At 37.4% G+C, this 57,462-nt stretch carries 63 protein-coding genes (1 of these 63 only partly in view); 44 read left to right on the forward strand and 19 right to left on the reverse strand.

Translation table 11 applies throughout. The features are described 5' to 3' along the window. The first annotated feature begins 588 nt into the window (after positions 1–588). Positions 589–1,074: a hypothetical protein gene (locus CWS20_RS05420; RefSeq protein ID WP_066196778.1), complete on the forward strand. Its 486-nt coding sequence runs from the start codon at positions 589–591 to the stop codon at positions 1,072–1,074. Positions 1,075–1,159: 85 nt separating this feature from the next. Next, positions 1,160–1,819, forward strand: coding sequence for a potassium channel family protein (locus CWS20_RS05425; RefSeq protein ID WP_066196779.1), 660 nt, complete (start codon positions 1,160–1,162; stop codon positions 1,817–1,819). Between the two features lie 75 nt (positions 1,820–1,894). On the opposite strand, the gene rnjA is transcribed toward CWS20_RS05425, so the two are convergent. Both rnjA and CWS20_RS05435 read right to left on the reverse strand, forming a co-directional pair. Then, positions 1,895–3,562 (reverse strand): ribonuclease J1, encoded by a 1,668-nt coding sequence (rnjA, locus tag CWS20_RS05430; protein WP_066196781.1) that lies wholly within the window; start codon positions 3,560–3,562, stop codon positions 1,895–1,897. Between the two features lie 3 nt (positions 3,563–3,565). Next, positions 3,566–3,778: a DNA-dependent RNA polymerase subunit epsilon gene (locus tag CWS20_RS05435; protein WP_066196782.1), complete on the reverse strand. Its 213-nt coding sequence runs from the start codon at positions 3,776–3,778 to the stop codon at positions 3,566–3,568. A gap of 584 nt (positions 3,779–4,362) precedes the next feature. Here CWS20_RS05435 and CWS20_RS05440 point away from each other — a divergent pair. Next, on the forward strand, positions 4,363–5,136 hold the full coding sequence (locus tag CWS20_RS05440) for a Cof-type HAD-IIB family hydrolase (protein ID WP_066196783.1): 774 nt from the start codon (positions 4,363–4,365) through the stop codon (positions 5,134–5,136). A 30-nt stretch (positions 5,137–5,166) separates the two neighbouring features. Here CWS20_RS05440 and def read toward each other — a convergent pair whose 3' ends face one another. Continuing rightward, complete coding sequence (def, locus tag CWS20_RS05445; RefSeq protein WP_066196785.1) at positions 5,167–5,721, reverse strand: peptide deformylase; 555 nt, start codon at positions 5,719–5,721, stop codon at positions 5,167–5,169. A 138-nt stretch (positions 5,722–5,859) separates the two neighbouring features. Then, the gene (locus CWS20_RS05450; protein WP_083957355.1) at positions 5,860–5,985 is read right to left on the reverse strand and encodes a YjcZ family sporulation protein; all 126 of its coding nucleotides are present in this window, start codon (positions 5,983–5,985) and stop codon (positions 5,860–5,862) included. Between the two features lie 305 nt (positions 5,986–6,290). Here CWS20_RS05450 and CWS20_RS05455 point away from each other — a divergent pair, with 305 nt between their 5' ends. The 7 genes from CWS20_RS05455 (at position 6,291) to CWS20_RS05485 (ending at position 14,022) form a co-directional block, all read left to right on the forward strand. After that, positions 6,291–6,944 (forward strand): YkyA family protein, encoded by a 654-nt coding sequence (locus CWS20_RS05455; protein WP_066196787.1) that lies wholly within the window; start codon positions 6,291–6,293, stop codon positions 6,942–6,944. Between the two features lie 648 nt (positions 6,945–7,592). Continuing rightward, a complete protein-coding gene (pdhA, locus tag CWS20_RS05460; RefSeq protein ID WP_066196789.1) occupies positions 7,593–8,708 on the forward strand; it encodes a pyruvate dehydrogenase (acetyl-transferring) E1 component subunit alpha in 1,116 nt (371 codons plus the stop codon). A gap of 3 nt (positions 8,709–8,711) precedes the next feature. Next, the gene (locus CWS20_RS05465; protein WP_066196791.1) at positions 8,712–9,689 is read left to right on the forward strand and encodes an alpha-ketoacid dehydrogenase subunit beta; all 978 of its coding nucleotides are present in this window, start codon (positions 8,712–8,714) and stop codon (positions 9,687–9,689) included. A 73-nt stretch (positions 9,690–9,762) separates the two neighbouring features. Then, a complete protein-coding gene (locus CWS20_RS05470; RefSeq protein ID WP_066196793.1) occupies positions 9,763–11,133 on the forward strand; it encodes a dihydrolipoamide acetyltransferase family protein in 1,371 nt (456 codons plus the stop codon). A gap of 3 nt (positions 11,134–11,136) precedes the next feature. Then, positions 11,137–12,546 (forward strand): dihydrolipoyl dehydrogenase, encoded by a 1,410-nt coding sequence (lpdA, locus tag CWS20_RS05475; RefSeq protein WP_066196795.1) that lies wholly within the window; start codon positions 11,137–11,139, stop codon positions 12,544–12,546. A gap of 242 nt (positions 12,547–12,788) precedes the next feature. After that, the gene (locus CWS20_RS05480; RefSeq protein WP_276532445.1) at positions 12,789–13,037 is read left to right on the forward strand and encodes a hypothetical protein; all 249 of its coding nucleotides are present in this window, start codon (positions 12,789–12,791) and stop codon (positions 13,035–13,037) included. 154 nt (positions 13,038–13,191) lie between these two features. Continuing rightward, a complete protein-coding gene (locus tag CWS20_RS05485) occupies positions 13,192–14,022 on the forward strand; it encodes a polysaccharide deacetylase family protein (protein WP_066196796.1) in 831 nt (276 codons plus the stop codon). A gap of 149 nt (positions 14,023–14,171) precedes the next feature. Here the strand turns inward: CWS20_RS05485 and CWS20_RS05490 are convergent, their stop codons facing one another. Further along, entirely contained in the window at positions 14,172–14,525 is a 354-nt protein-coding gene (locus CWS20_RS05490; RefSeq protein WP_066196797.1) for a hypothetical protein, read from the reverse strand. Between the two features lie 101 nt (positions 14,526–14,626). Continuing rightward, on the reverse strand, positions 14,627–15,061 hold the full coding sequence (locus CWS20_RS05495; RefSeq protein ID WP_066196799.1) for a DUF1885 family protein: 435 nt from the start codon (positions 15,059–15,061) through the stop codon (positions 14,627–14,629). Positions 15,062–15,223: 162 nt separating this feature from the next. On the opposite strand from CWS20_RS05495, the gene CWS20_RS05500 reads away from it, so the two are divergent. Continuing rightward, the gene (locus CWS20_RS05500; RefSeq protein ID WP_066196801.1) at positions 15,224–15,523 is read left to right on the forward strand and encodes a DUF3055 domain-containing protein; all 300 of its coding nucleotides are present in this window, start codon (positions 15,224–15,226) and stop codon (positions 15,521–15,523) included. A 392-nt stretch (positions 15,524–15,915) separates the two neighbouring features. Beyond that, on the forward strand, positions 15,916–16,038 hold the full coding sequence (locus CWS20_RS05505; protein WP_083957497.1) for a GapA-binding peptide SR1P: 123 nt from the start codon (positions 15,916–15,918) through the stop codon (positions 16,036–16,038). Positions 16,039–16,191: 153 nt separating this feature from the next. Here the strand turns inward: CWS20_RS05505 and CWS20_RS05510 are convergent, their stop codons facing one another. Further along, a complete protein-coding gene (locus CWS20_RS05510) occupies positions 16,192–17,661 on the reverse strand; it encodes an aminotransferase class I/II-fold pyridoxal phosphate-dependent enzyme (protein WP_066196805.1) in 1,470 nt (489 codons plus the stop codon). A gap of 200 nt (positions 17,662–17,861) precedes the next feature. Between CWS20_RS05510 and CWS20_RS05515 the strand changes: the two genes are divergently transcribed. Both CWS20_RS05515 and CWS20_RS05520 read left to right on the forward strand, forming a co-directional pair. Next, positions 17,862–18,818 carry an NAD(P)H-dependent flavin oxidoreductase gene (locus tag CWS20_RS05515; protein WP_066196808.1) on the forward strand — a complete coding sequence of 319 codons (957 nt, stop codon included), beginning with the start codon at positions 17,862–17,864 and terminating at the stop codon, positions 18,816–18,818. 71 nt (positions 18,819–18,889) lie between these two features. After that, a complete protein-coding gene (locus tag CWS20_RS05520; protein ID WP_066196810.1) occupies positions 18,890–19,162 on the forward strand; it encodes a UPF0223 family protein in 273 nt (90 codons plus the stop codon). 202 nt (positions 19,163–19,364) lie between these two features. Here the strand turns inward: CWS20_RS05520 and CWS20_RS05525 are convergent, their stop codons facing one another. Beyond that, the gene (locus tag CWS20_RS05525) at positions 19,365–19,985 is read right to left on the reverse strand and encodes a YktB family protein (RefSeq protein ID WP_066196812.1); all 621 of its coding nucleotides are present in this window, start codon (positions 19,983–19,985) and stop codon (positions 19,365–19,367) included. A 223-nt stretch (positions 19,986–20,208) separates the two neighbouring features. Between CWS20_RS05525 and CWS20_RS05530 the strand changes: the two genes are divergently transcribed. Together CWS20_RS05530 and CWS20_RS05535 are read left to right on the forward strand one after the other, a co-directional pair. Then, complete coding sequence (locus CWS20_RS05530) at positions 20,209–20,403, forward strand: YkzI domain-containing protein (protein ID WP_066196814.1); 195 nt, start codon at positions 20,209–20,211, stop codon at positions 20,401–20,403. Between the two features lie 185 nt (positions 20,404–20,588). After that, positions 20,589–21,392 (forward strand): inositol monophosphatase family protein, encoded by an 804-nt coding sequence (locus tag CWS20_RS05535; protein WP_180321517.1) that lies wholly within the window; start codon positions 20,589–20,591, stop codon positions 21,390–21,392. Between the two features lie 79 nt (positions 21,393–21,471). On the opposite strand, the gene CWS20_RS05540 is transcribed toward CWS20_RS05535, so the two are convergent. After that, positions 21,472–21,657 (reverse strand): YlaF family protein, encoded by a 186-nt coding sequence (locus CWS20_RS05540; RefSeq protein ID WP_066196821.1) that lies wholly within the window; start codon positions 21,655–21,657, stop codon positions 21,472–21,474. A gap of 241 nt (positions 21,658–21,898) precedes the next feature. Between CWS20_RS05540 and typA the strand changes: the two genes are divergently transcribed. From typA to CWS20_RS05555, 3 genes are all read left to right on the forward strand, one after another. Then, the gene (typA, locus tag CWS20_RS05545) at positions 21,899–23,737 is read left to right on the forward strand and encodes a translational GTPase TypA (protein WP_066196823.1); all 1,839 of its coding nucleotides are present in this window, start codon (positions 21,899–21,901) and stop codon (positions 23,735–23,737) included. Between the two features lie 197 nt (positions 23,738–23,934). After that, positions 23,935–24,249 (forward strand): YlaH-like family protein, encoded by a 315-nt coding sequence (locus tag CWS20_RS05550; protein WP_411814287.1) that lies wholly within the window; start codon positions 23,935–23,937, stop codon positions 24,247–24,249. A 19-nt stretch (positions 24,250–24,268) separates the two neighbouring features. Further along, a complete protein-coding gene (locus CWS20_RS05555) occupies positions 24,269–24,562 on the forward strand; it encodes a hypothetical protein (protein ID WP_066196828.1) in 294 nt (97 codons plus the stop codon). Between the two features lie 37 nt (positions 24,563–24,599). Here the strand turns inward: CWS20_RS05555 and CWS20_RS05560 are convergent, their stop codons facing one another. Both CWS20_RS05560 and CWS20_RS05565 read right to left on the reverse strand, forming a co-directional pair. Beyond that, on the reverse strand, positions 24,600–25,277 hold the full coding sequence (locus tag CWS20_RS05560) for an LrgB family protein (protein WP_066196830.1): 678 nt from the start codon (positions 25,275–25,277) through the stop codon (positions 24,600–24,602). Further along, on the reverse strand, positions 25,243–25,647 hold the full coding sequence (locus tag CWS20_RS05565; protein ID WP_066196832.1) for a CidA/LrgA family protein: 405 nt from the start codon (positions 25,645–25,647) through the stop codon (positions 25,243–25,245). Before CWS20_RS05565 ends, CWS20_RS05560 begins: the two co-directional genes overlap by 35 nt. Before the next feature lie 117 nt (positions 25,648–25,764). Here CWS20_RS05565 and cidR point away from each other — a divergent pair, with 117 nt between their 5' ends. Next, on the forward strand, positions 25,765–26,652 hold the full coding sequence (gene cidR / locus CWS20_RS05570; RefSeq protein ID WP_066196834.1) for a cidABC operon transcriptional activator CidR: 888 nt from the start codon (positions 25,765–25,767) through the stop codon (positions 26,650–26,652). A gap of 39 nt (positions 26,653–26,691) precedes the next feature. Here the strand turns inward: cidR and CWS20_RS05575 are convergent, their stop codons facing one another. Beyond that, complete coding sequence (locus tag CWS20_RS05575) at positions 26,692–26,892, reverse strand: YlaI family protein (RefSeq protein WP_066196836.1); 201 nt, start codon at positions 26,890–26,892, stop codon at positions 26,692–26,694. Positions 26,893–27,014: 122 nt separating this feature from the next. Then, complete coding sequence (locus CWS20_RS05580) at positions 27,015–27,611, reverse strand: YhcN/YlaJ family sporulation lipoprotein (protein ID WP_066196837.1); 597 nt, start codon at positions 27,609–27,611, stop codon at positions 27,015–27,017. Positions 27,612–27,803: 192 nt separating this feature from the next. Between CWS20_RS05580 and CWS20_RS05585 the strand changes: the two genes are divergently transcribed. After that, a complete protein-coding gene (locus tag CWS20_RS05585; RefSeq protein WP_101226248.1) occupies positions 27,804–29,132 on the forward strand; it encodes a PhoH family protein in 1,329 nt (442 codons plus the stop codon). Positions 29,133–29,182: 50 nt separating this feature from the next. Here CWS20_RS05585 and CWS20_RS05590 read toward each other — a convergent pair whose 3' ends face one another. Beyond that, positions 29,183–29,680 (reverse strand): hypothetical protein, encoded by a 498-nt coding sequence (locus CWS20_RS05590; protein WP_066196841.1) that lies wholly within the window; start codon positions 29,678–29,680, stop codon positions 29,183–29,185. Between the two features lie 140 nt (positions 29,681–29,820). Here CWS20_RS05590 and glsA point away from each other — a divergent pair, with 140 nt between their 5' ends. From glsA to pyc, 4 genes are all read left to right on the forward strand, one after another. Then, complete coding sequence (gene glsA, locus CWS20_RS05595) at positions 29,821–30,759, forward strand: glutaminase A (protein WP_066196842.1); 939 nt, start codon at positions 29,821–29,823, stop codon at positions 30,757–30,759. Between the two features lie 93 nt (positions 30,760–30,852). After that, positions 30,853–31,134 carry an Fpa/YlaN family protein gene (locus tag CWS20_RS05600; RefSeq protein ID WP_066196843.1) on the forward strand — a complete coding sequence of 94 codons (282 nt, stop codon included), beginning with the start codon at positions 30,853–30,855 and terminating at the stop codon, positions 31,132–31,134. 315 nt (positions 31,135–31,449) lie between these two features. Continuing rightward, on the forward strand, positions 31,450–32,655 hold the full coding sequence (locus CWS20_RS05605; protein ID WP_101226249.1) for an FtsW/RodA/SpoVE family cell cycle protein: 1,206 nt from the start codon (positions 31,450–31,452) through the stop codon (positions 32,653–32,655). 52 nt (positions 32,656–32,707) lie between these two features. Then, a complete protein-coding gene (pyc, locus tag CWS20_RS05610) occupies positions 32,708–36,151 on the forward strand; it encodes a pyruvate carboxylase (protein ID WP_066196847.1) in 3,444 nt (1,147 codons plus the stop codon). 247 nt (positions 36,152–36,398) lie between these two features. Here pyc and CWS20_RS05615 read toward each other — a convergent pair whose 3' ends face one another. Next, entirely contained in the window at positions 36,399–37,358 is a 960-nt protein-coding gene (locus CWS20_RS05615) for a COX15/CtaA family protein (protein WP_066196849.1), read from the reverse strand. Between the two features lie 636 nt (positions 37,359–37,994). Here CWS20_RS05615 and cyoE point away from each other — a divergent pair. The 9 genes from cyoE (at position 37,995) to CWS20_RS05665 (ending at position 46,840) form a co-directional block, all read left to right on the forward strand. Then, the gene (cyoE, locus tag CWS20_RS05620) at positions 37,995–38,915 is read left to right on the forward strand and encodes a heme o synthase (protein ID WP_066196851.1); all 921 of its coding nucleotides are present in this window, start codon (positions 37,995–37,997) and stop codon (positions 38,913–38,915) included. 102 nt (positions 38,916–39,017) lie between these two features. Beyond that, entirely contained in the window at positions 39,018–40,079 is a 1,062-nt protein-coding gene (gene coxB / locus CWS20_RS05625) for a cytochrome c oxidase subunit II (RefSeq protein ID WP_066196853.1), read from the forward strand. A 39-nt stretch (positions 40,080–40,118) separates the two neighbouring features. Beyond that, positions 40,119–41,984, forward strand: a complete 1,866-nt coding sequence (gene ctaD, locus CWS20_RS05630) for a cytochrome c oxidase subunit I (RefSeq protein ID WP_066196855.1) — start codon at positions 40,119–40,121, stop codon at positions 41,982–41,984. After that, complete coding sequence (locus CWS20_RS05635; protein ID WP_066196857.1) at positions 41,984–42,616, forward strand: cytochrome (ubi)quinol oxidase subunit III; 633 nt, start codon at positions 41,984–41,986, stop codon at positions 42,614–42,616. Before ctaD ends, CWS20_RS05635 begins: the two co-directional genes overlap by 1 nt. Positions 42,617–42,619: 3 nt before the next feature. Next, positions 42,620–42,955 carry a cytochrome c oxidase subunit IVB gene (gene ctaF, locus CWS20_RS05640; RefSeq protein ID WP_066196859.1) on the forward strand — a complete coding sequence of 112 codons (336 nt, stop codon included), beginning with the start codon at positions 42,620–42,622 and terminating at the stop codon, positions 42,953–42,955. 240 nt (positions 42,956–43,195) lie between these two features. Then, positions 43,196–44,098, forward strand: a complete 903-nt coding sequence (ctaG, locus tag CWS20_RS05645) for a cytochrome c oxidase assembly factor CtaG (protein ID WP_066196861.1) — start codon at positions 43,196–43,198, stop codon at positions 44,096–44,098. 214 nt (positions 44,099–44,312) lie between these two features. Next, positions 44,313–44,780, forward strand: a complete 468-nt coding sequence (locus CWS20_RS05650) for a DUF420 domain-containing protein (RefSeq protein ID WP_066196863.1) — start codon at positions 44,313–44,315, stop codon at positions 44,778–44,780. Between the two features lie 500 nt (positions 44,781–45,280). Continuing rightward, on the forward strand, positions 45,281–46,411 hold the full coding sequence (locus tag CWS20_RS05660; protein ID WP_241504145.1) for a GNAT family N-acetyltransferase: 1,131 nt from the start codon (positions 45,281–45,283) through the stop codon (positions 46,409–46,411). Positions 46,412–46,486: 75 nt separating this feature from the next. Then, entirely contained in the window at positions 46,487–46,840 is a 354-nt protein-coding gene (locus tag CWS20_RS05665; protein WP_066196869.1) for a hypothetical protein, read from the forward strand. Positions 46,841–47,100: 260 nt separating this feature from the next. On the opposite strand, the gene CWS20_RS05670 is transcribed toward CWS20_RS05665, so the two are convergent. Beyond that, positions 47,101–47,460 carry a YugN family protein gene (locus tag CWS20_RS05670; RefSeq protein ID WP_066196871.1) on the reverse strand — a complete coding sequence of 120 codons (360 nt, stop codon included), beginning with the start codon at positions 47,458–47,460 and terminating at the stop codon, positions 47,101–47,103. 511 nt (positions 47,461–47,971) lie between these two features. Between CWS20_RS05670 and CWS20_RS05675 the strand changes: the two genes are divergently transcribed. Then, positions 47,972–49,027 carry a CAP domain-containing protein gene (locus tag CWS20_RS05675; RefSeq protein WP_241504146.1) on the forward strand — a complete coding sequence of 352 codons (1,056 nt, stop codon included), beginning with the start codon at positions 47,972–47,974 and terminating at the stop codon, positions 49,025–49,027. 41 nt (positions 49,028–49,068) lie between these two features. On the opposite strand, the gene CWS20_RS05680 is transcribed toward CWS20_RS05675, so the two are convergent. Then, positions 49,069–49,566 (reverse strand): PaaI family thioesterase, encoded by a 498-nt coding sequence (locus CWS20_RS05680; protein WP_066196873.1) that lies wholly within the window; start codon positions 49,564–49,566, stop codon positions 49,069–49,071. A gap of 142 nt (positions 49,567–49,708) precedes the next feature. On the opposite strand from CWS20_RS05680, the gene CWS20_RS05685 reads away from it, so the two are divergent. The 5 genes from CWS20_RS05685 (at position 49,709) to CWS20_RS05705 (ending at position 51,906) form a co-directional block, all read left to right on the forward strand. Further along, positions 49,709–50,119 carry a YlbD family protein gene (locus tag CWS20_RS05685; protein ID WP_066196876.1) on the forward strand — a complete coding sequence of 137 codons (411 nt, stop codon included), beginning with the start codon at positions 49,709–49,711 and terminating at the stop codon, positions 50,117–50,119. Between the two features lie 14 nt (positions 50,120–50,133). Continuing rightward, entirely contained in the window at positions 50,134–50,373 is a 240-nt protein-coding gene (locus CWS20_RS05690) for a YlbE-like family protein (RefSeq protein ID WP_066196877.1), read from the forward strand. 112 nt (positions 50,374–50,485) lie between these two features. After that, complete coding sequence (locus CWS20_RS05695) at positions 50,486–50,920, forward strand: hypothetical protein (RefSeq protein ID WP_066196879.1); 435 nt, start codon at positions 50,486–50,488, stop codon at positions 50,918–50,920. A gap of 150 nt (positions 50,921–51,070) precedes the next feature. After that, a complete protein-coding gene (locus CWS20_RS05700; RefSeq protein ID WP_066196881.1) occupies positions 51,071–51,517 on the forward strand; it encodes a YlbF/YmcA family competence regulator in 447 nt (148 codons plus the stop codon). A gap of 113 nt (positions 51,518–51,630) precedes the next feature. Beyond that, positions 51,631–51,906 carry a YlbG family protein gene (locus tag CWS20_RS05705; RefSeq protein WP_066196883.1) on the forward strand — a complete coding sequence of 92 codons (276 nt, stop codon included), beginning with the start codon at positions 51,631–51,633 and terminating at the stop codon, positions 51,904–51,906. Between the two features lie 146 nt (positions 51,907–52,052). Here CWS20_RS05705 and CWS20_RS05710 read toward each other — a convergent pair whose 3' ends face one another. Then, positions 52,053–52,442, reverse strand: a complete 390-nt coding sequence (locus CWS20_RS05710) for a DUF7147 family protein (protein WP_066196884.1) — start codon at positions 52,440–52,442, stop codon at positions 52,053–52,055. 168 nt (positions 52,443–52,610) lie between these two features. On the opposite strand from CWS20_RS05710, the gene CWS20_RS05715 reads away from it, so the two are divergent. From CWS20_RS05715 to coaD, 3 genes are all read left to right on the forward strand, one after another. Continuing rightward, a complete protein-coding gene (locus tag CWS20_RS05715; protein ID WP_066196887.1) occupies positions 52,611–54,011 on the forward strand; it encodes a stalk domain-containing protein in 1,401 nt (466 codons plus the stop codon). Positions 54,012–54,320: 309 nt separating this feature from the next. Further along, positions 54,321–54,905 carry a 16S rRNA (guanine(966)-N(2))-methyltransferase RsmD gene (gene rsmD / locus CWS20_RS05720; RefSeq protein WP_066196889.1) on the forward strand — a complete coding sequence of 195 codons (585 nt, stop codon included), beginning with the start codon at positions 54,321–54,323 and terminating at the stop codon, positions 54,903–54,905. Beyond that, on the forward strand, positions 54,905–55,387 hold the full coding sequence (coaD, locus tag CWS20_RS05725) for a pantetheine-phosphate adenylyltransferase (protein WP_066196891.1): 483 nt from the start codon (positions 54,905–54,907) through the stop codon (positions 55,385–55,387). The genes rsmD and coaD overlap by 1 nt, the downstream gene beginning before the upstream one ends. A 71-nt stretch (positions 55,388–55,458) precedes the next feature. Here coaD and ylbJ read toward each other — a convergent pair whose 3' ends face one another. Beyond that, the gene (gene ylbJ, locus CWS20_RS05730; RefSeq protein WP_066196893.1) at positions 55,459–56,670 is read right to left on the reverse strand and encodes a sporulation integral membrane protein YlbJ; all 1,212 of its coding nucleotides are present in this window, start codon (positions 56,668–56,670) and stop codon (positions 55,459–55,461) included. A 296-nt stretch (positions 56,671–56,966) separates the two neighbouring features. On the opposite strand from ylbJ, the gene CWS20_RS05735 reads away from it, so the two are divergent. Beyond that, positions 56,967–57,462, forward strand: partial view of a patatin-like phospholipase family protein gene (locus CWS20_RS05735; RefSeq protein WP_066196895.1) — the 5' portion only. 293 nt of this gene lie beyond the right edge of the window; only the first 496 of its 789 coding nucleotides appear in the window; its start codon is at positions 56,967–56,969; its stop codon lies beyond the right edge, outside the window.

The raw sequence follows: 57,462 nt of genomic DNA on the forward strand, positions 1-57,462 counted from the left end.
CTATGCCCGGTTTTTCTTAATAGTTGTTGTTGTTGATATAAGGCTAGAGCGGATAAAACAAAAACTAAAATAGTCATTGTTATGCCAACTGGAATAAAATCGAGCGGGAGAAGCCAAAAGTGGTCATAGTTATACAAACTGGAACCGAAATTGAGTGGGCTGAAGCCAAAAATGGTCATAGTTATACAAACTGGAACCAAAATTGAGCGGGAAGTAGCCAAAAATGGTCATAGATATACAAACTGGAACCAAAATTGAGCGGGCTGAAGCTAAAAAGTGGTCATAGATATGCAAACTGGAACCAAAATCGAGCGGGCTGAAGCCAAAAGTGGTCATAGTTATACAAACTGGAACCAAAATCGAGCGGGCTGAAGCTAAAAGTGGTCATAGATATGCCAACTGGAACCAAAAATGAGCGGGAAGAAGCCAAAAGTGGTCATAGTATCACAAACTTTAACCAAAATAGATTGGTAAGAGTAGAAAATAATCTCAGCTCATTCATTAGGAAAGAACAATTTCCAAGATTATGCTCAATATGTAACTTATACATTTTACTTCCGTCATATTTAAAAAGCGGGTGGTGAAAAATTGAATAATAAGTATATATTAATTCTTGTTATGAGTGTTTTATTTTCTGGGATGACAGGCTGTTCAAATGTAACCGGCAAGAAAGTGGAAGATGCGAGGTCTACTCTTCCATTATTTAAGTCCGAGTCAGATGAAATGCCGCCAAAAGTAGTCGGACATATTGAAATAAACGGTCAACTGCACGAATTAGCAAAAGGTGGCTACACATGGGAAAATGGAAACACTGTCGTTACAACTGATGCTGCCTCGCCTGCACAAATTGCAGAAACACTTTCTCCTATTAACGTTGAGCCTGAAAGTGAAATGAGCATAGAGATTGAACAGTCTCCGTCAATTACAATAAGGTTATGGGAAGGGGACCACAGTAGCTTCATATCTGAAGGAAATGAAGTCACTGCCCCAACGCAACCGGGGGAATATATATATGAGGCAATCGCAAAGTGGTCAAATGGAGAAGTATCATTTACGTTTGTTATCGAAGTGTAGGAAAATAATCTATTCTCTCTCCATTTACACTATGATAGAATGAGTTCGATATATATAACATCTAATCCATTTTGGAGGGAATATAATGAAGAAGGACTTTGCTGTCATTGGGCTAGGACGATTTGGTGGGAGTATTTGCAGAGAGCTGGCAGAGCAAGGGCTAGAAGTGATGGCTATTGATACAAATGAAGCTCGAGTCAATGAATTTTCTATAATCGCTTCCCATGCAGTTGTAGGGGATACAACTGATGAATCAGTAGTTAAAGGCTTAGGGCTGAGAAATTTTGATCATGTAATTGTAGCAATCGGTGATGATATACAAGCAAGCATATTAACTACATTAATATTGAAAGAAAATGGGGTAGATAAAGTAACTGTTAAAGCACAAAATGATTATCACGAAAAGGTGCTTAAAAAGATAGGCGCTGATGTTGTTGTTCATCCCGAAAGAGATATGGGCAGGAGAATTGCACATAAGCTGGCATCAAATAATGTATTGGATTATCTGGAACTTTCTGATGAACATAGTATTGTTGAAATTGTTGCAAATGAAAGAGTTGGCGGACACTCGATTATTGATCTAGATATTAGAGCAAAGTATGGTGTAAATATTGTGGCTATTAAAAGAAGAGAGCAGATTCTTGTTTCACCTCAAGCAAATGAAATTATCCAATACAAGGATATTCTTATTGTCATTGGAGCGGACCATGATATTAATCGCTTTGAAAAGAAAATGCTTAGTTAAATGAAATGCAACAACATATAAAGATGAAAAAACGGATGAGAAGTTTTAAGCTTCTTATCCGTTTTTTATTTTTAATTATACTTCCATAATAATCGGAAGGATCATTGGACGGCGTTTTGTCTTTTCATAAAGGAATGGGGCAAGCGTGTCAGTTATTTCGTTTTTAATCTCTGACCATTGAGTGGTTTTGCGTTCCATAACTTTATTTAAATGTTTGGAAATAAGAGATTGAGCATCATTAATTAGGTCGCCTGATTCTCTCATATAGACAAATCCACGTGAGATTAAGTCAGGACCAGCCGCAATCTTAAAGTCCTTCATGTTAATGCTGACAACTACTACGACTAGACCTTCCTCAGAAAGAATGCGGCGATCTCTTAATACGATGTTGCCAATATCTCCAATACCGCTGCCATCAATATAGACAGAGCCGGAAGGGATTTTTCCTGCCACTTGTGCTGTTTGATCACTAAGTGCTAAAACGTCTCCATTGTCCATAATAAAACAATTTTCTTCCTCAACACCACAATCTACAGCAAGACCAGCATGCATTTTTTGCATTCTATATTCTCCGTGAATTGGCATAAAGAACTTTGGTTTAATTAAACGTAGCATTAGTTTTTGCTCTTCTTGTCCACCGTGTCCAGATGTATGAATGTTATTGAGCTTACCGTAAATAACATCAGCACCTGCACGTGAAAGGCGGTCAATGGTTCTGCTTACGCTTATTGTATTTCCAGGAATCGGTGAAGACGAGAAGACGACTGTATCACCAGGCTGGATTTGAATTTGACGATGTGTGCCGTTAGCAATGCGTGACAATGCAGCCATAGGTTCACCTTGGCTCCCTGTACACAGGATTGTCACTTGGTTTGCAGGTAAACGGTTAATTTGCTGTGCATCAATAAAAGTATCTTTAGGTGCATTAATATAACCTAATTCCTGTCCAATATTGATTGCTGCTTCCATACTTCTTCCAAACACAGCAATTTTTCTGCCGTTTGTCACAGCAGCGTCAGTAACTTGTTGTAGACGATGGATATTTGATGCAAACGTAGCAAATATGACTCTTCCTTCAACCTTGCGGAAAATATCAGTAATGCTTTCGCCTACTTTACGCTCAGACATCGTAAATTCTGGAATTTCACTATTTGTACTATCAGAAAGTAAGCAAAGCACACCTTCTTTGCCGATTTCAGCAATCTTTGTTAAATTTGCTGGTTCACCAACTGGTGTAAAATCAAATTTAAAGTCACCAGTATGAACGATTTGTCCTGGTGGTGTTTTTACAACAATCCCATACGAATCTGGGATGCTGTGGGTTGTGCGAAAGAAAGTAACTGATGTTTTTCTAAATTTGATGATGTCATCTTCTTTAATTTCATGCATTTTTGTTTGGCGTAACAGACCGTGCTCCTCAAGCTTATTGCGTAGCAAGCCTAAGGCAAGCTTACCTCCGTAAATTGGGATATTTACCGTTTTAAGAAGGTAAGGAATTCCGCCGATATGATCTTCATGCCCATGAGTGATGAAAAGACCTTTAATTTTATCTTCATTTTTAACTAAGTAAGTATAGTCAGGTATTACATAATCAATACCTAGCAGCTCATCTTCAGGAAATTTAATACCCGCATCAATTAATATAATTTCATCCTGAAATTGGACAGCATACGTGTTTTTACCAATTTCTCCAAGGCCGCCAAGAGCGAACACAGCGGTTTGGTCATTTTTTACAAATTTCATATATTATTCAATCTCCAATACTTTATAATCTTCGTTTTGCTTCTCATACTCAAGAAATTCCCCATCCACCGCTGTAACAAATTCAATGTTAAAAGGACGATTTTTTAATTTTGTACGAACATCGCGCTCACTTACCCCTTCTACATAAATCGTTTGGGTTTTCTCACGTACAGGGACTTCCTTTGCTGACTCTTGGTAGTAAACTTTAAATATCATGTTTTATCTCTCCTTAATCCGAAATCTTTTTCTAATAATTTATAAAAAATAACATGTTTGACATGTATTTACTTATCTAATGAATGAATCAAAACCATCGGTTATGAGTTATTCTTTACTAATACTTTATTAAGTACTCTTGTGCTAAATAATATATGTAAAATAAGTGTACTGTATATAAATTTACAATAATGAAGGAGCCCTTCGCAAGTTTGAAGGGCTCAAAGTTATTATAACATTTAAGCAATCATGTTTTTACGAAGCAAATCTCTTCATTGGTATGAAAAAGGCTGAAGTTCCATCACACTTCCTCACTTACTATTGTAAACGATACTTGTCTAAAGTAAAGCTTTCATCCAGTGTTTTAGAAAAAATTGTTATAATTGACCTTGAAGCCTCGATTTTTAAATGGTTCTATTGATTTTTGCAGAGGACTCATGACCGTTAAACAAATTGACATATTTTTAAGCTCTTAGTAAAGTTTATTTGAGTTAAATTCAATAAAGAGAATAATTTGGAAATTTGGCTGTTTTCAAAAAGATTTTTGGTTATTAGATAAAAAGTAAAGTTGGGAGATTGGAGCGATACAAGTGAAAATTGTATTTTTTGATATAGATGGAACATTATTAAATAAAGAAAATGTGATTCCAGATATGACTAAAAAAGCCGTTAAAAAACTGCAGGATAATGGAGTTTATGTTGCAATTGCAACAGGTAGGGCACCTTTTATGTTCGAGCATATTAGAGAAGAGCTAGGGATAGATTCCTACGTCAGTTTTAACGGTCAATATGTTGTTTTTGAAGGCGAGGTTATATACAAAAACCCTTTAAAGACAAATGAACTTGACAAATTAATGAATCGATCACATCAGAATGAACATCCACTCGTTTTTTTAAATGAACTGACAATGAAATCATCAACAGATTATCATCATTATATTCAAGAAAGTATGAATAGCTTAAACTTCCCTCATCCTGAAGAGGATGCTGATTTTTATAAAAAAGAAGAAATTTATCAGGCACTTGTTTTTTGTTTGGAAGAAGAAGAGGAAGAATATAAACATGAATATCAGGATTTTCAGTTTGTGCGTTGGCATCCGTATTCAACTGATGTCGTACCTGCAGGCGGTTCCAAAGCTGAAGGCATTAAGGAAATGATTAAACGACTGCAATTAGATTTAGAAGATGTTTACGCTTTTGGAGATGGACTCAATGACATTGAAATGCTCGAGGCAAGCGGAACAGGTGTAGCGATGGGTAATGCATTTGACGTGGTAAAGGAAGCGGCAGATATCGTGACTGACCATGTAAATGAAGATGGTATTTGGAAAGGCTTGAAACAGCTTAATTTAATATAAATAGAAGAGAGATAGGGGAAGATGAATCCCTTATCTCTCGATTGCTACCGCATTCTCGATCGGTTCGAATGGTTGTGATTGATTAATATGATCATAAAACATTACTCCGTTTAAATGATCAATTTCATGTTGGAAGCATATGGAAGGAAGACCTTTTAATCTTAATTTAACCTCCGTATTATCAATATCGTATCCTTTCACCGTAATACGTGCATGTCTGGGCACATACCCCTCGATGGGATCGTCGACAGATAAACATCCTTCTCCAGAAGCTAAATAGGCTTTTTCGACGGAATGACTAATGATTTTTGGGTTAAATAAAGCGTAGCTAAATAACTCGCCTTTATCATCCATTAAATGGACAGCAATCATCCTTTTGGAAATATTAATTTGAGGAGCAGCTAATCCGATTCCGGGGCGCAAGCCGTTTTCAGCAGCTAGCTCTGGGTTTTGACTGTTTTGAACATACGCCATTAAGCTTTTTAAAATCTCTTTATCTTCATCAGAAGCAGGCAAGCTTACCTCTTTAGCAACTTCTCTTAACACAGGATGTCCATCTCTGACTATATCGTCCATTGTTAACATGTAACTGCACTCCTCACTTAAAAATATGATTCTTATATGTATATATATGTATTTAGTTTAACAGACATATGATAAAAAGTTAATTTTATATGAACAAGGGTACATATATATATGCACCCTTGACAAATGAGCGATTGCTTAAAAATTCCAGCATGCACATCCAACAATGATTAATAGGATAAATAATACAATAATTAATGCGAAGCCACTTCCAGCGCCTCCACAACCACAGCCATAGCCGCCGTATCCACCATAACCATACATAAGGTTTACCTCCTTGATTATTCTTGGTATAGTCGCCCTGCTTTTTTAGGAGTGGACGATTACTATAGGCTATGAAACTATAAAAATAATTGTGTAGGCCGGAGCCTAAGTCATACACGAAAAAATGTTGAATATAATGTTAGAGAAATGGACAACCCCTGCAATGTTTAATGTCGAATTGATTGTCAAATATTTAAAGTATAGATATAGTAGAAATAAATGTGACAAACCATGAAAAATTATTCTATATTTTGACAAAATTAGTGTAACTAAATATAGAATGCAATATAGAGGGGGAAAAATTGATGTTGAAGAAAGGTAAGGCAATTATATTGCTTTTAATATTGATGTCATTTGTCATGTCAGGTTGTATTAATAAAGAACCAGAACAGAAAATGTATGATGCTTTGGAAAAGGTCGTCGCAGCTGAGCAAGTTTTTAAAGAGCAGCAAGACCCGCTTGTCCAAATTGAACAACAAGAAAAAAAAATATACGATGAGATTATATCGTTAAGTATGAAAGAGTTTGACAAAATAAAGAAGCTATCTAATGAGGCGATAGATTTAGTTGAACAGCGGAAGGCGCATATGGAGAAGGAAAGAGAAAGCATTGTACAATCAAAGCAGGAATTTGAAAAAACAGAGGATATTATCAATAGCTTTGATGACTCAACTTTGAAAAAGACAGCAGAGGATCTTTACGGAATTATGACCGAAAGATATGATGTTCATGATGAATTGTATACAAACTATATAGCATCAATCGAATTGGATAAGGAATTATATGAATTGTTTAAACAAGAGGATGTTACGATTGAACAGTTAGAAGCTCAAATTGCAAAGATCAATGATTCATATGAGAAAGTATTAAACGATAATGAGCAATTTAATGTAAAAACAGAAGAATATAATGAAGCCAAGCTTAATTTCTATAAAGAAGCGGGAATCGATGTGAAATAAATAATAAAAAAATCAGCTGCAAAGCTAATTTTAAGGTTGTAGAGAAACTCATATCAAAAATAAAAATGAAGACTTTGGGATTGTTCGCTACTCTCCCATAGGAGTCGAGCACCTCTCCAAATCTAACTTAATTCTTTTTCGAAGGAACTTTAAAATCAGCTGAAAAGCTGATTTTTTTATTGTCCCATTCGACATAAATGTGATGCATTTGTCGGAGTTGGAGCTATTTTATGAAAATTCCCTTTATTATAACAGAAGGAAGAAATCGTAATTTATATAGTACAGTTTTATCTTATCATTAAAACAGAAGTAAAGTTTTGTAAGCGAAAGAATATTGAAATTTATTGAAAAAATAAGGGAATCAAAGATTGACGAAAGGATATCCTTCGTATAAAATATTAGCAAATAGATAAAGTGTATCATAGTTGAAAGTAATATAACTGATACAGATTTAAGAAATGAAGTTATAATGAATAAAGACGTTTTTTTTGGTGGAAATTGTGGAAAACTAATCAAAACTATGTTTTTACTCCAAGTTTAAATGTAATGGAATATTAGAGTGAAATGCTCATTGTACATGGACCATGAAACGACTATGTTTACACAGTTAAAAATAAAACGTTTTTAAAATACGAAAGGGTGACTTTTATGGCTTCAAAAACTAAAAAGGCCGCGTTTGATGCAAAGAAACAACTTGAGAAAGTTGAAGAGCAGTTTGAAACGTTACAAATATTAAATGAAGAGGGTAAAGTTGTAAATGAATCTGCCATGCCGGATTTAAGTGATGAGCAGCTTCAGGAATTAATGCGCCGTATGGTCTATACTAGAATTTTAGATCAAAGGTCAATTTCATTAAATAGACAAGGAAGATTAGGATTCTATGCGCCAACCGCAGGGCAGGAAGCTTCTCAATTAGCATCGCAATTTGCGTTGGAAAAAGAAGATTTTATTTTGCCTGGCTATCGTGATGTGCCGCAAATCATTTGGCACGGACTTCCTTTATCGCAAGCATTTTTATGGTCTCGCGGACACTTCGAGGGTGGCAACATTCCTGAAGGTGTAAATGTCATTGCACCGCAAATTATTATCGGTGCGCAATACATTCAGGCTGCTGGTGTGGCACTCGGCATGAAGAAACGCGGTGAAAAAGCAGTGGCAATCACTTATACTGGTGACGGCGGAGCTTCACAAGGTGATTTCTATGAAGGAATTAACTTTGCAGGAGCATTCCAAGTACCTGCGATCTTTATTGTTCAAAATAACCGCTTTGCCATTTCTACGCCGGTAGAAAAACAATCTGCTGCGAAAACGATTGCACAAAAAGCGGTCGCTGCGGGAATACCGGGAGTTCAAGTCGACGGAATGGATCCGCTTGCTGTTTATGCAGCGGTACATGATGCGCGTGAGCGTGCGTTGAATGGAGAAGGACCAACTTTGATTGAAACACTGACATATCGCTATGGACCACATACGATGGCAGGCGATGACCCAACTCGCTACCGTACATCTGACCTTGATAATGAGTGGGAAAAGAAAGATCCATTGGTTCGTTTCCGTAAATTCCTTGAAGATAAGAAGCTATGGAATGAAGATATGGAAAATGAAATCATTGAAAAAGCAAAAGAAGATATTAAGGTAGCCATTAAAAAAGCGGATGATACGCCTAAACAGAAAGTGACTGACTTAATGTCAATTATGTATGAAGAAATGCCTTATAACTTAAAAGAACAATATGAAGTATATAAAGAAAAGGAGTCGAAGTAAGCCATGGCGCAAATGACAATGATCCAAGCAATCACTGATGCACTTCGTACTGAACTAAGCAACGACCCGAATGTGCTCGTATTTGGTGAAGATGTGGGCGTGAACGGCGGGGTATTCCGTGCAACAGAAGGCCTGCAAAAAGAATTCGGCGAAGACCGAGTATTTGATACACCACTAGCAGAATCAGGTATTGGCGGTCTAGCGGTTGGTCTAGGGTTACAAGGCTTTCGCCCAGTGCCAGAAATTCAATTCTTCGGCTTCGTTTATGAAGTAATGGATTCAATTTCAGGCCAGCTTGCTCGTATGCGCTATCGTTCAGGCGGCCGCTATAGTGCTCCAGTAACAATTCGCTCACCATTTGGTGGCGGCGTACATACGCCGGAAATGCATGCTGATAGTTTAGAAGGATTAATGGCTCAGCAGCCTGGTCTTAAAGTGGTTATTCCTTCGACACCATATGATGCGAAAGGTCTATTAATTTCTGCGATCCGTGATAATGATCCAGTTATTTTCCTTGAGCATATGAAGCTATACCGTTCTTTCCGTCAAGAGGTGCCTGAAGAAGAGTATTCCATTCCATTAGGGAAAGCGGAAGTGAAGCGTGAAGGCTCAGATATTTCTATAATCACATACGGTGCAATGGTTCATGAGGCATTAAAAGCTGCAGAAGAACTAGAAAAAGACGGACATTCTGCAGAGGTCATTGATTTGCGTACCGTTAGTCCAATAGATATTGAAACAATTATTGCATCAGTAGAAAAAACAAATCGGGCAATTGTAGTGCAAGAAGCACAAAAACAAGCCGGTATCGCAGCAAACGTAGTAGCTGAAATTAATGACCGTGCAATATTAAGTTTGGAAGCACCGGTATTGCGTGTTGCCGCACCTGATACAGTCTTTGCTTTCCCACAGGCTGAAACTGTATGGCTGCCAAACTATAAAGATATTATTGAAACTGCGAAAAAAGTGATTAATTTTTAAATAATAAGAAAAAGGGGGTCGGTTACCCCCTACTTTGCTTGATTATTATGATACAATAGGATGGTGAATTTAATTGGCATTTCAATTTAGATTGCCTGATATCGGTGAAGGTATCCATGAAGGTGAAATCGTCAAGTGGTTTGTTAAAACAGGCGATGAAGTTCAAGAAGATGATGTACTTTGCGAAGTTCAAAACGATAAAGCAGTTGTTGAGATTCCCTCTCCTGTTAAAGGGAAGGTAGAAGAAATTCTAGTTGAAGAAGGGACCGTTGCAACTGTAGGACAGGTCCTTATTACTTTTGATGCTCCTGGTTATGAAGATTTGAAGTTTAAAGGTGACCATGAGGATGAGGAGCAAGCAAAAACTGAGGAAAAAGCAGCGGAGAAAACTGAAGCACAAGTACAGGCTACAGGTGAAGCTGGGCAAGAGGTGAAAAAGGAAGAAGCACCGTCACAAGGAGAGAAAGCAGAAGGTAAAGTAATTTCTCAAACTGAAACGGATTCTAATATTCGCATTATTGCTATGCCATCAGTTAGAAAATATGCAAGAGAAAAAGGCGTCGATATTAAACAAGTGAATGGCAGCGGAAAAAATGGCCGCATTCAAAAAGAAGATATCGACAAATACCTTGATGGTGGTACTGAAACAGCCGAAGCTTCAACTGAACAGCAAGATACTGCACCGCAAAGTGAAGCGAAAGAAACTGCACCTGCGGCCGCTCAAAAAATTCCTGAGGGTAGCTACCCTGAAACTCGTGAAAAAATGAGCGGTATCCGTAAAGCGATTGCGAAGGCAATGGTTAATTCCAAGCATACAGCTCCGCATGTCACTTTAATGGATGAAGTGGACGTAACGAAACTTGTTGCACACCGTAAGAAATTCAAAGAAATTGCAGCAGAAAAAGGAATTAAATTAACATTCCTACCTTATGTAGTTAAGGCGTTGACAAGTGCTCTTCGTGAGTATCCGATCTTAAATACATCTCTTGATGATGAGGCTGGAGAAATCGTTCATAAGCATTACTACAACATCGGAATTGCGGCTGACACTGATAAAGGCTTGCTAGTACCGGTAATTAAGGATGCTGACAGAAAATCTACTTTTGCAATATCAAATGAAATCAATGAACTGGCAACAAAAGCTCGTGATGGTAAATTAGCCTCTGATGAAATGAAGGGTGCGTCTTGCACAATCACAAATATTGGATCAGCAGGCGGACAATGGTTTACACCAGTTATTAATCATCCGGAAGTGGCAATTTTAGGCATTGGACGCATAGCTGAGAAGCCAATCGTTAAAGATGGAGAAATTGTTGCCGCACCTGTACTCGCGTTATCTTTGAGCTTTGACCATAGAATCATTGATGGAGCAACTGCTCAAAACGCGCTAAACCACATCAAGCGTTTACTAAACGACCCAGAATTATTGCTAATGGAGGCGTAAGAAATGGTAGTAGGAGATTTCCCGATTGAAACAGATACAATAGTTATTGGTTCAGGTCCTGGAGGATATGTAGCAGCAATTCGTGCCGCTCAATTAGGACAAAAAGTTACAATTGTTGAAAAAGGAGAAGTCGGTGGAGTTTGTCTTAATGTTGGATGTATTCCTTCAAAAGCATTAATTTCTGCTGGACATCGCTATGAAACAGCTACAGAGTCTGATGCAATGGGAATCAAAGCGGAAAATGTAACTGTGGATTTTTCTAAAGTTCAAGATTTTAAAGCTGGTGTAGTGAAAAAGCTAGTTGGCGGTGTTCAAGGTTTATTAAAAGGTAATAAAATCGAAACCGTTAAAGGTGAAGCATATTTCGTTGATAGCAATACATTGCGTGTTATGGATGACAATTCTGCGCAAACCTATACATTTAAGAATGCAATTATTGCAACAGGTTCAAGACCAATTGAACTTCCTACATTTAAATATTCTAAGCGTGTCCTAAATTCTACTGGAGCATTGGCACTTGAAGAAATTCCAGAAAAGATTGCTGTCATTGGCGGTGGGGTAATTGGAATTGAGCTTGGCGGAGCGTACGCTAGCTTTGGCTCTAAATTGACGATTCTTGAAGGTGCCGATGATATCCTTTTAGGTTTTGAAAAACAAATGACAACACTTGTTAAAAAGAACCTTAAGAAAAAAGGCGCAGAGATTATCACAAAAGCACAAGCTAAAGGTGTCGAAGAGACAGAAAACGGTGTGAAAGTAACATATGAAGCAAAGGGCAAAGAAGAGACTCTAGAAGCAGATTATTTGTTTGTTATGGTCGGTCGCCGTCCTAATACAGATGAAATTGGACTAGAGCAAGTTGGCATTAAAATGTCTGATAAAGGCGTGATTGAAATCGACAAGCAATGCCGGACTAGCGTTAGCAATATTTACGCGATTGGTGATGTCGTTTCAGGTCCGCAATTGGCTCATAAAGCTTCTTACGAAGGTAAGATTGCAGCTGAAGCAATTGCAGGGAAACCATCAGAAATTGATTACTTAGGTATTCCTGCGGTAGTATTCGCGAACCCAGAACTCGCTACTGTTGGCTATAATGAAGCACAAGCGAAGGAAGAAGGAATTGAATACACAGCTGCTAAATTCCCGTTTGCAGCTAATGGCCGCGCATTAGCTTTAGATAGTACGGATGGCTATGTGAAGCTTATTACACGCAAAGAAGATGGATTAGTCATTGGTGCTCAAATCGCAGGAGCAAATGCATCTGATATGATTGCTGAACTAGGCTTGGCAATTGAAGCAGGGATGACTGCAGAAGATTTAGCGATGACTATTCATGCTCACCCGACATTAGGTGAAATTACAATGGAAGCAGCAGAGGTTGCATTAGGCACGCCAATTCACATTGTAAAATAATCATTAGTTATAAAAAGGCTTTCTCTAATTAATTAGAGAAAGCCTTTTTGTTCATCCTTACATAAGAGTACTTTTGGTTGATTTAAACAGAGGCAATATTCAGTGTATGATAAGGAAAATAAGATATCTGCTTACCGCATATATTACTAGTACGACAAACTAAAATCCTTCATTAGAGAACGATTCAATCTGCTAAAAGAAAAGCAAGTTAATTCTAATGGGATATGGGGAAAGTGAAATATATGATGGGCGGTGGGGTTGTGAAATTGTACACAGTGATTTTAATTCAGCTCATGATTTGGAGCTGCTATACATTCATTGAATGGCTATCTAAATATGATCAGCTCTTATATAAAGTAATGATGTTTCTTGTCTTTTTTTATTTAGCGATAATGATCGGCAACTATTTAATGAAGTCTAAACGAAAAACAATGCTTGCTACAAGTATGAGTTTAATTGTATATGCTTCTTTTTATTTTTTTAGCTTCTAAGAAAAAGAGATATGAGTGAGAATGAAAATAAGCTTGCCTAATAAAAGCATGGAATTTAGCTCATATGAAGGAGTTTTTAAAAACAAGGAACACTGTGTTTGTTTTCATAACTTCCTCCCTGTTTTAAAACGTGTGTTTAGAAAGGAAGAGTATAATGATTAAGATGAAATGGGTATTATTGTTGATCGTATTCATGGTTGCAGGCTGCAGCTCAGGCGTCAATGAATCACCGGAGAAGCATTCGGACAAGCCTCTTGTGAATGAGGAGAATAGAAATGAAGAGAAGCCTAAAGAGTCAGAACGAAATGAAGCAGAGAAAGAAGAAGAGAAGGAAACGATGAGTCCTATCACTGAACCGAAATATGAGGTAAATGAAGCAAGTTGGAAGCTGGATCCAATCGGTAATGCAAATGAAAAAGTCGTCCTGCTAACAATAGATGATGCACCAGATCAGTATGCAGTACAAATGGCAGAGACACTCCGCGAGCTTGGTGCAAATGCAATCTTTTTTGTTAATGGCCATTTTTTAGATACGAATGAGGGGGAGCAGGCTTTAAAGAAAATACATGAACTCGGTTTTCTGATAGGCAATCACACATATAATCATAAAAACTTGACGGAAATCTCTGCAGAAGAACAAAGAGAAGAAATTGTTCACTTAAATAATCGGATTGAGAAGATTATTGGTGAAAGGCCAAAGTTTTTTAGAGCGCCCTTTGGAGCGAATACTGATGAAAGCTTAGAAATTGCAAAAGACGAAGAAATGATTGCGATGAATTGGACATACGGTTATGACTGGGAGAAGGAATACCAATCTAAGGCTGAGCTGACCAAAATAATGGTCGATACCCCTTATTTAAGTGAAGGGGCGATTCTGTTAATGCATGATCGGCAATGGACAAATGACGCCTTAGTGGATATTGTTAAAGGTCTTAAAGACAAAGGCTATGAAATGGCGGATCCCAATACTATAAAAACATATTAAAAAAAAGGATAAGCCTATTCGGGCTTATCCTCAGTGTGTTTGAGAAAGTGATTAAAAGAAAAATTAGAGAGCTGTTCGGTCGCCTCGGAAAATCCGAAACTCTTCATTTTTATTTTTGATATGAGTTTCTTCACACTCTTGGGATAAGCTTATTCAGGCTTATCCTCTTTTTCTTTTCTCGTCGGCCTCCCGTTAATAAATCTTGCGATAATGGAGTAAATGGAGAAAAACAAAAGGAAATAGCTCATGAACGTTAAAAGCAACGGAATCCATTTAATTGCTGTTTTCTCATCCATTGGCGACTCAAAATCAATAATGGCAGGGTAAGAATTTTTATCTTCTGGTAAAGTTAATGTTTGTTCGGCAAATGGAAATGGGCCGCCGAAAATAAGTGTCTTCTCTAATTCATCAGGCTTTTCTTCGATATAAGCATTGAAGATGAACGGAGAAATAATGGAAAAAGCTAAAGCGATAATACCGATAATCATCACACGGTTTTTCATTTTTACTTCACACCTCTTAGCTGAGCAATCTATTGTGTTAGTACATTGATGAGGAGGAGGGGAGATAAGGTGTTTACGGTTTGTCCACTCTGTTTAAAAGATTACTTTCTTGGGTAGAAGTACATCACACGGCCATTAAATAAATGTAATTCAGCTTTTAACTTCTTGGCAAGAAATTTACAGAATTCATTTGCCTTTCCTTTATCACCGAAAGTTGCTGTTTCTGGTAAGGTAATTTGAATAAAGGATTGCAGCTTGTCTGTTCCGTTTTCATCATGGATGACTTCTTTATCAATGCCTAGCATAATAAGATTATACCTATCTTCATCAGAGCGAAGATAAAACCAGCTGCCCTTTGCATCAGGCTGTTCTTCAATTTTATAAGGAAATGCTGCTTCATCATAGCTCCAATTTACTTGGTTTCCAGTTTTTGCAGTGATTTCTTTATAATAATGAAAATACTCCTTAATCATTTCAGTTGATATATTTTCAGCCTCAGATGATGGTACAAGTTTGATATATGCATTAGCAGTCATAAACCTAACCCCCATTTGGATTGTTGTTATCCTCACTTTATTCTAGCATTGAATAAATTATGATGACAATGAAAAACAGAGGAAAAAATGAAAAGCTTGTAAAATTTGCTAAAATAAATTATAATAATATTCTAAATATTTATAAAAACCAGGAGGGATGATATGGAGTTTTTTCAGAAGCTCTATGATGAGCATGAAAATGTAAATGTGCGTTTTGTAGGTTTTTCCACGGATTTAACCCGCTATGATTTTGGTATAGTTTATACGAACCTTTTCTTTACTAAACCTCTGGTTGTTTGCATGCAAACTGGCCGCTCAACTCTCCTCGACCCTAAAGATCTCGAAGATACTGAATACTTACAAAAGGTGTTCAAGATGGATAATACTAAACAGACAGCAGACCTTGTAGAATTTTTTCAAGATTTAATCCCGCAGACGCATTTTGAACCTGAATATGAGTAGGTATGTAGACCAGAAAGGTCTCTTTTTTTTGTAAAGGTATTTTGAGGCTTGATGCGATTGTTAGCATGAAAAGGTGAGACCGCATCCAAACTGAAACCAAAAATTGAGTGTTGAAAGAAAAATGGTCACAGTTATGCTTAATGGGCATTGCGGTTTTGTGACTAGGAATAAGGATATACATACGACTCAGTTTTTCATTTATTTAGAGGCAAGAACATTGTAGTCATCTATTTATTGATAATTATGACATACTATAAGGTATATTCATGGCTATTGATATACATTTAAAATTATAAGTGTTATATAATTGGGCTTGCATAATTAATAAGGTTATATTATTATTGATTTATGATGATACCGCTTTCAAATATTTCGTGAAGGGATTGAAAAGAATGGGTACAATTGTATGCCAAACTTGCAATTCAACAATTGATTACTTTGAAGATGAAAAAGTATCAGTATTGTACGCAAAATGCGGCTGCAGCTGCGATCAAAATGATAAAACAGAAAAATAGTTTGATAGATATAAAGCACAATGAATTGATGTACATTCATTGTGCTTTTTTAATTAAAAAACTGAATGTATTAAAATAATATTGGGAAGGGACGGAACAATTATTTGATGCATAACAGCCAAAAAAACCCTCTGTAAAAGAGGGCAATAAAAATTATTTGATTGCTTTATGTTCCTTTATGACGCGAAGGAATTTAAAATCATAATCCTCAGGCCCTTGTACAGGCAATCCTGCTTCCATGTTTGTCTTTATATATTGCAAATTTTCTTTTGTTATAATTTCACCAGGTGTGAAAATTGGAATACCTGGCGGATATACCATTATGAATTCTGCAATAATTCTGCCCTCAGATTCATCAAAAGGTACAAGTTCACTGTCTGCATAAAAGGCATCTCTTGGAGAGAGGGCGAGCAGCGGAATATTTGGAAGCAGCACTTGCGCTTCGACTTTTGCAGCCTTTCCGTGCCGTTCTGCCGACAATTGTTTTAATGCTTGTATAAGAATGTCTGCCTCTGCCTTAGTATCTCCAGGTGTAATGATACAAAGGATGTTATATAAGTCAGACATTTCCACTTCAATATGATAATGCTCTCTCAGCCATATCTCTACATCAAAACCATTCAGGCCAAGATCTTTCACACAGATGATTAATTTTGTTGGGTCATAATCAAAGGTTGCCTTCGAGCCTAAAATTTCCTTACCGATACAATGTATATGCTCGATATTGTTTAACTCGCTTCTAATGTAGTTCGAAAGCGTGATTGTCTCTTCTAGGAGCGCTTTGCCCTCAGTAGCTAATCTTTTTCTCGCTACATCCAATGAGGCTAGAAGTAAATAGGATGTGGATGTTGTTGTAAGCATACTAAGAATCGTTTGTACTCTTTTAGGAGAAACGAGGTTTCCTTTTAAATTAAGTATCGAGCTTTGTGTCATTGATCCGCCTAATTTATGAACACTGGTAGCAGATAAATCAGCACCTGCCTGCATTGCTGACATTGGAAGCTCATCATGGAAATGGATATGGACTCCATGTGCTTCATCAACTAAAACCGGGACATTGTAAGAATGAGCTATATCAACAATTTGTTTTAAATCTGCCGATATTCCGAAATAAGTAGGGTTAATAACGAGCAATCCCTTTGCATCGGGGTGCTGTTCAAGCGCCTTTGAGACAGCATCTGTTGTTATGCCATGTGAAATTCCGAGCTCTCTGTCAACTACAGGATGTATAAAAATCGGCGTTGCTCCTGAAAAGATAATTGCGGACATCACTGATTTATGAACATTTCTCGGCACGATGATTTTTTCACCTGGGCCGCAAACAGCCATGACCATCGTCATAATAGCACCGCTTGTACCTTGAACTGAGAAAAATGTTTGATCTGCGCCAAAAGCTTCTGCTGCAAGATCCTGAGCCTCCTTAATGATCCCTTTCGGTTGATGAAGGTCATCTAAAGGCCCTATATTAATAAGATCAATTGATAATGCGTTATCTCCAATAAATTCCCTAAAATCAGGGTCAATTCCTTTCCCTTTTTTATGGCCGGGAATATGAAATTGGACCGGATTTTGTTCCGCATGTGCGAGTAAACCACTGAATAATGGTGTTGCAGATTGAGACAATTTATTTCCACACCTCTTTAAAAAAATTCTATTTTGCTAAGAAACAAATGAATTATAGCATTTATAGCCGGTAATGCATAGAAAGATTATAAATTATTATGACCAGGAATGTTAAAAACAATAAAGTGTGCGCCAACAAAACAGGATTTTTAGCAGCAATGTCGAATTTTATATAAGTGAATGAACGGAGGTATGTAAAAATGGAATGGAAAACTAGAATTACCGATTTGCTTAATATTAAGTATCCAATTATTCAAGGCGGGTTGGCACATTTAGCGTATTCCGATTTAGCTGCAGCGGTGTCAAATGCAGGCGGCCTTGGGCAAATCACTGCAATGTCTTTAAATAATCCTGATGAATTAAGAGAAGAAATCCGCAGAGTGAAAACGCTTACTGATCAACCATTCGGGGTTAACTTTGCGATTGGCCAGCACGGGCGGCCTTTTACTGATTTTTTAGATATTGCTATTGAAGAGAAAGTGCCAGTCGTTACAATGACAGGTGGCAATCCAGTCCCGTTTTTCGAGCATTTAAAGGGAGTGGATGTAAAAACGCTTGTTTTAGTTGCTGCGAAAAGGCAGGCGATAAAAGCGGAAAAACTAGGTGCAGATGCAGTAATGGTTGTCGGTCAGGAAGGCGGTGGTCATCTTGGCAGAGATGATGTCGGCACGATGGTGCTTATACCTCAGGTCGTAGATGCAGTGTCCATTCCTGTTGTTGCTTCAGGCGGAATTGGTGATGGAAGAGGATTGATGGCAGCCTTAAGTTTAGGAGCAGAAGGAATTGAAATGGGCACAAGGTTTATCGCAACAAAGGAGTGCGTACATGCTAGTGATGTTTATAAAAATCGCCTTGTAGAGGGGACGGAAACGGATACAGCTGTTATTAAAAGAACCATTGGCGCTCCTGCTCGCGTGATTGCTAATCCATGGACAGATCAAATATTAGCAATTGAAGAAGAAAACGGCGGTTATGAACGGTTAAAAGATTTTATTAGCGGGGAAGCCAATAAACAGTACATATATAATGGGAATGAAAATGAGGGCTTTGGCTGGGCCGGTCAAGTAATGGGTCTGATAAAAGATATACCTACTGTTGATGCCCTATTTAAGAAAATGATCGGCGATGCGGAAGACATTCGCTCAAAATGGTCATAATAAAGGTATTGCAGTCTAATTTTACCTAAAGTAAAATCAGCTAGTAAGTTAAACTCCGAGGTGAAAAAGATATGGAATACCAATACCCTTTAGAACAAGATTGGTCTACAGAGGAAATTATCGATGCGATTGCTTTTTTTCAAAAAGTAGAGAAAGCCTATGAGCAAGGAATTGAAAGAGACTCCTTTATGTCGGCGTACCGCCGCTTTAAAGAAATCGTCCCTGGAAAAGCCCAGGAAAGAAATCTATGCAACGAATTTGAGGAAATAAGCGGCTACTCACCCTACCAAACAGTAAAGTCTGCAAAAGCAGCTAATCCAGGAAAAATCATTAAAATGAATTAAGCAAATAAAAAGAAGCATCGTAAAACGCGATGCTTCTCAGATTTCCTCAGAAAGTGAACACAAGAAAATTTAGTTGAATTTGGAGAGGTGTCCGCTTGACCGCGGTAAGCCTCGGAAAATCTCAAACCACTTCATTTTTATTATGAATGAGTTTCTCTACAGCCTGAGAAGTATCGTTAAAAGCGATGCTTCTTTTTTAGGTTTATGCCATTTTATATAGGGGTATTAATGAGTTAAATACAGTTTCTGTTCTTGCAATAAAGTCTCTACCAGACATTTTTACAGCTTCATCCCGCGGTATATTGATGCCGCAAAGTATTTCAGCTTTTTTTACATTTTGCAGGCGAGTAAACATTGATGATAGCTCTTCCTTTGATAGGTCTCCATGCTTCGTTGCTGCAGGTTTTGTGTGATCCAACGACCACATAAAATCATTCGGGATATCTTTATATAATTTTCCTATTTTTGATTGCAGCAATTTGCCAAGCTCTACCTTGTTTGGCGCTTCATATATAACGGCGAACCAGACAAAAACATGCGTTTCCCATAACCCGATTTGGAAATGCGGCAGCATTTTATAGCCGCGTGCATTATTGGCAAATGCGACCCAAGTATCTTTAGGTGGATTTTTTGTTCTACGTGCATGCTTAGCGACGTGCATATGCATTTCATCCCCTGTAGCAACAGATAACATTGGAGCAAACAATTCACCTAATTCTTCAAGCTTCGGTCTAATCGTCGTTTTTAACGCATCCATTCTTTCATCTAGGCCATTTATTGTAAAAACATTAAAGTCATCATTTGTAAATCCATTGAAAGACATATTACTATAACCTCCATATGTATATATTAATACGTATGTAAAATATTGTAGCATAATGTAGAAAGAACAAGAAATAATTTGCCGCCGCCTTTAAAAAAGTCTAAAAACCCATTCTGTATGGGTAAACGTACAATTTTGTTGCACAGGCAAGACTGACATCATACTATAAAAGTAAAAATAATCTGAAAATTTACTACATTTTATGAAAAGGGGTGTACTGTCTATGAAACAATTGATGAATTCTGTGAAGAAAGCTGCAGTTGAAAAAGAAAGAACAGCTGTTCTAAGATTAGAAATGGATTATGAACTAGCAACGTTATTTGAAGCGATGACAATTAAAAATGAAGATGTTGTCAAATCTTCAAAAGTAAAGCTTGAAAAGATCAGACAGGAGCTTCTAAAGCTGAAAGCTTTATAAGGTATTTCTCATTATAAATAAAGTCTTTCTCTAATAATGAAACCATTGAGAAACGAACTCGGAAAAAATAATTCTGAGTTCGTTTATTACTTTTGTAGAAATAATTAAGCAGGAAAACTTGAAGTAAACGAATATTTTCGATAAGCTAATGGTATTTTATACCGCTGGACAAGGGTGGAGGTTAAATGATGACAAATTGGATTGATATTGATACATATGCGAAAGCATGGATGAAAGAAGCAGGAGAGCGGATTAAAGAATCGTTTAGCAGCAAATTGACGATTCAAACGAAGTCCCATCAAAATGATTTAGTGACAAATATTGATAAAGGAACAGAGCAATTTTTTATTGAAAAGATCCATGAGAAGTATCCAGATCATCGCATTCTTGGCGAAGAAGGCTTTGGAGACACTTTGAATGATGTAAAGGGAATTGTTTGGATTATTGATCCAATTGACGGCACAATGAACTTTATTCATCAACAAAGGAATTTTGCCATTTCTATCGGCATTTACGAAGATGGGATAGGTAAAATTGGTTTAATTTATGATGTAGTACATGATGAGCTATATCATACAGTTAAAGGAAATGGAGCATTTATAAACGATTTGAAGCTTCCGCCCTTAACAACTGGAAAAGTCAAAGATGCTATTATAGGAATGAATGCAACATGGGTAACAGCTAATAAGCGAATTGATCCGAGCCTCCTTTCCCCTTTAGTTAAAGATGCAAGAGGAACAAGATCTTACGGTTCTGCCGCAATTGAAATGGCTTATGTCGCATCTGGCCGGCTGGATGCCTATTTAAGTTTAAGACTAGCGCCATGGGATTATGGTGCAGGCATCATATTAATCGAGGAGCTTGGCGGTGTTACATCGACCATGAAGGGCGAAAAGATGAAGATTGTCGATCAAACATCAGTATTGGTAGCAAGGCCAGGCGTTCATGAAGAAATTTTGCATAACTACTTAAAAAGTGGGAATTGGTAATTGAAAAAAGCTGCGTCATATTGACGTAGCTTTTTCTTATAGCGCCAGGATTAAATCAACGCAAATTGAGAAGTAAATATTATAGTTCCCCGTTTTCCCGCATTTTCTTTTTTGTTTTGAAGCCAAAACCCATAACAACGAAAATGCCAACGATACATAACAAAATACCTAAAATACTTCTTTCGCCAATTGCGATTCCTATTCCGCCTATACATACCGCCGCAGCAATAGCAAATCCTAATAGTGGCCATTTAATACGTTTCATTTTAGAGAGTACCTCCTGTTAGGAGTAATTACGTAATATGCTCCTGTGTATATGCAAGACATTTTGTTCACAAATTATATTTTACACAAAAAGAAGTTAGTTTTCTATAATAATTGTGGTATAATGTTTCAGTTATAATATAAATTAGCGTTAATTTGTTAACAATGAAAATAAAATAATCTGATTGTATGTCTTGCCATTTCGGAAGAGTTATTTATAAATCAGCTAGGAGGAAACACTTTTGAAACATAGAGAAGATATTCGCAATATCGCAATTATTGCCCACGTTGACCATGGTAAAACTACATTGGTCGACCAATTATTGAAGCAATCTGGTACTTTTCGTACGAATGAACATGTCGAAGAAAGGGCAATGGACTCGAATGATATTGAGAGAGAACGCGGGATTACAATATTAGCTAAAAATACGGCGATTCAATATAAAGATACACGAATCAACATCCTTGATACTCCAGGACATGCCGATTTCGGCGGAGAAGTAGAACGTATCATGAAAATGGTAGACGGCGTTCTGCTAGTTGTTGATGCATATGAAGGCTGTATGCCGCAAACGCGCTTTGTATTGAAGAAAGCTCTTGAACAAAATTTAACACCTATTGTGGTTGTAAATAAAATTGACCGTGACTTTGCAAGACCTGAAGAAGTAATTGATGAAGTAATTGATTTATTCATCGAGCTTGATGCTTCAGAAGATCAATTGGATTTCCCAGTTATCTATGCATCAGCAATTAACGGGACAGCAAGTGTTGACCCTCAACAACAAGATGAGAACATGCAATCACTTTACGAAGCGATTGTAGAAAATATTCCGACTCCGATTGATAACAGAGAAGAGCCTCTGCAATTCCAAGTCGCCTTGCTTGATTATAATGATTATGTTGGACGTATCGGTATTGGTCGTGTTTTCCGCGGAACAATGCAGGTTGGACAACAAGTTGCGCTAATGAAGCTTGACGGATCTGTGAAGCAATTCCGCGTCACTAAAATCTTTGGTTTCTTTGGCTTGAAGCGTCAGGAAATACAAGTTGCACATGCAGGTGATTTAATCGCAGTATCTGGAATGGAAGATATCAATGTTGGTGAAACTGTTTGTCCAGTAGAGCATCAAGATGCCCTGCCGGTACTAAGAATTGACGAGCCAACATTACAAATGACTTTCCAAGTAAACAACAGTCCGTTTGCAGGAAAAGAAGGTAAATTTATTACTGCAAGAAAAATTGAAGAAAGATTGCGTGCACAATTGCAAACAGATGTAAGTCTTCGTGTAGAAAACACGGATTCTCCTGATGCATGGGTTGTATCCGGCCGCGGAGAACTTCACCTTTCTATTCTTATTGAAAACATGAGACGTGAGGGCTATGAGCTGCAGGTTTCTAAACCGGAAGTTATTATTAAAGAAATCGATGGTGTAAAATCTGAACCTGTAGAGCGTGTACAAATTGATGTTCCTGAAGAGCATACTGGATCTATTATGGAGTCTATCGGTGCTCGTAAAGGTGAAATGCTTGATATGGTGAATAACGGTAACGGTCAAGTCCGTTTACTATTTAATGTTCCTGCTCGTGGATTAATTGGTTATACTACAGAATTTTTAACATTAACTCGCGGTTATGGAATTATCAACCACTCATTTGATAGCTACAAACCAATGATGCAAGGTCAAGTTGGGGGAAGACGCCAAGGTGTCTTAGTATCAATGGAGAGCGGAAAAACATCAACTTATGGTATTATGCAAGTAGAGGATCGCGGAACAATCTTCGTAGAGCCAGGTACAGATATTTATGAGGGAATGATTGTTGGAGAACATACGCGTGAAAATGATCTTGCAGTTAATATAACAAAAGTGAAGCATGCTACAAACGTTCGTTCAGCAACGAAAGATCAAACATCAACAATTAAAAAACCAAGAATTATGACATTGGAAGAAGCTTTGGAATATTTAAATGATGATGAGCTATGTGAAATCACACCAGAATCCATTCGTCTGCGCAAAAAAATTCTTGATAAAAACGAACGTGAAAAAAGTGCAAAAAAGAAAAAATACGCTGAAACAAACTAAAAATAAACAGCAGCAACTGTAAGCCAAAAGGCTAAATCCTTTTGTGTTGGGAATGAATTGGGAAATGCCAATCTGAATTTCCCTTTTTATTTCCACACTAAAGGCAAGTAGCTGCAAGGTAATGATAATGGTATTGCAAAGGAGATTTACTTCCATATCTTCTTTGTTACATAAAATTAAAGAAGGGGATGGATTACATGATAGAAGATCGTCTTTCCTTTTTCGCAGCATTGTTTAAGGTCCATGAAAATCCTGATGTAGGAATGTGGCTTCTGTATATAACAATTATCATTTTATGCATTATTGTATTTAAGCTAGGTTTTGCAAAGAAGCTCCCTTTATTAAAGTCTATAGTTATTTATGCATTCTTAATATTAGGTTGTACCGTTTTAACATTCCTCGGGGTATTTTTACCGATAGCAGAAGGGTTAGTTGTTGCAGCAGTTATACTGATCATATACAAAATCCGCCTTCATCAGGAAAAGAAGCATCGACGCGCCAGTGCGGAATGAAATGGAGATGCTTAATTAAATGATGCCATTGCAGGATGCTTTATATAATTGGCTTACGATTAAGGTTGTAACAGATGCACGCTCAGATGATCGCGCTGCATTGGAGACAGAAGAAATGTTTTTTTCCATATTAAATGATGACCATGGAATTTCGAATATTCAATATGAGAAAAATGATGGGATGTACAATGTACAATATCTTCATGAAAACGAAAGAAAACAGACTCGATTTCCGATTGAATTAATAGAAATTATGCTTACACAAATTCAAGCTGAACCCGAAAAGTATGTTAATTATCCTGAAAATGAGTAAATAAAAAAATCTGACTTCATTAAGTCAGATTTTTTTATTAAAGTATAAAAGACATTAACCATGGCGATATGATAAACGAAATGATGGCCGCCAGTATCATGCATACACTTGAGACTGCCCCGGCTCCTGTACCTATTTCAAGCGCCTTTGCCGTTCCTGCACCATGGGCTGTCGTTCCGAGTAAAACGCCTTTAGCAATATCGCTTTTTATTTGGAATAACTGAATGTAATAGGGGCCGATGATCATGCCTAAAACTCCGGTCATAATTACAAAAACAGCTGTGATTGTCGGCACCCCGCCAATTAAGTTTACGACATCCATTGCAATTGGAGAGGTGATAGAATAGGGAATAATGCTATGCGCAAGTGTGCTCTCCAGTTTTAATAATTTTCCAAGCAAATAAGCGAGGTAAATCGCTGAAAGTGATCCGATGAGTACACTCAAAATAATTTCAACGAAGTATTTTTTTAAAATAGGATAGAAGCGGTAAAGCGGAATTGCCAATGCAACTGTCGCTGGCTGCAATAGCGCCGTTATCCATTTTGATCCTTCATTATAAGAGGAGTATGGAATGTTGAAAAGGATAAGGAACATAATAATGACCAGTGGTGCAATCACTAAAGGAGAAAAATAAATTTTATTTGTTTTCCCATAGGCCCACTTGGAGATGAAATATATGCTAATTGTTAGACTTAAGAAAAACAGCGTCTTCATTTTTTTCAGCTTTCTCCTTCCTTGTGGCCAGCTTCTCCGCAAGTAATCCAGAACAAATCATGACAATGCTTGAGCTAGTTAACAGTATAATCAATATTTTATAACCGCTGCCAAGTATTAAATCCTTGTATTGTAAAATACCTACAGCAGCGGGGATAAAAAATAAGAGCAGCTCAGCAACAAGCCAATTTCCCCCAACTTCAACCCACTTTAGCTTAATGATATTAAACTTTAATAATAAAAATAATATGACCAGCCCTAATATACTTCCAGGAATATTTAAACCGAGCCATTCGCTCAATCCATTCATACCGTAAGTAAATAAGCATAATCCGGTCAGTTGCAACATACCTAATGCTATTCTAATCAATTTGTCTTCACCTTCTGTACTAATCACTTATTAATATAGTGTACATTGCGTACAAGTATAGGTAAAATGAATAAAGAGAATAATTACTATGCATAAAAGTTATGGAGTTGTGAAATGATGGACGTTCAACATTTAAAATATTTTGTTGCAGTTGCGGTGGAAGGAAGCTTTACAAAGGCAGCTCAGAAGCTTTATGTATCACAGCCGACCATTAGCAAAATGGTAAAAGGGCTGGAGGATGAATTAGGTGTAGTTCTGTTTGAAAGAACCGGAAAACAGACACAATTGACTGATGCTGGCGAGGTCATTTTAACACAAGCACAAAATATCATTCATTCTTTTGATCATTTAACTTCTGAAATTGACCAATTGAGTGCTTTAAAAACAGGAACGATCAAGATTGGCTTACCTCCAATGGTCGGAGCAAGTTTTTTTCCTAAGGTCATTCATGATTTTTATGAAAAATTCCCGAGAATTAAAATACAGCTGGTAGAGGATGGGGCAAAAATCGTTGAAAGAGATGTTGAGAGTGGTTTATTGGATATAGGTGTTGCTGTTCTGCCTACAAAGGATGAAACTTTCCATGTACTCCCATTCGCAAACGAAAAATTAATGCTTCTTACAAATATTAGAAATCCTCTTTGTCAAAAAGAGGTTGTTAAACTTAATGAATTAGCAGATGAACCATTTATTTTTTTTCAAAAAGATTTTACATTACATGACCGCATTATGATTGAATGTGTCCGTTCAGGGTTTCAGCCGAACATTGTTTATGAAAGTTCACAGTGGGATTTTATCAGTGGCATGGTATCAGCGGATTTAGGGATTGCTTTATTGCCTGAAAGTGTATGTCATCGGGCAATTGACGCGAATATCAAAGTAGTAAAACTTGAAGAACCTGAAATTCCATGGTCTTTAGGGATGATTTGGAGAAAAAATCACTACTTATCCTTTGCAGCAAGGGAATGGATTCAATTCTGTACGGAACGGTTTAACAAAAAATAAAGAAAGCCTGCTATCGGCAGGCTTTCTCTACGTATATTATTACCATTCTTCTTCTTCAACTTTGCTGCGGTATAGCTTGAAATTTCCTGTCTCAGCTCTTTCATTTGTTCGTTTGGTGATTCTATCTTTGCATACTTCACACATATAAGTGTGAATCGGACGGTTTCGCAGCCTTTTTGCTTCTAAAGAATCATTTTCAATTGTTTCGATTGTATCGCATATGACACATTGAACTTTCATAATTAACACACCTTTGCTAACAAACTCTCTCTTTCCCTTATTATAGTATAAGATAGAAGGATATACGAATTTGTTTTACAAAGAGTAAACAGAAGCAGACCTTATGAAAGCCTGCTTCTTTATTATTTATGATAATTCGATTGTTCCTGCTGCTTTTTCTCCAATTGTTTATTCTCCGCTTCGTTCATTTGCTGTTTAGGAGCTTCCGTCTCCTGTTTTGTGTTGGGATCAACGATATCTGCTGGAATTTCAGGAATTAGACGCCCGGTAATGTCGGAAAGCTCATTCATAATCCCTTCGATTGGTTGTCCAGTGCGAATATCCTCTCCAATTTCCTGCAACCTAGCATATAAATCAGGATCAGCAATAATCATTGCATTTGCTCCATGAGGATCATGCTTTAAACTTTCAGCGACAGAATATTTAATCGACCCTACTTCTGAGCGCTCAATATTTGCATCAATATCTATTCCAACAATTGCATAATCACCAATCACTACCGCTGTTGCGTCATTCACATGCTGTACTTGAGAAGCCAGCTTGACAAGGTGCTGAGAGATTTGTTGGCCCGATTCTCTGTCTTGATGCTCAATCGTGCTATTTTTCACATTAACTATATGCTGTGCGTCTTTATCATTGTCTGGCGGCAAGGATTCATTGTTAGTACCGCATGCTGTCAATAATACACTTAAAGCAAGTATAAAAAATGCATGTTTCATTTAAATACCCCTCCTTTTTATCATAGGTGAGAATTCATTAGTTTACCTTTAGTGTGCAAAAGTTCTTCTATCTTTATGCGGGAAATCATATATTTTACCAAAGTTCGAATTGTCCACATTTTGAATTGTTGGCAAGCACCAAAATATGTACAATCATTCTACCAACGTACCTAAGGAGCGGGAGGCATCGGATTGAGTAAAATTTATGTGTTAGATACAAATGTCTTGTTACAAGATCCTTATTCCATTTTTTCATTTGAAGATAATGAAGTTGTTATACCAGCTGTTGTATTGGAGGAAGTTGATTCGAAGAAAAGATATATGGATGAAATTGGGAGGAATGCAAGGCAAGTATCAAGAATTATTGACAACATGAGAGAGACAGGGAAATTACATGAAAAAATATCTCTCGAAAATGGCGGAAGTTTGCGTATTGAATTAAATCATCGCTCATTTCACCAGCTTCAAGAAATTTTTGTAGAAAAAACAAACGATAATCGAATATTAGCGGTTGCCAAAAACCTATCCTTAGAGGAAGAAACGAAGGAAAATGGCAGGCCAGTCATATTAGTAAGCAAAGATGCATTAGTTCGCGTAAAAGCAGACGCAATAGGTCTGCAATGCCAGGATTTTTTAAGCGATAGAGTAGTGGAAAATGATCATATTTATACAGGCCATTTAGAGGTGTATATCAGCCTGGAATTATTAAATAAGTTTTATGAAAAAGGGGAATTGTTGCTAACGGATGTGGCGAATCACCCATTTTACCCGAATCAGTTTCTTGTATTAAAGGACGCGCTCGGATCTTCATCATCAGCAATAGGCATGGTCGATCAACAGAGTAAAAAGATTAAAAAAATGATTTTCGACTATGATCATATTTGGGGCATTAAGCCGCGGAATGTACAACAGACGATGGCCATTGAGCTTTTGCTAAGAAGGGACTTGCCTCTTGTTACACTGATTGGCAAAGCAGGCACTGGAAAAACATTGCTGGCGCTTGCTGCCGGTTTAATGCAGACAGAGGATTATGGCATATATAAAAAACTGCTTGTAGCAAGACCTATCGTTCCAGTCGGGAAAGATTTAGGATTTTTGCCAGGAGAAAAGGATGAGAAACTAAGGCCGTGGATGCAGCCTATTCATGATAATTTAGAGTATTTATTCAATGTGAAAAAACCAGGGGAACTCGATGCTATTTTGGCTGGAATGGGCTCTATTGAAGTTGAGGCATTAACCTATATCCGCGGCAGAAGCATCCCTGATCAGTATATTATTATAGATGAAGCCCAAAATTTAACGAAGCATGAAGTAAAAACGATTTTAACAAGGGTAGGAGAAGGGAGCAAAATTGTGCTCATGGGAGATCCGGAGCAAATTGACCACCCGTATTTGGATGCTTATAATAACGGGCTCACCTATGTAGTTGAAAAGTTTAAAGATCAAATGATATCAGGACATACGAAATTAATCAAAGGCGAACGGTCAGGGCTTGCGCAATTAGCCGCAGATATATTATAAGAAAAAGACCGTGCATGTAATTGCACGGTCTTTTCGTAACACCTTATTTTTTATAAGATCTTAAATTCTTTAACGTATTTTATGGGATTATCTTTATTGCTTCCGTCTTTATAATAAATATATACAGGTCCATCTTCATTTAGCGGTTTTCCGTTTTTTGAAAAGCCGAGTATGATATTTTCAGCTTCACATATTGGCAGGACAACCTCCTCATCCTGGCATTGAATGAGAATCTCGGCAGCATCATCTTCGGGCTCAGCATTTTTTAGAAAAGGAAGAAATGGAACGCCAAATGTTCCGGTCAGCACCTTTACCTTTTCAAATCTTTTTTCAGATTTCAAAGTTGGAGGAAGGGTAGCGCCCTCCATTATTTCCCGGTCCCAATGCTTGGAAGCCGCTTTCGTATACTCTTCTAACTCGTCTGTATTTGCTTCTTCATTATCAAAATATGTATTTAAGTCGATTCTTCGATCATCAAAAATCCAAACACCAGGATCTAAAGTGATTGTGAATTTAACTTTACCGGAAATATGTATAATTTTTTCCAATGTACATCCCCCTGCTCGTAAAAAACTTTTCATCCCTAAAATAAAGTATAACGCTTTTCTTGAAAAATGTCATTTAAGTGTTCGCATGGATTGTCTAACTATGAACCAAACTAAGAGCAAAAGTTTTAAGGGGGCAGCCAATGGGATGTAAGACAAACGCCGAATTAGAGGAAATAATCGAGCAGGCAAAAATACTGACAAAAGACGGAAAGGTGGCTGATTATATTCCAGCGCTTTCCAATGTTGATTCTTCGAGTGTTGCTGCGGCTATTTATCATATTGATAAAGTAAGTAACCCTTGTACATATGCTGGAAACTTTGAACAAAAATTCACATTACAAAGCATTTCGAAAGTACTGATTTTAGCACTTGCCTTGCAGGACCGCGGCTATCAATATGTATTCAATAAAGTAGGGATGGAGCCTACCGGTGATCCTTATAATTCTATTATTAAACTTGAAACAAGCACGCACTCTAAACCGCTTAATCCAATGATTAACGCCGGAGCCCTTGCAGTAACAAGCATGGTGAAAGGGAACAATGCAGAAGAAAGATGGCATCGGATAAAAGCGTTTGTTGAATGTCTATTAGACGGAAAAACAATTACTTATGATAAAGAAGTCGCACAGTCTGAGTATGAAACAACAAATTTAAACCGAGCACTTTGCTATTTTATGAAGCAGCATGGAGTCATTGAATCTGACGTGAATGAATTAATAGATGTTTATACGAAACAATGTGCAATCGAGATGAATTGTCTGGATTTGGCTAGGATCGGTGCAGTATTCGCCCTTAACGGCAAGGATCCTGTTACAGGAGAACAAATGATAGATAATGAGATAGCACGCGTATGTAAAACCTTCATGGTAACTTGTGGAATGTATAATGCTTCAGGTGAGTTTGCGATTAAAGTGGGCATCCCTGCTAAAAGCGGGGTATCTGGCGGTATACTTGGTGTCGTTCCTGGGAAATATGGAATAGGCATCTTTTCACCGGCATTGGATGAGAAGGGAAATAGTATAGCTGGTTTAGAAATCTTGAAAATAATGGCTAATAGACATCATTTCAGTATTTTTTAATTTGTACTTATCCCTTATTATCCTTGCAATTTTTCCATTCTAAGTTTAAAATTTATAGATAGGATAATCGCTCGGAAACGGGGGGATTGAAGATTGGCTTCTGAAATCATTGTTGACCATAAAGAGAAAGCAAATGCTCTATTAAAAGCTGATGCTGATAAAATATTAAAGTTAATTAAAGTGCAAATGGATAATCTTACAATGCCGCAATGTCCATTATACGAAGAAGTGCTGGATACGCAAATGTTTGGACTATCTCGAGAGATAGACTTTGCTGTCCGCCTTGGATTAATTGAAGATAAGGATGGCAAAGCAATACTCGACAAGCTGGAAAGAGAATTATCCATCCTGCATGAAGCATCTGTCAAAAAATAAAGATTTAAAGCTCAAGCGTTCAAAAAAACGTTTGAGCTTTTTATTTTGAAGAAATTGAATGAAATATGAATTCATAATTTTTTGAGTGTAGCTTAATAGATAGACAAATTGATAATTATGAGGTATAAATAATTAATAGTATGTCACATTATAGCTTTTCATCATGTAATAGGTTACTATAAATAATAGGGCAGCAGACACATAAACTTCAAAGTTTACTTTCCGATTACATATCCTTTTCTCTTATTTTTGGCAGGAAATTTAATGCTATAGTAGAATAAATAATACTACGCAATAAGATAAAGGAAGAGGCATATGTTCAAAAAAATACTTAAATCGTATGATTATTCGCTAATAATAGTTATTGCCCTATTATGTATCTTTGGCTTGGTCATGGTATACAGTTCAAGCATGGTGATGGCAGTTCAGTATTATGGCCTGGAAAGTGACTATTTTTATGACAAGCAAAAAGGAAGTTTATTGATTGGAACGGTGGCCTTTATTATAGCGGCGCTTTTTCCCTATAAGGCTTACCAAAGCAATAAGGTGCTTGTTCCAATGGTTGTTTTATCAATTGGCGGTCTACTCCTCGTTTCCATCATTGGAAACGCCGTAAATAATGCGCAAAGCTGGATTAGTATTGGATTCAGGACATTCCAGCCATCAGAATTTGTTAAGCTGAGCGTCATTATTTATTTATCGGCAGTTTACGCGAAAAAGCAGTCTTATATTAATGAATTTAATAGAGGGGTTGTGCCTCCGTTAGTTTATTTAATATTTGCCTGTGGTCTGATTGCTGCAGAGCCGGATTACGGAACTGCCGGAATCATATTTGCAATAGGAGGAACGATCATCCTTTCATCAGGCATGAATCTAAAAAATATTATGAAGCTTGCCGGCATTGCTGCAGCCTTCATCGTTCCGATTGCATTGATTTTTCGGGAGAAGATATTCTCTGACGTTAGGTTGGGAAGGATAGATTCCTTCTTAGATCCATTTAATTCAGAACATGGATATCAATTATCCAATGCATTTATTGCCCTTGGCAATGGCGGTTTACAAGGTCTAGGTCTAGGGCAGAGTATTCAAAAAATGGGGTATTTGCCAGAAGCGCATACAGATTTTATTATGGCGGTTATTGCCGAGGAATTGGGCTTTATCGGTGTTGGTTTTGTCATTCTTGCACTAGGCTTTATCGTCCTAAAAGGCATATTCGTCGCCTTAAAATGCAAGAATGCATTTGGAAGTTTACTAGCGATTGGCGTATCCAGCATGATTGGCATACAGGCATTTGTCAATCTTGGCGGAATTTCCGGCGTCATTCCTCTTACAGGAGTGCCTCTGCCGTTTGTCAGCTTTGGGGGCTCATCACTATTAATGTTGCTAATTTCAACAGGCATACTAGTGAATGTTTCAATGTTTGTTAACTATGAAAAAAAATACAAACATAAAGAGGAAGTGCCCGCAGTCGATCCTGTTACGCAAAGTTATACGGATCGATTTACTTACAATCGCAAATAACATTGAACAAAATTAATCATTACAATAATCATTCAAAGTCGGGGTGTAAATCATGGATCAAAAAATAAGCAAGGTTTTAGTTGCAAACAGAGGAGAAATAGCTATTCGTGTTTTCCGTGCATGCACAGAGTTGAACATTCGTACAGTAGCTATTTATTCCAAAGAGGATTCAGGCTCCTATCATCGTTATAAAGCAGATGAAGCCTATCTTGTAGGCGAAGGTAAAAAACCGATTGATGCTTATTTAGATATCGAGGGTATTATCGCAATTGCCAAAAACAGCGGGGTTGATGCCATCCATCCTGGCTATGGATTTTTGTCAGAAAATATTCACTTTGCTAAGCGCTGTGAAGAAGAAGGAATCACCTTTGTTGGTCCTGAATCAAAACATTTAAATATGTTTGGCGATAAAGTAAAAGCAAGGACACAGGCACAAATTGCAAAAATCCCCGTCATACCTGGAACTGACGGTCCTGTATCAAGTGTTGAAGAAGTGGAACAGTTCGGCGAGGATCATGGGTTTCCGATTATTATTAAAGCCTCTCTTGGCGGAGGCGGACGCGGCATGCGTATTGTTAGAGCGCTAGAAGAGGTAAAGGAATCATATGACCGTGCCAAATCTGAAGCAAAAGCGGCATTTGGTAATGATGAAGTATATGTTGAAAAGTTTGTAGAAAATCCGAAGCATATTGAAGTACAAATCATTGGAGACAAGCATGGCAACATTGTTCACCTATATGAGCGCGACTGCTCAGTGCAGCGCCGCCACCAAAAGGTTGTCGAGGTTGCACCATGCGTCTCACTTGATAGCCAGTTAAGAAGCGATATTTGTGAAGCTGCTGTGAAGCTGATGAAAAACGTTGATTATATTAATGCAGGTACAGTTGAATTCTTAGTATCCGGGGATAAATTCTACTTTATTGAAGTAAATCCGCGCGTGCAAGTAGAACACACAATTACAGAAATGATAACAGGCATTGATATTGTTCAAACACAGCTTCTTGTTGCTGAAGGGCATGATTTACACAGCCATAAGGTAGGTATTCCTCAGCAGGAAGATATTCATGTGGTGGGTTACGCGATTCAGTCTCGCGTCACAACTGAAGATCCATTAAATAATTTTATGCCTGATACAGGTCGTTTAATGGCCTATCGCTCAGGCGGCGGATTTGGTGTACGGCAAGATGCCGGCAATGCTTATCAAGGTGCCGTAATTACTCCTCATTATGATTCATTATTAGTAAAATTATCGACACATGCGATGACATTTGAGCAGGCTGCATCAAAAATGATCCGCAATTTGCAAGAATTCCGTATTCGCGGAATTAAAACCAATATTCCGTTCCTAGAGAATGTAGTAAAGCATGATAATTTTATTAAAGGGGAATATGATACATCATTTATTGATCAAACACCTGAATTATTTATTTTCCCAAAAAGGAAAGACCGTGGAACAAAAATGCTGTCTTATATCGGGAATGTTACAGTCAATGGCTTTCCTGGAATTGAAAAGCAGAGCAAGCCAGCATTTGATAAGCCGAGAATGCCGAAGCTGCATTTGCCATCAGAGTATCAGCCGGGCACGAAACAAATTCTTGATAGCCAAGGCGCAGATGGTTTAGTTCAATGGGTAAAGGATCAACAAGAAGTATTATTAACCGATACGACTTTCCGTGACGCTCATCAATCACTTTTAGCAACAAGAGTGAGAACGAAGGATCTGCAAAACATTGCTGAGCCGACTGCTAAGTTGGTGCCAAATATGTTCTCATCTGAAATGTGGGGCGGTGCAACATTTGATGTCGCTTACCGATTCCTGAAAGAGGATCCTTGGGAAAGACTGCTTACATTAAGAAAGCAAATGCCGAATGTTTTATTGCAAATGCTGTTAAGAGCTTCCAATGCAGTTGGCTACAAAAACTATTCTGATAATGTCATTCGTGAATTTGTGGAGAAATCTGCACATGCAGGTATTGATGTATTTAGAATCTTTGACAGTCTTAACTGGGTTAAAGGCATGGAAGTAGCAATTGATGCGGTACGTCAAACTGGAAAAATTGCCGAAGCAGCTATATGTTATACCGGAGATATATCAGATCCGCTCAAATCGAAATATGATTTAAATTACTATAAATCAATGGCAAAAGAATTGGAGAGCCAAGGTGCACATATTTTAGGAATAAAAGATATGGCGGGTCTCCTTAAACCACAGTCAGCTTATGAATTAATCTCTGAATTAAAAGAAACGATTAATATTCCAATCCATCTTCACACACATGATACGAGCGGCAACGGAATTTTCACATATGCTAAAGCAATTGAAGCAGGAGTGGACATTGTGGATGTAGCATTAAGCACGATGGCTGGATTAACATCTCAGCCAAGTGCAAATACGTTGTATTATGCATTGGAAGGAACAGATCGTAAGCCGAACGTAAATATTGATGCATTAGAACAACTTTCGTATTATTGGGAAGACGTAAGAAAATATTATCAAGACTTTGAAAGCGGCATGAAAGCTCCTCATACAGAAATCTATCAGCATGAAATGCCTGGCGGGCAGTACAGCAACCTTCAGCAGCAGGCGAAAGCGGTAGGTCTCGGCGAAAAATGGGATGATGTGAAAGACATGTATTCACGTGTGAATCAAATGTTCGGAGACATTGTGAAGGTAACGCCATCTTCTAAAGTCGTCGGTGATATGGCATTATATATGGTGCAAAATCAACTAAATGAAGAAAGTGTATTGGCAAAAGGCGATACACTGGATTTCCCTGATTCAGTTGTAGAACTATTTGAAGGATATTTAGGGCAGCCATATGGCGGATTTCCGAAAGAATTACAGAAAGTGATTTTGAAAAACCGTCAGCCAATTACAGTTAGACCTGGAGAATTGCTAGAAGAGGTAGATTTTGAAGAAATTAAAGAGAAGCTCTTCAAAGAACTAGGCCGACAAGTAACAAGCTTTGATGTGATTGCATACGCTCTATATCCGAAAGTGTTCATGGATTATACAAAAACATATGCACAATTCGGCGATATTTCAGTACTTGATACACCAACATTCCTATATGGCATGACGTTAGGAGAAGAGATTGAGGTTGAGATTGAAAGAGGAAAAACATTAATTGTTAAGCTTGTTTCTATCGGTGAGGCAAGAGCAGACGGTACAAGAGTTATTTATTTTGAATTAAATGGACAGCCTCGTGAAGTAGTGATTAAAGATGAAAGCATTAAATCTTCTGTGGCTGCAAAAGTAAAAGCTGATGCCCATAACGAATCACATATTGGTGCAACCATGCCTGGCACAGTCATTAAATCGGTAGTCAACAAAGGTGACAAGGTAACCAGAGGAGATCACTTAATGATTACGGAAGCAATGAAGATGGAAACAACGGTGCAAGCGCCGTTCTCAGGCACTGTAAAAGAAATTTATGTAAGTGATGGAGAATCCATTCAGACAGGCGACTTACTAATAGAACTGACTAAATCATAATAATAATCCAGAGCTGCTTCATGCAGCTCTGTTTTTGTGTAGCTGGCATATTTAGTACCAGATCAGTGTTCACGGATTTGAGCGGAAAAAGACTAAAAACAGCACTGATGAAAAATTTAAAACATGGAAAGAAATGAAGCCAAAAGTGGTAAACAATAGACAAAAAAATCATGGGCTACGGTAAAGCAAATTCTCGTAAAGCAACTTTATTAATGAAAAAAGCAGCTGGTTAACCAGCTGCTTTTTTCTATTGCATCGGAAGATTTTTATCATTCTTTTGATTTTTTTTCTGACTAAGCGCGATTTCATTTGCTTTGCTTCTAGTTGTAAGCAGAATAAAATAGCTCAGAACACCGAACAGGCAGGAGATAAAGAATGCATGGGCTAATGCGATATAGAGATTTAATCTAGTAATGACAACAAGTGCACCTGCTGCTACTTGTAAGCTAACAAGGATGAAGGAGATAATCCAACCCCAATAAACTACTTTTTGATGCTTATAATTTTTAATGGCGAGGTAGGTGATATAGCCAATCCAGATAAATATAAGCCCTGCTGCTGCACGGTGGCCCATTTGCACCCACTCGTACATGGTAGCTGGCAGTGCAAAGCCATCATTGCGGCATAACGGCCAGTCTATACATGCAAGGCTGGCATTTACATGCCTAACGAGCGCGCCTGTATAGACGACTATATAACTATACAAAGTAACACCGATAATATGTTTTTTCATTCTTTGATCAAGAACGAGCTTTTCTGCTTCAAATTTCTTGTCAACCTCAAATATTAATAATGTTAAGAGCAGGACAGCTGCAAACGAAATAAGCGAGATACCAAAATGGAGCGCCATCACAAAGTCTGATTGGCCCCACATGACCGCAGCTGCTCCGATTAACGCTTGTAATAAAAGAAAAATGAAGGAGGAGGCTGCCAGAAACTTAGTCTCTCGAATATGTCCAATTGTTTTCCATGTCCAAACGGATAGTATGAGTACCATAATTCCGACTGAACCTGATACAAGCCTGTGGGCAAGCTCGATAATAAGCTCAGGGGTAATATTGCTAGGAATCAGTTCACCGTGGCATAGTGGCCAGGATGCACCACAGCCTTCGCCTGATTCGGTTTTTGTAACCAATGCTCCACCGAGAAGAATGAGTAGCATCCCGATAGTAGTAAGCACAGCAAACCATTTTAATGATCGTTGCAACGTATTTCACCTTCTTTAATTTGTCAAAGCACTAACTATGTAATTATTCACTATTTACTACTATGATTGCATAATGCTAACAGATAATCTAAAGTGGCAATTTTACATTTAAAAAGCTTTCACTTTTTTTACTCACTTTTTTGATAGTACAGGATTCGTTGAAATATTACAATACTTATAAAATTTCTTCTGTAAGAACTTGAAAAAGGGTTGAAACTTTTAAAGTTGTTTGCTAGAAATATTAATGGGGTAATTGATTGCTAAGTCCTCCTTATTAAAGAAATCAATTCATGATTTTTCCGAATAATATAATAACATGAAAATCTTTCCGTTTTATTATCTCAGAAAAACAACCATATCTTAATGAAAAAGAGGTTTTTGACACAAATTAGTCATAATTAATTCTAGAAAATTTCACAAAATAACTAAAAAATGTGATTTAATATACAGAGAATGCCCGCATTGTCAGAAGGATGTTTTTGTTTTATTAGGGAAACATATGTGAAGTTGCTAGAATTTGCAGCTTTTTATAGGGATGTTTTCGCGTTTTTTATTACAAATATGGTAATGTAAGCAAATTTACTATATAGTAGGTGTAGTGTTTGCCAACTATATGTAGGTAAAGGGGGCAAAGATATGTCAGAACCAAGGGCTCTTGGTCAAGCCGGTTTAAAAAACGGAGGAGTCCCGGCTACTACAGTGTGGAAGGATATCATGGCACTTATAAAAGTTGGCATCGTTAATTCAAATGCGATAACAACCTTTACAGGGCTATGGCTAGCATTGCATTTTTCCGGCCAAGGTTTTTTTAATAATCTGGATATTGTGATATACACATTACTAGGGTCATCTCTCATTATTGCAGGTTCTTGCAGTTTGAATAATTACATAGATCGTGACATTGATCATCTAATGGATAGAACAAAGGGGAGACCGACAGTTACAGGTAAAATGAACCCAACGAAAGTTGCGGTAGTAAGCTTCATTTTAATCGCTGCCGGCACGGCATTTTTGATGCTGACAACATGGACTGCAGTATTGATAGGATTAGTAGGTGTATTCAGTTACATAGTTTTATACACAATATGGTCAAAAAGACGATATGTTTCCAATACAATCGTTGGAAGTATTTCCGGTGCTGTACCTCCATTAATTGGCTGGGCAGCGGTTGATGCAAATCTTCATCCAATGGCATGGGGATTATTTTTACTTCTGTTTCTATGGCAGCCTCCACATTTTTATGCGCTTGCCATGCGAAGAGTGGAGGAATATCGGGCGGCTGGCGTTCCAATGCTGCCGGTAGTTAAAGGGTTTAAAGTGACAAAGGTTCACATATATATTTGGATTGCTGCATTGTTGCCGCTTCCATTCCTGTTTAGCTCGTTAGGAATACCATTTACTATCTTTGCAACACTATTAACAATAGGTTGGCTTCTTACAGGAATTTATGCAAAAAAATTTAGAAATGATAGGAAATGGGCAACACTAATGTTTGTATATTCCATTCAATATTTAACGATTCTATGCGTAGGAATGGTCATTGTCACTTTAATTTAATGATGTTAGGAAATTCTCTCTTTCCTTTAAGAGAGATTTATCCATATTTTTTTGCTTTAGCACTTAAAGAAATTTTTCACGAAAGAGGGGTATGAATAAGCTATGAAAAGGCTTGCAAAAGGGCGTCTATTGTTTATGTTTGCATTATTGACGCTATTTCTAGCCGGCTGTGGTGAACCATTTATTTCAACATTACAGCCAGCTGGTCAAGTTGCGCAAACACAATATGACTTAATGCTGTTAAGCACTGCAATTATGGTTGGTGTCATAATTGTTGTTACAGTCATCTTCCTTATCGTACTGTTTAAATTCCGTCGTAAAGACGACAAAATCCCTAAACAGGTAGAAGGAAGTCACAAGTTGGAGATTATCTGGACTGTTATACCAATTTTATTACTTTTAGTTTTAGCTGTACCTACAGTATCAGCTACGTTCAAGCTTGCTGATGTTTCTCCTATGGAAAAAAAGAATGAAGAAGGAAAAACAGATGTAACTGTAATTAATGTTAAGGCAAATCTTTATTGGTGGGAGTTTGAATATCCTAACCAAGAGATTGTAACTAGTCAGGAGCTCGTCGTTCCTACAGATGAGAAAGTATATTTCAATCTACTTTCAACAGATGTAAAGCACTCATTCTGGATTCCAGCAGTTGGTGGAAAACTAGATACTAATACTGAAAACGTAAATAAATTCTGGCTGGAATTTAACAATGAAAAAGCGGATGAAGTCGGCAACTTATTTTATGGTAAATGTGCGGAGCTTTGCGGTCCATCACATGCGCTAATGGATTTCAAAGTGAAAGCATTGCCAAAAGACGAGTTTGACGCATGGGCAGATGCAATGACTGCTATTGAAGAGCCTGTTCAGGCTGAAACAACAACTGCTCAAGAAGGACAAGAAATCTTCAATGAAAGCTGTATTGGTTGTCATGCTGTCACTCCTACGGGAGCTGGAGCAATGGGGCCGAACTTGACAAGCTTTGGTGATCGCACACATATCGTTGGATATTTAGACCACACTGAAGAAAATCTTAAGAACTGGCTGAAAGATCCGGAATCCATTAAACCAGGTAACAAGATGACTGGCAAATATGGTGATCTTTCAGATGACGAAATCGATGCTCTTACGGAATACTTAATGGGTCTGAAAGTAGTCGAGGAATAAGGACGAATAGGTGATTTGTTTATAGAAGGAGGTAAAATTGTGAGTACCTATGCTCAGAAAAAAGGCTTCGGCGCAACTTTATGGGATTACTTAACAACAGTTGACCATAAGAAAATTGCCGTCCTTTATCTAATAGCTGGCGGATTCTTCTTCATCATTGGTGGTTTAGAAGCGATGTTTATCCGCATTCAGCTTGCCGTACCAGGCAATGATTTTGTAAGTGCCGGTTTATATAATGAAATTTTAACCATGCACGGTACAACAATGATTTTCTTGGCAGCGATGCCGCTTATATTTGCATTTATGAATGCTGTTATGCCACTTCAAATTGGTGCGCGTGACGTTGCATTTCCATTTTTAAACTCTTTAGGTTTCTGGCTATTCTTCTTCGGGGGAGTATTCCTTAACTTATCTTGGTTCCTTGGCGGAGCGCCAGATGCAGGCTGGACATCGTATGCCTCGCTCTCACTCGCATCTGAAGGTCATGGAATTGACTTTTACGTATTGGGTCTGCAAATTTCCGGGGCAGGGACGCTGATCGGGGGGATTAACTTCCTTGTTACGATTATTAATATGCGTGCGCCAGGAATGACGTATATGCGTATGCCAATGTTTACATGGGCAACATTCGTAACATCTGCACTAATTTTATTCGCATTCCCTCCATTAACAGTAGCGTTATTCTTTATGCTGTTTGACCGCTTATTTGGAGGAAACTTCTTTGATCCTTCAATGGGTGGTAATACAGTAATTTGGGAGCATTTATTCTGGATTTTTGGTCATCCTGAAGTATATATCCTTGTTTTGCCGGCTTTCGGTATTTTCTCTGAGATTTTTGCTATCTTCTCAAGAAAACGTCTTTTCGGATACTCTTCAATGGTATTCGCAACCGTATTAATCGGCTTCTTAGGATTCATGGTTTGGGCTCACCATATGTTTACAACTGGTTTAGGTCCGATTGCCAACGCAATCTTCTCTGTAGCAACAATGGCGATTGCCGTTCCAACAGGGATTAAAATATTCAACTGGCTCTTTACAATGTGGGGCGGAAGCATTACCTTTACTACGCCAATGCTTTATGCGATTGCCTTTATTCCAACCTTTACAATGGGTGGGGTAACAGGGGTCATGCTTGCATCTGCAGCACAGGATTATCAATACCATGACAGCTACTTTGTTGTCGCTCACTTCCACTACGTAATTGTCGGTGGTGTCGTATTTGCCTTGCTAGCAGGCCTGCATCTTTATTGGCCGAAAATGTTTGGTACGATGTTGAATGAAATGCTAGGAAAAATAACCTTCTGGCTATTCGTCATCGGCTTCCATTTAACATTCTTTATTCAGCATTTCCTTGGCTTAATGGGAATGCCGCGTCGTATCTTTACATTTATTGAAGGGCAAGGATTCGAAGCAGCCAATATGATCAGTACCGTCGGTGCGTTCTTGATGGCAATCGCAACGGTTGTCTTGCTGATTAACATCATTATGACAATTGCTAAAAACGAAAGAATTGGCAATGATCCTTGGGGAGATGGACGTACGCTTGAATGGGCGCTTCCTTCACCACCGCCATTTTATAACTTTAAGCAATTGCCGCTCGTACGCGGACTAGATGCTTACTGGATTGAAAAAATGGATGGCAAAACAGAAATGACGCCAGCTGAACCAATTGGCGACATTCATATGCCAAACAATTCATTCATCCCGGTTATGATTTCACTTGGTTTATTCATTGCAGCATTTGGTGCAATGTACCATGAGAAATATTCATGGGGTATCCCTGTATTGATAATCGGTATGCTTATTACATTTGGATCAATGTTTGTAAGATCAGTTAAAGATGACCACGGTTATCATATTCATAAGGAGGATTTAATGGATGATGATAAAGGGGGTAAGGCATAATGAAGGCAGATGAAAAATTCACATATGAAACATGGCCTGCAGCGCCTGAGAAACAAACCCTCGATGGAAAAAATAAATTCCTAGGATTTTGGCTATTTCTAGGCGGAGAGACTGTTCTATTTGCCACGCTATTTGCTACTTATTTAGCGCTGAAGGATAGTGTACCTGTAAGCGGTGAGCATAACTTAGCGAAGGATTTATTTGAAATACCGCTCGTATTTATGATGACAATGCTGCTTTTAACAAGCTCATTAACAAGCGTTTATGCGATGTACCATATGAAAAACTTCAACTTTAAGAAAATGCAATTATGGCTTGGGATCACTGTACTTCTAGGCTTAGCATTTTTAGGGTTTGAAATTTACGAATTTAATCATTATGTACATGAGTATGGGCATACATTTACTAGCAGCGCGTTCGGAACTGCATTCTATACGCTTGTTGGATTCCATGGAGGCCACGTAGCATTCGGTCTAGCTTGGATCATCACATTAATGTTCAGAAACGCAAAACGTGGATTGAACCTATATAATGCACCGAAGTTTTATGTTGCCAGTCTATATTGGCACTTTATCGACGTTGTATGGGTGTTCATCTTCACTGTTGTATATTTAATGGGAATGGTGGGATAACTGATGGCAAATGAAGAATTAAACTCAGGAAACCCAAAAGTTGACATTGAATATCGCCGCAAAAAAAGCGCAGAAGAAATGAGATATCAGGTTGTCTCATTTGCATTGATGATTTTTTTAACATTAGTTGCCTTCGTTGCAGTAGGATATGACGGATTTTCAGCTTGGTTTATCATTCCGTTTATCCTTGTGCTTGCTGGAGTGCAAGTAGCTTTCCAACTATATTATTTCATGCATATGAGCCATAAAGGACATGAAGCTCCTGCATTGTTCCTGTACTCAGGTGTCTTTGTAGCTTTCATTACACTGCTGGCGTTCATGACAATTATTTGGTGGTAATCAAATCGGAAAAACCGGCTAATCTTTTAGTCGGTTTTTTTGTTTATGGCAAAGATTTTTAAAATGTTAACAATATTGGCACACACTCTTTCATGAATCCGAATAGAAGGTTGCATGTCCGTTAACTGGGAGAGTATAATTAATGGGAACTTACATAGGATAACATCAGTTTTCTGCGATTTGCCATGGGTTAGAATATGCTCTCTTTAGAGGACGTAAATATAATGAGGTGATTTTGTAATGCCATTAAGTATTTTTGGCTTCCGCGCTTTATGGAGCCCATACTTCTTTGTATCATTAGCTGTTGTTTTAGTATTATTTTTCTTATTAACGATTAAGTTTCGACATCGATTTAAAACAAGCGAGCCGCTGACATTTAAAGAAGGCGCTTTCTTTACATCTGCAATCGTTGTACTTTATATTATTAAAGGTTCACCAATTGACTTAATGGGGCATTTAATGTTCTATGCCCATATGATTCAAATGGCCGTTCTTTATCTAGTTGTGCCTATTTTGTTTATACATGGCATCCCTACATGGATATGGCGTGGTGTGATTAATCACCCAAAAGTGCAGCCATTATTTAAATTTTTCACAAAACCACTGATCGCACTTATTTTTTTCAATGGCTTGTTTTCGTTTTACCATATTCCGCTCATTTTTGATTTTGTCAAAACAGATATGACATTGCATACGATTTATACAGCCGTTCTTTTTGTTTTTTCTCTCTTTATGTGGTGGCCGTTAGTGAATAAACTGCCTGAACACCAAACATTAAGCGGCTTAAAAAAAATTGGCTATATATTTGCCGATGGGATTTTATTAACGCCTGCATGTGCATTAATTATCTTTGCGGATGTACCGATGTACGCTACTTATTCAGATCCTCATGCATGGGGACAAGCGCTTGCATTATGCGTGCCAAGTGCAACATTAGCTAACTTAAATTTAAGCGGTCCGGAAATGTTTAATTCCATGTCACTCCTTCATGATCAGCAATTAGGCGGAGTCATCATGAAAGTGATTCAGGAAATAGTATATGGCTATATCCTTGCTTTAGTTTTCTTTAGCTGGTATCGGAATGAGCAGTCTGATAGCAAGGCAGTAGAAAACAACTTAATGAACCCACGACCTGCTGAATAATTTCCATTACTGCCTGCCCTAGAAGTTAACCATGGGCAGGCTTTCATATTGTGTCCGCTGTTTTTGAACAATTAAAGAACTTTTGCAAAATCGCTTGTTTGTTTATTGAAAAATAAGAGATACTTTAATAGAATAAGCATAGCTCTTCAAAGTAAGATAGCTTACATGCTATAAAGTACATATTTAAGTTAGTCAGAATAGAGAGGGAGTCAATATGGAGCATTCATTGCCAGTTTTACCGACAATTAGTACAACATTTATTGTATTGAGTGCAATTATGGTTGCAATCGGCTGGGTACAAATCAGTAAGAGAAAGATAGATGCGCATAAAAAGTCAATGACGTTTGCGGGGATATTTGCGATTATATTCTTTGTTATTTATGCGAGCAGAACGATATTCATCGGAAATACATCATTCGGCGGACCTGATAATATTAAAATATATTATACGCTCTTTTTAATTTTCCATATCACACTCGCTACTACTGGTGCGGTAATGGGTATTATCAATTTGTATACCGGGTATAAGAACAAATTGAAGCTTCACCGTAAACTCGGTCCGATTACGAGCGTCATTTGGTTCTTAACTGCAATCACAGGTGTGGCTGTTTATTTACTATTATATGTGTTCTATCATGGAGGAGAAACAACCTCACTTATTAAAGCGATTTTCGGTTTTTAGTTTGTAACTGAAGAATCATTAGTGGCATGCACTAATGATTCTTTTTTTTATTTCAAGGTTAGCCCGCCTAATAAAAGTAAGAAGATGCCAATGACTGCAAAGACGATAGCTAGCCTTGTTCTAAACCTTTGGTGCTCCTCAGATTCAGCTTGTTTGCTTCTCAATCGCACAGGCTCTGTCCAAGCTCCAATAAAAACTCCTGATAGAAGAATGCTTATGATACCAAAAGTTAATAATCCCAGAATTTTAACCTCCAATTAAATGATTAATTTATATTTATGGGAGTTGGTTTCCTCACCAGGCACTCGCTTTTCAATAGGCAAGTATAGGAGCGTTTTGCACATAAGTGGCTTCTTCCTCGGTAGTATTCCCCGAACCCGATATATCGAGAATAAACCAGCAATTAACTTAAACATAGACAAATTAATAAATTGTTTCAACCGTAAAAGGAAAAATCAAGCAAAATGAAGAAAATATACAGTGGAAAGGTGGAGAAGTCTGTGAAAACTTTAACTAAGGAACATTATTCTGAGTCAATCGCTCTGTCAATGTATGCATTCCAATATAAAGTGTCTGAACATGATATAGATGAACGTAAGAAGCTGCTGGATGACCATCATATTTTAGGTATATGGGAAAATGATAAACTTGCTTCAAAATTACATATGCTTAATTTTACAGTATTCATTAATGGCGAAGAATGGAGTATGGGCGGTATCGCAGGGGTAGCAACTTATCCTGAGTATCGCAGGTTAGGTCATGTGAAGGCGCTGATTAGTCAATCGTTAATTGAGATGAAGGAAAAGGGCCAGCTATTCTCGTTTCTTCATCCTTTTGATATCGGATTTTATCGCAAGTTTGGCTGGGAGATTTTTTCAGAAAATAAGAAATTGACAATTGTGAATAAAGATTTATCAATGATCGGATCGATTAGCGGCAAGATTAATCGAATCAAACCTCAGGAAAATGATGCGGCGGAAAAAATATATGCAAAGTATATACAGCGGTATTCTGGCGGATTGGTTAGAGATAAAAGCTGGTGGGAAAGGTCAATTTATGAAGATGAAGAGCAGTATGCAATATTCGAAGATGAAGAAGGTAATCCTCAAGGTTATATAGCATACGAAATAAAAAATCGATTAATGAAAGTTTCTGAATATATCGCATTAACCCAGGAGGCTCGAGTGCAGCTTTGGAATTTTATTTGTCAGCATGATTCTATGTTAAATACAGTTGAACTTACTACAGCAAATAATGATCCGTTTCCATATTTTTTAAAGCAGCCGAAGCAAAAGGTTGAGGTGTATCCATACTTTATGGGGAGAATTGTCGATGTACAACGATGCTTGCAATCTTACAAATTTTTAAATCGGACCAATGACATCGTTCTAAAGATTAAAGATGAATTCGCACAATGGAATAATGGTGAATTTTATCTTAATGGCGAAAGTGTGCAGCAAACTGAAAACTGTATTGAATTATCAATTAATGCGCTTTCTGCTACATTAATCGGCTATAAGCGTCCGTTAGAACTTTATGAATTAGGTGAAATCAATGGTTTTGAAAAAGATATTGAAGCATTTGACCAAGATGTGCCTTATCAAAAGACAGCGTTTTATGACTTTTTCTAAGGAACAATCCACGGCATTTCAGCATTAAATATAGTATCACTTTGAATACTGTATTTTGAGAAAGAAGTGGAATGGATGAGATTATTGGATTATTCAAATCCTGAAACAAAAAAGGTGACGAAGTATATTATTTCTTCTATTGTAGAATCCAATATTAAATATGTGGCGAATAGCGAGGATGAGCAGGAGAGAATCACATTATTGAAAAAAAGCTCTGATGATGTTTCAATCTTTTTTTTCGAAGACTACATTTATATTACGGCTAAGCTTTCAGTATATGCATATAAAGGGTTAATTACTGACTTATTAATCATTCAAAAACAAGTCATGGAGGAGATCCGATTATTTACCGGATTAATTTGCGAAGGGGTAAATCTTCAAATTGAAAAATGTATGCTGATGGCCGGTGAAAAGAAAAAAGACGCGTAATGCGTCTTTTCTGGCTGTAGATAAACTCATTCAAAAATAGAATGAAAGGTTTGGGATTTCCAGAGGCTTACCGCTCTTTTTTTAGCGGTTCGAGTGTCGAGCCGCATCAGCACTGCGCCCCTTAAGTGTCTCGACTGTCTCGCTACTCTCCCGCAGGAGTCGAGTGGACGCCTCTCCAAATCCAATTGACTTTTCTTATTTTCACTTTTACCACACTAAAAAAAGACGCATAAAGCGTCTTTTTTTAGTGAATTGACATATTATTTAACGATTTTTTCTAAATCACTGTTAATGTCTGTAAGAATCTTTTCAGATTGCTTTACAAGTGAAGCAGGGAAGTGCTCACCATCACCGTATTCGACACCATGTGGATAATAATGCTTCCCTAATAAAGGAGTAAGTAGCTGGATGCTTGCTTTATGAGCGCCAACATCCCCTTCTACTGCATATCCAAATACGCGTAAATAGTAAATTCCTTCTTTAAGTTCAAATTTACGATCATATGTAACTCTTTCATAATCCCATTGTCCTGCACGAACAAGGCTATATGATGACATTAAATCATCAAGTCTGTTTAAATCTACTTGTTTGCTCTCAAGTCCAGTATTTTCAAGTTTCAATTTTAGTCCCTCCTAAAACACTTTACAATTTGGTAAACTACACCAATCAGAAATGGTCTCAAATTTAATAATAGTTGAAAAATGCTGAGTTTGCAATGGTTAATAGGTTTATGAACAGCAATTCCTAGTTGCTGCGTAGATGAATAAGAATTCTATTTATAAATTGTTCCCTAAAGTGATCTAAACTACAATCCATAATGTAAATGTTTTTTTAATAATAATCATTCTCACTATTAAAAAGAAAGATAGTGATGATATACTATAATTAGTGATAGGCGCATAGGTATAGTATAGTAAAACACCTTGCCCATTAGTATTTATTCTCCATTTCATTCTAGTGCTATTAAATGACATGTAAGGCGTACAAATTTTTCAACTTGCTTTGTAAGCTTTTTTCATAGGACTGAAATTTTTGGCTATTCAAGCCGCGGTGGCTAAAGGGCTTGATGTTTAAAGCCCATGAACAAGCCACCTCCGCATTCTTATTAGGGAGGTGCATATTCTGAAGAGTTTGGTTCGAATTTTTGTGTTGATATTTGCTTTTTTAATCATTTGGTTGTATTTGGACTTTTCTGGAAATGAACCGATATTAATAGGTGAAGAAGGGGGACAGCCAGAAGTTGATTTTACAATAGGTGAAGAAGAGAATGCAAATGATGACTTAACTGTTGAATTGCCTGATGAAGGATTAATGACTTTAATGGGTCAATCATCCAAGGCTGTTGAAGCAGAGCTTGGTGAACCTGACCGGATTGATCCATCATTCGAAGGCTATGATTGGTGGATATATAACGTTAGCAAAGATGAATATATTCAGGTGGGGATATTGGAGAATAAAGTAGTTACTGTATTTGCTACAGGTGATAAGGTGGATATTGAACCTTTTCAAATTGGACAGCCTTCGGGTGAAATTTATTCCTCCCTTTTTGCAGAGACGAATATTGAAATAGAACATGATGGAAGTGTTTATCGTTTTGAACTATCGGAAGCAGACTTAAATATGAGGCCAATTGTTCGAATTGGAGATTATTTTGCACTTTTATATCTTGATAAATTTACCGGCACTTTATCCAGTGTAAGATTATTGGATTCAGTCTCACTTATTTTATTGAGGCCTTATGAAATGGTCTACCGTGGAGAATTACTAGTATTTGACGATTTTACTGAAGATGAGAAAGAAGCCATAAATAATGGAATGGAACAGCAAATCAAGGACATCTCAAATGTAATCCGTAAGCGTTTTGATCTGAATCCGCTAGAGTGGGATGATAAAACTGCTGAAGTTGCTTTAGGTCATAGTATAGATATGTTTGAGAGTGAGGCCTTTTCACATACGTCGGAAAAATACGGCGAATTATCAGATAGACTAAAGGCTGAAGAGGTGGCTTATTTATCTGCTGGTGAAAATATCGCAGCTAACTATGTTGATGCGCCTGCAGTGGTTGAAGGCTGGTTAAATAGTAAAGGCCATCGAGACAGCTTATTAAATGAACAATTTACCCATATTGGTGTCGGTGTATATGAAAAGCAATATACGCAAAATTTCATCGAAAAATGGGGCGAGTAAAAGACCTCCTGCAGGGCATATACACTCTGCAGGAGGCTTTTTTAATATTCCTGTTTCCTGACGATAAAGAAGCTGCCGGAAGCTTGGGCAACTTTTTTGCCGTCTTCTCTATACACTTCAGCGGAAAGTACCATTGTCTTCGCCCCTTTATGGTCGCATTTCGCTTTGCAAATTAAGTAGTCACCTTTACTTTGTGCCAAATAATGAACATTAAGCTGCGTTGTAACTGCACCTTCAAACTCTTGAAGAAAACTGTTTGATAATGTCCCCATAGCAGTATCTATAATGGTGGCTATCACACCTCCATGTACAATATTAAGCGGATTATTCAGCAGGGGGGAGAGCGGGATTTCTAGTATACACTCCTGATCTTTTAATTGAATATCCATATTGTATAAACCATCCAAATAAGTGGTTTTTTCCCCGTGTTTTTTTTGGCTGATTCCGGCTAATAGCTGTTTCAATACGATTAATTCCTCTTCATTTGCTTCAGCAAATAATTCTAATAAATCTTCACTAAGCTTTTCTTTTGTTTTCATGTTAGCCTCCGTCTTTGTAAAAAGAATTCTATTTATCCATCCTATCATGAATTGCGTGCTAAATTATTGTTAAAAAGATTCACTTTTTAAAAAAACGTACATATTGTATTATAGGCATTTGTAACGGAATGAGGTGAGTAATATGGCAAAGGAAAAGCTGCATCCCTCTATAGAACAATTTAAGCAGTATGTTAAGGCACATCCAGAAATCATTAAACAAGTAAGGTCTGGCAAAAAGAAGTGGCAGGAATTATATGAAGAATGGTACCTACTTGAAGATGAAGCTGAAACATCTAATCCAGCTGCTGATAACCATTCAAAAAATGAAGAGAATACAGATAAATCGAATGATTGGATGACCAATGTTGTCGGATCATTGAAAAATATGGATGTTGATCAAATGCAAGGCTATATTGCGAACATGAGTCAGGCATTAGCTGCCATTCAAGGTGTGATCTCACAATTTTCAGGTGGAGGAGGCACCTCTAAAAGCGGCTCATCAACGGGTGCCTCACAGCAAAAACCAAATCCTTTTACATTTAAAAAAGATTAATGGAGGAAGATTGTATGAGAAAAGAAATAAGGGAGTATCTTCAGCAAAGCAAGGATTTGCAGCAATATGTCCGTGAACAGCCAAGGTGGTATCGGACGTTATCACGAAATCCTACCGAAATTAGTCAGTTAGAAGTGGCATCGCTGCAGTATCACAAAAAAACCATTCCTCATCGTGTTGAGAAATTTTCCAATGGAGTTCAAATGGCTTCCATGATGATCAGTATGTTTCAAGCAATGAATTCGCAGTCTTAATAGACTTTCTCAAATTGCTGAGAAAGTTTTTATTTTTTTTGCATTGGAAATATGCTTTTCCGAGTAAATCCCTTCTTTTCTACAAACAATAAAAATAAAAAGGGATGAAATCATGTTAAAAAGACTATCTCAAGTATTTTTATTTTCTGTTTCCTTTACAGTTATCTTAATGGGGTGCAATAAAGATATTCCTGAGCCAGAAACGAATAGCAGGCTTTCTCCAGTAAACGGTTTGTATATTGTTGAACCGATTCCGGTTACTACAGTAATGGCCGAGGGTCCTCGTGATTTTTTTGTAAAGCATATCGTTCAAGGCAATGATGTATTAATTGAATGTATTGTTGACGGCGTTTCCTTTAGAAGTTCAAGTGAAACGAAGGCGAAATTTGTCGTTTATGTGGATGGAAAGAAAACTGAAGAAGTCTCTGCTGCTGCGTTTAAAGTGCGAAATTTGCCGGCAGGTATCCATCATATCAAATTGGAAGTTGTCAAAGATGATCATTCATCGTATTTTTTAACGAAAGAATTTGCGGTACAAATTCAATAAAATGAAACTTCATCGTTGGGCGTTTTTCTTTACTTCCAGCTTGAAAGTCTTGAAGTAAAGGTCTTAATGGAAGTTAATTCGGGATAAACTGGACAGCTGCTTTAGCTTTCGATTATTTCGTGGTAAGATATAAATGGAGGTGAGCTTCCAGTGCTTGCTACTTTAGAAAGAATTGAAATTTTGGATGTAGCCGATGAGATTGCTGCAATGGTGCTTGAATCGGAAGAAGCAGTATATTATCGGCAATGTGCAAATAATATAAGGACTAATCAGGTTACTCAAGAGAAAATTTCTCAATTTGTAAAGATGAAGGAACTGTATGAAGAGGTACAGAGGTTTGGCAAATATCATCCGGAATATAAAAGAGTCATGATGTCCATTCGAACTTTAAAAAGGGAGATGGATATGGACGAAAATGTAGCTGAGTTTAGAAAAGCTGAAAATGAGCTGCAAAGTCTTCTAGACGAAATTAGTGTGATTATCGGACATTCAGTATCTGAGCAAATCAAAGTGCCTACCGGGAATCCTTTCTTTGACAGTTCTTCAAGCTGTGCCGGCGGTTGTGGGACAGGCGGAAGCTGCAGCTGTTCAGCATAATAGATAAACAACAGCGTGGCAATCGATGCCACGCTGTTTTATTATAAGTCATTGATATTATAGTTTTTTATATGCTAGACTAATAAAAATAGGTGAACAAAAGGGGAAATCATATGCTCGGACAAAGACAGGGTATAATCGTCTGGCTTTATTCGTTAAAGCAGGCTAAAATGCTGAGAAGGTTTGGTAATGTACATTATGTGTCAAAACGTCTGAAATATGTTGTTTTGTATTGTAATCTTGAAGACACCGACAGCATAATTGAAAAAATAAGCTCCTATTCATTTGTAAAAAAGGTTGAACCGTCCTATAAGCCGTTTCTTAAAACTGAGTTTGAGAATGCAAAGCCTGATAAAGCAAAAGAGTACGATTATAAAATGGGGATTTAAAGAAGCGAGGCTCCAGCAGGAGGTAAATTCAAAAATTACCTAAGAGGCTGTAAGCGAGCGCCTATAGACAAAATCAACAGCCAAGTTTAACGGCGCTTATCTTAAAAAAGGCACAGTGGCAAATAGCCGCTGTGCCTTTTTAAATCTTAATTTAAAACAGGTATATAATGATTTAATCTAAGTATCCCGATAAGCTGCTGATAGTATAATTCTTTCTCTGCAAAAATAGTAGATGGCTTCACACTTAGCTTGATGATTGTATGTCCTAACTCTTCGGCCGCATCTGCAAACAGGCTATAGCGTTTATTAGGTGTTATTATAGGGTTGGGGATTCCTTCGCGGCAAATATAAAGCGGCTGGAATTTTCCCTCTTCTGCAGGGTGGAGGACGACGACTAATGAAGTAACATCCTTATGATTAATAGTTGTATGCAGCGCCATCAAATGTGAAATCCTATTTTTATTAGATTTTGCAATTTCGATTAATTCATATATATCTGAATATCCTTCTCCAAGTTCAATAAATCTTTGAATCATAGTAAAAAACTCCTCCTGTAAATGACTAAATATCCTTCATTACTTTAACATTTTTTCCGAAAAAATAGAAGAACGATGGAATGAATGAATTATGTCGAAAAATGATGTGACTCATTTTGTTGAATTTGTTATGGTAAAACTATAAGAAATGATTAAAGGGGAAAGACAATGAAAAAAGTGGGCGTCCTTTGTCTATTTGCGATTATTATAGGCTGTGTACTTTTTATGCAGTGGGATTCCTTTTCCAAACTTGATAAGAGTGCTAATCAAGGTGAGTATGCGAGTCAGCATATATCAATCACCTCAGAAAAGGGAAATCTGAAAGTAAAACAAACGATTACTGAGCTGACAAAAAAACAAAGGTATAAAGTATTGATTCCAGATCAAGCAAAAGATTGGAAATGCATAAATGGTTATGGTGAAGCTTGTGAAACGAAATGGAATCACCCTGATGTTGTAATTGCAGAAGATAGTAAACTAATATTACAATATAGCATTCCACTCCCGAGTGGCGATGCCTTTTTAATAGATGACTGGGTTACTGCTTTTCCTGAAGTTGAGATGACGGGTACAGAAGTTGAAATTGTTGATTCTCTCCGCAGACAAGGGATGTGGGTAACAGGCCTTCCGTTAAAAGGGGCAGTGGAAAAGGATCTAATTGATTTTTATTATTTTGAAGGACAACATACGAGCCCAGCAATTTATTGGCAGGCAGAGCCATTGCAGAAAAATTCACATGTAAGCGGAAATATAGATTTGTATACGAAAGGTGAAACTGAGTTTTTCCAGCAGTTGTCTCCGAATATTGAAGAGCTTAAAGGCTATCCGTATACATCCATTATTCTTACTGATAGGATAGAGGCCACTACTGCAAATGGGTTGATGATACTTTCACAGAAAACAACTCCTGATAATTTGCTGAAAAAAACAATCGATCGGTATTTTAGTTTGAAGTTTACTGAAACATCTCAATATTGGCTAGTTGACTTTTTAAGCGCATTAGTAATAGAAGTTGTTCCTTCATCTGGAAATGCACAGCGAGTGCATGACGAATTTCAGAAAAAATTAACGGAAAAAGAAATGGAGGCATTTATTGAAGCTGTATTGGAAATGGAAGGGATATTTTCGCCTGTAAATTTGGATAAAGCCCTCAGTAATATAAAAAGAGAAGAAACAAATTTCTTTGTTAAAAGCGTAGAAAAGCAGGAACCAATTGAATTATTTTTCTTTGATGAAAGAGATGTATTAATTTTAGGAAATCATTATGAGGATATTAAGATGATAAATCAGGACGGTAAAAAGCTGTTTCCTTTTAAAGAAACAATGGAGAAATTTGGATACAACGTAAAGCAAATATCAGAGGAAGAAATATTTTTAAAGAAAGACGATGAAACCTATCGATTCTACTTAAATGAATTGATTTTCATAAAAAATGATGAGAAATATGGCGTCCTGCAAAATCCACTGACAGTATTAAACAACCGAATATTTATTGAGAAAAAATGGCTTCAAAATATCTTTAATCTTAAAATTGAAGAGACCTCTTCTGAAGTTTTTTTATCCTATTAAAAAAAGCCCTGCAGAACAAGTCTGCAGGGTCCTTCTACACCCATTAGGTTAGAAGGCAAAGGGAGAGGAGAAACCGGAGGAAGAACTTATGGGGAAACGTAAGTCTTCTCCGCGGTTGGCAACAACATCCTCGAATAGATGCTGTTACAATCATTATTTCCATAAAAAACTTGGTTATACATCTCACTTTGCAAAAAAGCTGTCGCGTGTGATTGGTGTTGATGACGCTTACAAATAGATGGTGGCGAGTCTGTTTTATTTGTGGTAGGATAGGGAAGAAAATTGATTATAGTAGCAGTGGTGATAAAAATGCGGGTCGTATCAGGTACCTATAAGGGAAAGCATTTGAAGGCTGTCCCTGGTCAATCAACAAGACCGACAACAGATAAAGTAAAAGAAGCAATTTTTAATATGATTGGTCCATACTTTGATGGTGGACTTGCCCTTGATTTATTCGCAGGAAGCGGTGGATTAGGCATTGAAGCTTTAAGCAGAGGCGTCGATAAAGCTATTTTTGTTGACCGAGAAGGAAAAGCGATTCAAACGATACATGAAAATATTCGTACATGCGGCTGTGAAGATCAGGCAGAAGTATACCGCAATGATGCTTCAAGAGCGCTCAAGGCGTTATTAAAAAGAGAGCTAGTATTAGATTATATTTTTTTAGATCCGCCTTATAAGAAGCAGCAGCTTGTAAAATTATTAGAAGTCATTGATAGTGAGAATCTTTTGTCACCTAAAGGAATCATTGTTTGTGAACATGGTTCAGATGTCACTTTGCCCCAACAAGTAGGGAGCTTTGAACAAGTAAAACATGAAGATTATGGAATCATTTCGATTTCCATATTTAATAAAATAGAAATGCAATTAGAAAATATCAAGGGGGGCTATTGATGAAAGGGATTGCTGTATGTCCAGGCAGTTTTGATCCAATTACATATGGTCATTTGGACATTATTAAAAGGGGTGCGAAAGTATTTAATAAAATTCATGTTGTACTTTTGAATAATACATCTAAAACACCGCTTTTTACTGTAGAAGAAAGAACTGAATTAATTAAGGAAGTAACAAAGGATATCCCAAATGTCGTTGTCGATTCATATCAGGGGTTATTAATGGATTATGCCAAAAGTGTTGATGCCAGTGCGATCATTAGAGGGCTCCGTGCAGTATCAGACTTTGAATATGAAATGCAAATTACTTCGATGAACCGTGTACTTAACGATGAAATTGAAACGTTTTTCGTCATGACGAATAACCAATACTCTTTCCTCAGTTCAAGTATCGTGAAAGAAGTAGCTAAGTACGGTGGCAATATTTCTGATCTAGTCCCGCCAATTGTTCAAAAAGCCTTAAAGGATAAGTTTACAAAATAAAAAAACTGACTTGTGAAAAATGATGAATCCATCCTTTTCACAAGTCAGTTTTTTAAATATTAAAAAAACGACTATAGAGACCTTGTAAAGTTTTCCTTAACGTAGAGATAAATGTAAAGAATGAGCGCACCTATCGTAATCAATGGACCGAATTCCAGCAGCTGCTGGTAGAATGAGCCTTCACCTAAATGGAAGACAGGTATTGCGTTTGAAGGCTGCTCATATTGCGAAATTCGCTCATATAATAATTTCCATAAAATGAAGGCATAGAGTGCAGCTATAAATGCATGCATAATACGAGCGAAGAAAAACGGTTTGAAACGGATATCGCTTTGGGCCAGAATGCTGGCGACCTGAGCCTGGACACTGAAGCCGCAAAAGGCGAGGATGGCGCTGGCTACGATGACTTTTTCCATTAGAGTGACTGTATCAACTTGACTTGTCATTTGATTACCTAATGTAAGCTCAAAAGCACCTGAAAATAGTGGAATACTTAATTCGGGCGAAATATGGAAAAGGACTAACACGATTTCTAATCCTTTCGCAATGAACTCAGTAATGCCGATATGAAATAATAGTTTATTAATGACAGAAAAAAGGATAATAAATCCACCAATCATTAGAAGGGTTTGAATGGAGGACATGACTGCATCGCCAACTAATTTTCCAATCGGCCGTTTTTCGTTAATCCTTGTTTGATGAAGAACTGAAAATGCTGCTTTTAATGATGGCTTCCGCTTGCTTTTTAAATTCTCAATAGGCTCTTCATTTCTTCCATAAAAACGCATGATTAATCCGACAGTTATATTTCCTAAGTAATGTGCCAAAGCTAGAATGATGCCAATTTTGGCGTTATGAAAAAAACCAACCGAAACAGCTCCAAATATAAATAGAGGGTTAGAGCAATTTGTAAAAGAAACGAGACGCTCCGCTTCAATTCTTGATATTTGCTTTTCTTGTCTCAATCTCGTAGTAAATTTTGCACCTGCTGGATAACCAGAGGCCATTCCCATTGCCAAAACAAAGCCGCCTACACCTGGTACCTTGAACAATGGCCGCATGAGCGGTTCTAGCAGGACACCGATAAACCTCACTACCCCAAAACCAATAAGTATTTCTGAAACGATAAAAAAGGGGAGAAGAGAAGGAAAGACAATTTCCCACCACATATTAAGCCCGCGCGTTGAGGCATCAATGGATTCTTGTGGAAAGGCAATGAGTGAGATAGCCATTACAGATATTGCAATGGCGAGCACAACAGTTTTAATTTTTGATTGCAACACTTAGCAGAGCCTCCCTCAGGTCTTGCTTACCTAATGTATATTGAAGAAAAATATGGTAAAATAATATGTAGGTACATGGAATTCATATTTATATATCTAATATCATGAAAATGCGATTTGCTGCCTTTAAACCTATCAGCCTGTCCTCATATTAATCAATATACTCATACAAGTTTGAAATAGACCATAATCTTAAAACCTAATGATAAAGAAGTTTAATAACTAAAGCTGTAGCCAATACATACTCTTTATAAAGAGAGGGTTATTTAGCTGTTAAGTTAAAGGAGGGATCCTACCTGAGTCACCCTAAAATAGGCTTAGCACTCGGTTCAGGAGGAGCACGCGGTTTCGCTCATTTAGGCGTAATTAAAGTACTTAAAGAAGAAGGAATCCCCATCGACTTAATTGCCGGCAGCAGTATGGGAGCAATGGTAGGCTGCTTTTATGGAGCTGGATTGGAGATTGAGCGATTATATAAATTCTCAACTGCTTTTAAAAGAAAATATTACTTGGATTTTACTGTTCCGAAAATGGGATTTATTGCAGGGAAAAGAGTAAAAGAGTTGATCCGGGTATTTACTCACGGAAAGAGAATTGAAGAGTTATCTATTCCTGTAAATGTGGTTGCGACAGATATAGTCACAGGTGAAAAAGTGATTTTTAAAGATGGGCCTATTTCAGATGCGGTAAGAGCAAGTATATCGATACCAGGTATTTTTGTACCGGAAAAAGTGAATGGAAGATTATTAGTGGATGGCGGGGTCGTTGACCGAGTCCCGGTTTCGGTCGTAA

Origin of the sequence: Cytobacillus horneckiae, from assembly GCF_002835735.1 — a bacterium.
In the GTDB taxonomy this organism is placed as follows: Bacteria; Bacillota; Bacilli; order Bacillales; family Cytobacillaceae; genus Cytobacillus; species Cytobacillus horneckiae.

What these genes read in the sequence shown, in the direction of transcription:
- CWS20_RS05425 (WP_066196779.1), top strand. Translation starts at nt 1,160, where the DNA reads ATGAAGAAGGACTTTGCTGTCATTGGGCTAGGACGATTTGGTGGGAGT.
- rnjA (WP_066196781.1), bottom strand. Translation starts at nt 3,562, where the DNA reads ATGAAATTTGTAAAAAATGACCAAACCGCTGTGTTCGCTCTTGGCGGC.
- CWS20_RS05435 (WP_066196782.1), bottom strand. Translation starts at nt 3,778, where the DNA reads ATGATATTTAAAGTTTACTACCAAGAGTCAGCAAAGGAAGTCCCTGTA.
- def (WP_066196785.1), bottom strand. Translation starts at nt 5,721, where the DNA reads ATGTTAACAATGGACGATATAGTCAGAGATGGACATCCTGTGTTAAGA.
- CWS20_RS05450 (WP_083957355.1), bottom strand. Translation starts at nt 5,985, where the DNA reads ATGTATGGTTATGGTGGATACGGCGGCTATGGCTGTGGTTGTGGAGGC.
- CWS20_RS05455 (WP_066196787.1), top strand. Translation starts at nt 6,291, where the DNA reads ATGTTGAAGAAAGGTAAGGCAATTATATTGCTTTTAATATTGATGTCA.
- pdhA (WP_066196789.1), top strand. Translation starts at nt 7,593, where the DNA reads ATGGCTTCAAAAACTAAAAAGGCCGCGTTTGATGCAAAGAAACAACTT.
- CWS20_RS05465 (WP_066196791.1), top strand. Translation starts at nt 8,712, where the DNA reads ATGGCGCAAATGACAATGATCCAAGCAATCACTGATGCACTTCGTACT.
- lpdA (WP_066196795.1), top strand. Translation starts at nt 11,137, where the DNA reads ATGGTAGTAGGAGATTTCCCGATTGAAACAGATACAATAGTTATTGGT.
- CWS20_RS05480 (WP_276532445.1), top strand. Translation starts at nt 12,789, where the DNA reads ATGATGGGCGGTGGGGTTGTGAAATTGTACACAGTGATTTTAATTCAG.
- CWS20_RS05485 (WP_066196796.1), top strand. Translation starts at nt 13,192, where the DNA reads ATGATTAAGATGAAATGGGTATTATTGTTGATCGTATTCATGGTTGCA.
- CWS20_RS05490 (WP_066196797.1), bottom strand. Translation starts at nt 14,525, where the DNA reads ATGAAAAACCGTGTGATGATTATCGGTATTATCGCTTTAGCTTTTTCC.
- CWS20_RS05495 (WP_066196799.1), bottom strand. Translation starts at nt 15,061, where the DNA reads ATGACTGCTAATGCATATATCAAACTTGTACCATCATCTGAGGCTGAA.
- CWS20_RS05500 (WP_066196801.1), top strand. Translation starts at nt 15,224, where the DNA reads ATGGAGTTTTTTCAGAAGCTCTATGATGAGCATGAAAATGTAAATGTG.
- CWS20_RS05505 (WP_083957497.1), top strand. Translation starts at nt 15,916, where the DNA reads ATGGGTACAATTGTATGCCAAACTTGCAATTCAACAATTGATTACTTT.
- CWS20_RS05515 (WP_066196808.1), top strand. Translation starts at nt 17,862, where the DNA reads ATGGAATGGAAAACTAGAATTACCGATTTGCTTAATATTAAGTATCCA.
- CWS20_RS05520 (WP_066196810.1), top strand. Translation starts at nt 18,890, where the DNA reads ATGGAATACCAATACCCTTTAGAACAAGATTGGTCTACAGAGGAAATT.
- CWS20_RS05525 (WP_066196812.1), bottom strand. Translation starts at nt 19,985, where the DNA reads ATGTCTTTCAATGGATTTACAAATGATGACTTTAATGTTTTTACAATA.
- CWS20_RS05530 (WP_066196814.1), top strand. Translation starts at nt 20,209, where the DNA reads ATGAAACAATTGATGAATTCTGTGAAGAAAGCTGCAGTTGAAAAAGAA.
- CWS20_RS05535 (WP_180321517.1), top strand. Translation starts at nt 20,589, where the DNA reads ATGATGACAAATTGGATTGATATTGATACATATGCGAAAGCATGGATG.
- CWS20_RS05540 (WP_066196821.1), bottom strand. Translation starts at nt 21,657, where the DNA reads ATGAAACGTATTAAATGGCCACTATTAGGATTTGCTATTGCTGCGGCG.
- CWS20_RS05550 (WP_411814287.1), top strand. Translation starts at nt 23,935, where the DNA reads ATGATAGAAGATCGTCTTTCCTTTTTCGCAGCATTGTTTAAGGTCCAT.
- CWS20_RS05555 (WP_066196828.1), top strand. Translation starts at nt 24,269, where the DNA reads ATGATGCCATTGCAGGATGCTTTATATAATTGGCTTACGATTAAGGTT.
- CWS20_RS05560 (WP_066196830.1), bottom strand. Translation starts at nt 25,277, where the DNA reads ATGAAGACGCTGTTTTTCTTAAGTCTAACAATTAGCATATATTTCATC.
- cidR (WP_066196834.1), top strand. Translation starts at nt 25,765, where the DNA reads ATGGACGTTCAACATTTAAAATATTTTGTTGCAGTTGCGGTGGAAGGA.
- CWS20_RS05575 (WP_066196836.1), bottom strand. Translation starts at nt 26,892, where the DNA reads ATGAAAGTTCAATGTGTCATATGCGATACAATCGAAACAATTGAAAAT.
- CWS20_RS05580 (WP_066196837.1), bottom strand. Translation starts at nt 27,611, where the DNA reads ATGAAACATGCATTTTTTATACTTGCTTTAAGTGTATTATTGACAGCA.
- glsA (WP_066196842.1), top strand. Translation starts at nt 29,821, where the DNA reads ATGGGATGTAAGACAAACGCCGAATTAGAGGAAATAATCGAGCAGGCA.
- CWS20_RS05605 (WP_101226249.1), top strand. Translation starts at nt 31,450, where the DNA reads ATGTTCAAAAAAATACTTAAATCGTATGATTATTCGCTAATAATAGTT.
- pyc (WP_066196847.1), top strand. Translation starts at nt 32,708, where the DNA reads ATGGATCAAAAAATAAGCAAGGTTTTAGTTGCAAACAGAGGAGAAATA.
- cyoE (WP_066196851.1), top strand. Translation starts at nt 37,995, where the DNA reads ATGTCAGAACCAAGGGCTCTTGGTCAAGCCGGTTTAAAAAACGGAGGA.
- coxB (WP_066196853.1), top strand. Translation starts at nt 39,018, where the DNA reads ATGAAAAGGCTTGCAAAAGGGCGTCTATTGTTTATGTTTGCATTATTG.
- CWS20_RS05635 (WP_066196857.1), top strand. Translation starts at nt 41,984, where the DNA reads ATGAAGGCAGATGAAAAATTCACATATGAAACATGGCCTGCAGCGCCT.
- ctaF (WP_066196859.1), top strand. Translation starts at nt 42,620, where the DNA reads ATGGCAAATGAAGAATTAAACTCAGGAAACCCAAAAGTTGACATTGAA.
- ctaG (WP_066196861.1), top strand. Translation starts at nt 43,196, where the DNA reads ATGCCATTAAGTATTTTTGGCTTCCGCGCTTTATGGAGCCCATACTTC.
- CWS20_RS05650 (WP_066196863.1), top strand. Translation starts at nt 44,313, where the DNA reads ATGGAGCATTCATTGCCAGTTTTACCGACAATTAGTACAACATTTATT.
- CWS20_RS05665 (WP_066196869.1), top strand. Translation starts at nt 46,487, where the DNA reads ATGAGATTATTGGATTATTCAAATCCTGAAACAAAAAAGGTGACGAAG.
- CWS20_RS05680 (WP_066196873.1), bottom strand. Translation starts at nt 49,566, where the DNA reads ATGAAAACAAAAGAAAAGCTTAGTGAAGATTTATTAGAATTATTTGCT.
- CWS20_RS05685 (WP_066196876.1), top strand. Translation starts at nt 49,709, where the DNA reads ATGGCAAAGGAAAAGCTGCATCCCTCTATAGAACAATTTAAGCAGTAT.
- CWS20_RS05690 (WP_066196877.1), top strand. Translation starts at nt 50,134, where the DNA reads ATGAGAAAAGAAATAAGGGAGTATCTTCAGCAAAGCAAGGATTTGCAG.
- CWS20_RS05695 (WP_066196879.1), top strand. Translation starts at nt 50,486, where the DNA reads ATGTTAAAAAGACTATCTCAAGTATTTTTATTTTCTGTTTCCTTTACA.
- CWS20_RS05705 (WP_066196883.1), top strand. Translation starts at nt 51,631, where the DNA reads ATGCTCGGACAAAGACAGGGTATAATCGTCTGGCTTTATTCGTTAAAG.
- CWS20_RS05710 (WP_066196884.1), bottom strand. Translation starts at nt 52,442, where the DNA reads ATGATTCAAAGATTTATTGAACTTGGAGAAGGATATTCAGATATATAT.
- CWS20_RS05715 (WP_066196887.1), top strand. Translation starts at nt 52,611, where the DNA reads ATGAAAAAAGTGGGCGTCCTTTGTCTATTTGCGATTATTATAGGCTGT.
- rsmD (WP_066196889.1), top strand. Translation starts at nt 54,321, where the DNA reads ATGCGGGTCGTATCAGGTACCTATAAGGGAAAGCATTTGAAGGCTGTC.
- coaD (WP_066196891.1), top strand. Translation starts at nt 54,905, where the DNA reads ATGAAAGGGATTGCTGTATGTCCAGGCAGTTTTGATCCAATTACATAT.